Here is a 57,325-nt window from a genome sequence, read left to right as displayed (position 1 = left end):
GTAGGACCCGGCGTGATCGCGCTTTGCCTCGAGCTTGAGTCCGGGGCCTTCGGCAGCGAACACTCCCCAGGCGCCTTCCGGTGTAGCGGGTACGGCTGCTTGGGCATCGTCTGCTTGGGCGAGGATGGCTACGGCATCGAGGTGAGGTTCCAGGACCCGACCGGCTGCCACGTCCACGGCTGCGACGGATGCCAGGAGCTCCCATAGCTTGGCGGTGTTGCCCTCGCCGGGCTTCGGTGCCGTCAGCCCGATTTCCTTGGCGATGGCCAGCAGTGCAGGGACGTCGCCCACAGCGGCTCGCACTTTTTCCAGCATCGGTTCCAGGGCTTGTAGTTGAACCGGCTCGGAACTGATGCGGACGGGCTGGGCTTCGGTGTCGCTCATGGAGCCAAGCCTATTCTAAGGAGCCTTAGGTTATGTGTGCGGAGGGCAAAAGAACGACGGCGGGTGGTTGCCGCCGTCGTTCTTGAATATTTTGTTGGGGGAGGCCTTGGCCGCTAAATGATCGCGTTCATGACGTTCCAGCCGGAACCGGCTTGGACCCGGGGAAGCCAGCCCTGCTTGCCGTTACCGGGGTAGAGCCAGAGGGTGCCGGCGGAGTCGCGGGCCAGGAGGTCCACGTTGCCATCGCCGTTGAAGTCACCGGGAGTGGCGATAGCTGTCATGGCGTTCCAACCCCAGCCAACTTGGTTGCCCCAGCCAAAGGAAGTTCGCGGCTCACCCATGAAACTCCACAGCGTGCCCTTGCTGTCACGGGCCAGCAGGTCCTCAAGGCCGTCTTTATTGAGGTCGCCCGGGCCCGAGATGAAGGTCATGCCATTCAGGCCGCTGCCGATTTCGTAGGGTCTGCCTTCCAGCCAGCCACCCACGCCATTGCCCCGGTAGAGCCACAGGTTCCCAGAGCCGTCCCGGGCTGCGATGTCAGGCTTTCCATCCAGGAGATAGTCTCCGATTCCAGCAATGGCCGTCATGCCATTCCATCCTTGCCCCACTTGGGTGCGAACCAGCCAGCCACCCTTGCCGTTGCCCGGATACAACCACATCACCCCGTTGGCGTCGCGGGCCAGCAGGTCCGCCTTGCCGTCACCATTGAAGTCACCGGGGGTGATGAGGGCCGTCATGGCATTCCACCCCTGGCCCACCTTTGACGGCGACAGCCACCCTCCGCTGCCATTGCCTGGGTAGAGCCATAGATCACCGTTGCTGCTACGTGCCAGGACATCGGTCCTTTTGTCGCCATTGAAATCGTGCCGGATGTCATCGGGCGTGACGGTGATAGTGAACGTTGAACTTACGGCATCGGGACTGAACCCGTTGGTTGCGGAAATGCTGAAGGTGTACGTGCCGGCCTTGGTGGGAACTCCGGCGAGTGAAGCGCCTTCAAGGGTCAAGCCGGGTGGAAGTGAGCCGGAGGCAACCTTGAAGGAGATGCCGTAGGAGCCCTTCGCAGTAAAAGCGAAGCTGTACTGGGCACCAACCCTGCCCGATTCCGGAGGTGCGCCGGACGTGATGACAGGAGGAATATTTCTGCCATCAATGATCACCACGTCGCTGGTGTCCTGGTTGTTGGAGCGATACAGGTCTGGGACGAAGACCGTGTTTGTTTTCGTATTCACGGCCATACGGCCGGGAATGCTGAAACCCGGCACAAAGGAGACGGAATTGGTCGCGCCGTCGAACACCCGGACCCGCCCTTGGTACTGATCGGAGACGTAGACCTTGTTGCTGGTCTCATTCAGGGTGAGGGACAGGGCATAAGACCCCGTGGGAACCGTGGCCATTGAATGGGTGTTCCCGTCGAGCACGGTCAAGCTCGAATCCGCGAAGTTGAGGGCGTAGACCTTGTTGGTTGCTCGGTTGACTGCCAGTTCCTGGGGATGGGTGTCGGTGCCGGTCGGTACTACCGTGGTCTTTTGCGTGGCACCGTCAATGACGACGATGGACTGCTCGTAGCGGCAAGCAACATACGCCTTGTTGGTGACGTCGTTGACCGCTATTGCGTAGGCCGAAGTGCACGCGGTGACCTTCGTCATCGCGTTTGTCGATCCGTTCAGCACGGTCACGTTTCCGCCGTCGCCGATGGCATAGACGGTGTTGGTTTTTTCGTTCACGGCCAGTTGGAATGCTGGGCCCGCCTGAACTTTTTTGGTGGTCTTTGTGGCACCGTCGATCACAGTGATACCGCTGCTGTGTGGAACGTAGATCTTGTTGGTCGTTTCATTCACTGCGGGTTTGCCGGCCGAGTCCGAGAGTTGGATCTTCGTGCTGGTTCCGGAGGTGCCATCGATGACCGACACCGAGGTTTCGCCGTAATTCTGGACGTAGATCTTGTTGGTCGCCTCGTTCACCACCAGTTCGCGGGGTTCGGTCCCCACTGGAACCGTCTTCTGGGACCTGGTTGCCGGATCAATGATGGTGACTGTGTTGGCCGCGTCATTGCTGGCAAAGGCCTTATTGGTTGTTTCGTTAACGGCCAACGCGAATACCCTTTGGCCAACCTGCACGCGGTCGGAGAGGACGTCCGCCTCGGCGGCAGGAGTGACGCCTATCAGGAGGCCAGTCATGGCGAGAGTCGCCGTCAGCAAGCCCAAGACTCGGCGCGATGCACCTTCAGCAGGAAAAGCAGAAATACCCAGAGCAGCCAAAGGCCCAAACCCCTCGAAAATTCAAACGCGACCATCGCGTCAACCTGCGAAGTTTATACGTCCAGGGGCCGATGCCTGGCATCGGACGAAAGTGCGACGGGAACGAGCAATGCCCTGGGTTGCCCCAACGATCCCCACCCCCGCGAAAGTTCCCCTTTGTCCTCACGTGACGCACCTACTTCACAGCTTTTGTCATGCTTGTCACATCTAGTTGTCATTAACGGTGACAAGTTCCGTAGCTTGGATGGGTCAGCACTCCCGAGCCAAAGGAACCCCATGCCGCAACCCAACGAACACGCCACCGTCCCCACGGACTCGCACAGCCCGCCGGGAAAGAACCCGGGCAAAGGTGCGACCAAACCCTCTTTCCTCAGGAACCTGAGCGCGGACCTTCCCGCGTCCCTCGTAGTCTTCCTCGTCGCACTTCCTCTTTCGCTGGGCATCGCCGCCGCGTCCGGAGCTCCTGTCATGGCGGGCCTCATCGCCGCAGCCGTCGGCGGCATTGTCGCTGGGAGCCTAGGCGGCTCCCCACTGCAGGTGAGCGGCCCCGCGGCCGGACTGACCGTCGTCGTTGCCGGTCTGGTTGACGAATTCGGCTGGGCGGTAACGTGCGCCATCACGGTCGGTGCCGGCGTCCTGCAGTTACTCATGGGTGTCAGCCGTATTGGCCGAGCCGCGCTGGCAGTGTCGCCAGTGGTGGTCAAGGCGATGCTCGCGGGCATTGGTATCACCATCATTTTGCAGCAAGCCCACGTGCTGCTTGGCGGCCAAGCTGCCGGGTCCGCCGTCGAAAACCTGACCGCACTTCCAGCGGCCATCACCAACGTGGAACTGCACTCGGCGCTGCTGGGTTTGGCCGTCGTCGCGATACTTCTGACGTGGAAGTTCCTCCCCGCAGCGGTGCGGAAGATTCCAGGGCCCCTTGCCGCCGTCGTGGCTGTCACGGCACTATCTGTAGCGGTAGCCCCAAGCGTTGAGCGCATCAGCTTCAGCGGCTCCATTTTCGACGCCATTGCGCTCCCCAGCCTGCCCGACGGCAACTGGCGCGCCGCAGGCATGGCCGTCATCACGGTGGCCCTGATCGCAAGCATCGAATCGCTCCTGTCAGCGGTCGCCGTCGACAAAATGCACGGCGGTTCGCGCACCAACCTCAACCGCGAGCTGGTGGGCCAAGGCTCCGCGAACGTTGTCTCGGGCATGCTCGGCGGACTCCCGGTGACCGGCGTGATCGTCCGCAGCGCCACCAACGTGGAAGCCGGCGCGAAAAGCCGCACCTCCGCCATCCTGCACGGCGTCTGGGTCCTGGTGTTCTCCGCCCTGTTCGCCGGCCTGATCCAGCTGATTCCGTTGTCCGTGCTGGCCGGGTTGCTCCTGGTGATCGGCGCGAAGCTCATTAAGATCGCCGACATCCGCACCAGCCTCCGCACCGGCGACCTGCTGGTCTACGCCGTGACGCTGGTATGCGTCGTGGCCCTCAACTTGCTGGAGGGCGTCATCATCGGACTGGCCCTCGCCGCCCTCTGCGTGCTGTGGCGCGTGCTCAGGGCGCAGATTCACGCTCATGCGCCCGCTGGTTCGGGCCTGTCGTGGCGCGTCACCATCGCTGGCTCGTGCAGCTTCTTCGCCCTGCCCCGGCTCAACCGCGTCCTCCATTCCGTGCCCGAAGGTCAGGACGTCGTAGTGGAACTCAACGCCGACTACCTGGACCACGCCTTCCGCGAAGCGTTGGTGGCCTGGCAGAAGCAGCACCGCAATACCGGCGCCTCCGTGGTTCTGGAGGAACATGGGACCACTGCTTTCACGGACGCCGAGGACAACACTCCCCAGCGGCAGGACTTGCGCGAATTCCCGCTGCCGCCCCGCACGTCGTGGCAGCCTGCTGACGTGGTCACCGAAGCAAAGGACGACGACGGCGGTCAGCTGCCGCTGCGGTCGATCCTCCTGGGCATCGACAAGTACCATCGTCGCCACGCGGACAAGGTCCGCCCCCTGGTGCAGGACCTCACCGAAAGTCAGAACCCTGACACGTTGTTTGTCGCCTGCGTAGATTCGCGCGTCAATCCGAACCTGATCACCAGCAGTGGACCCGGAGACCTCCTGACGCTTCGGAACATCGGCAACGTGGTGTGCAGTGACAATCACGATGCTTCGATCGACTCCGCGCTGTCCTTCGCAGTCAAGGCGTTGTCCGTGGACTCGATCGTCATTTGCGGGCACTCCAACTGCGGTGCGATGAAGGCAGTCATCGCTGATGCCGAGGGTGCTGCTCCTGCCTTGGGATCCGGTTTTGATACCTGGCTGGAACACGCCCGGCCCAGCTACTCTGCCCTGTTGGCCGGCCACCCGGTGGCCATGGCTGCAGAGGCGCACGGGTACAGCCGCTTGGATCAACTGAGCATGGTGAATGTGGCCCTGCAACTCCGGAAGCTCGAGGACCACCCCGTCACGGGGCCGGCTATTGCCTCCGGCCTGGTTCAGGCCACCGGCTTGTACTACGACATCTGCACGGCACGCGTTGTGCTGGTGAGCCCGGAAGGCATCGAGCAGCTGGATCCGAGCATGGCGGTGCGCTCCTAGTTCCGGCGTAGTTCCGGCCGGGCCGCCACCACCTACTTCGAGCTGCCCGACACGCCACTTTTGCGGCGGGTCGGGGTTGGTTCACCGTGAAAGTGGGTGGTGGCGGCACGTTGCGCGGGACTTCGCCACGTACAGCGTCACGCAGATGCTCGCGACGAAGCTCAAGGCCAGGGCTGCGACGCCAGCCCATGCGGCCACGTAGTAGCTGGCAGGAGGATCGACTGTGTCCACGACGGGTTCCATGTAGGACCAGAGCGTCACACCTGTGGCCCATCCCAAGAGAACAAGCAGGGCCGTGACCGCCCACGCCGCGATGACCATCAGATTCAGCTTCATGTATGCCCCCACATCACATTGCTCGATTTCTACTGGACAGCGTCCGGCAGGGCCTTAACGAATTCCTCAATCCTGCTGAAGACGCCCGATTGGAGCTCTTGCGAAGCTCGCCAGTCATTCGGGATCTGGAGGGAATGGTCCGCGCCGGGGATCTCAACAAATGTCCCCACCGATTCAGACTTTTGGCCGCCGTCCCAGAGTTTGTCCTCGGAACCGCCGATGAAGAGGTCGGCCTTGTCCGTATGAGCGATCGTCTCCCTGACTTTGGCGTCCGTCAGCAACGGTGTGAGCCACACACCCGCTGTCTTTGTGTCTTCAGCCCAGGGAATTGCCAAGGTCCCGAACGACTTCGCAACCACCAGCCGCCGGCTTGTTAACGGCACGGCAGCAAAGGCCTCCTCCGCCGCCCGCGCTACAAATGCGTGCGGGTCCGGCCCAGGCTCGTCTTCGGGCGTCCATCTGACAGCTTGGACGTGCCAACCGAACGCAGTGAGCATCTCACCAACCCAGAAGAGAACCGGGCCTTGCACCGGGTACCCCGAGCCCGGGAGAAGGACGGCAACCTTGGCTTCGCCGGCGTCGCTGGTTTTTGCCTTGGCCCAGGTGAATGACTCCATGGCCCCCATGCTAACGGGCCGGAGGTACGGGCCTCGCCCGTGGCCCGCATCTTGCGGAATACTGGACCCAGAACCACGATGTCCGACAGGCCAAGGCTGCCGTGTGAGGAGGTGGCGAGCACCGTGAATGCCGAGAACAACGCCTTCAGGCGGAAGCTTGAGCGTGGCGCGGAACTACGTGCGGTACGCGGATGGGGTGGAAGCGCCCAAGAGGACGCTGAGATCGAGGCCGCTGACGCTGAAGAGCGGGAGAAGCGCCGGAAGGTGGACGATGCTGCCCGGGTTGAATACCTGATCCGGGATGCCATGAACCAGGGCAAGTTCGACAACCTCAAGTACGCCGGTAAACCCATCCCGGGCTTAGGGGAGCACTACGATCCCGACTGGTGGGTCAAAGGGCTCATCCAGCGCGAACGCCTGAGCGGGATCGGCCCACCTGCGATCCTGCTGCGGATCGAGGATGCTGAGCTCGACGGCAAACTGGACCAGCAGTACACCGATAAACAGGTTCGGGACATTCTTGAGGACTTTAACAAGCGGGTCATCGAGGCCCGGCGGCAGCTGCAGGGTGGCCCTCCAGTGATCACCAAACTCCGCGATATAGACGCCGAATTGGAGCGCTGGCGGCAACGGAGGGCAGCGGCAGCTCCACTCGAGCCGGAACCCGCACCGGACACCAAACGAACGTGGTGGCAGCGGATCTGGAACGGCTCAGGCTAGCCCGGCTGCTACCAACCCGGCGCACACAACAGCAGCCGACGGCGGAACCCAGGTCTAGGCGAAGCTGTCTTCCTTGGCCTCCGTAGCCGGCTTCCGCTTGATCAACGCCGACAGGTGCGCCTGCTGCTGGCGGAAGTGGCCGTGGGCGGTGAGGCCGAACTCGTAGGCTGACTCGGCGTGCTGGGTGAGGTCCACGCCGGTGACTTCGTGCTCGTGGGGGACCCGGAAGCCGATGGTCTTGTGGATGGCGCGGCCGATGATCAGCGTGCCGAGTCCGGAAAGGGCGATGGTGACCAGCACGGCCATGGTCTGCGCGATGAGCTGCTGAGGGCCGCCACCGTAGAGAAGGCCGCCAGCCACACCGTCCTGGGGGAATGCGATGAAGCCGAGCGATAGCGTGCCGATCACACCTGCGCCGAAGTGCACGCCCACTACGTCGAGGGAATCGTCGAAACCGAACTTGTACTTCAAGTCAACGAACACCGCGCAGGCAGCACCGGCCACCAAACCCAGGCCCAGAGCGGCCAGCGGGGTGATGTTGGCGCAGGATGGGGTGATCGCAACCAGGCCAGCCACCACACCGGACGCAGCACCCAGGGAGGTGGGGTGTCCGTGGCGAACCTTCTCCACCACGAGCCAGCTCAGCATGGCCGCTGCCGGAGTAACCAGGGTGTTGACCCAGATGAGGCCGGCCTGCTCCGCCGTTGCTGCGGCGCCGCCATTGAAACCGAACCAGCCGAACCACAGGATGGCCGCGCCGATCATGATGAAGGGGACGTTGTGTGGGCGGTGGTTGGGGTCCTTGGCGAATCCGTGGCGCTTTCCCACGATCAATGCGAGGACGAAAGCGGCAGTTCCGGAGCTCACCTCAACCACTGCGCCACCGGCGAAGTCGATGACTTGGCCGAAGATTTCCGTGAGGGCACCGCCGGCGCTCATCAGGCCACCGCCCCAGATCATGTACGCCAGCGGGCAGTAGACCACGGTGACCCAGATGGGGACGAACACTGCCCAGGCACCGAACTTGGCGCGGTCGGCGATGGCGCCGCTGATCAGGGCGACGGTGATGATGGCGAACGTTGCCGCGAAGCCTGCCTTGATGAGATCCGGTGAACCCATGAGGTCCTGGAGCCCGAAGTGCGCGAAGGGGTTGCCGAACAAGCCCAGGAATCCGTCGCCGGTGGTCATCGAGTAGCCCCACAGGACCCAGACAACCCCCACGATGCCGGCTGAGATGAAGCTCATCATGATCATGTTGAGCGCAGCCTTGGCACGCGTCATGCCGCCGTAGAACAGGCCGAGGCCCGGGGTCATGAATAGCACCATTGCCGATGACAACATCAGCCAGACGTGTTGCGCAGAGATCTCCACCTGCGTTCCCTTCTGATCAAGCCTGTCCGAAACGGGGCCGTTGTTGCACGGCCCACACCAACCCCCCGATCAATATTCGGTGAGCTATGTTTCCGACTCAGAAGAGCTAAGTTGCAGCTAAGTTACAGAAATCCCTCGTTCGTGAAGATCACGTCACTGGCGTGTTTCGGGCATGTTAACGGCGCTTCTCGCGAGGGCCGGCCGGGTAGCCGCCCCGCCTGCTGGCGATGATGATCACCAGCGCTATCGCCGTAGGAACCGCCGCGGCCAGGGGCACCAGTTGAGCTCCCACCGTGGTGAGGGCGAACGCGCCATAGACAGCCCCGACCGCGATGCCCAGTTGGATGGTCACCACGGTGAGGCCGTTGGCGGCATCCTTGTGCTCACCTCCGGCACGGAGGATCGCCGCTTGGTTGTAGATTCCCACGGCGCCGAAGGCAATGCCCCAGAGGGTCATCAGGGCAAACGCGCCCACCCAGCTGCCGCCCAGCGCCGGCAGCAGGGCGAAAGCAAGGGTCAGGAGTCCGACGGCGGCAATCACCGAGGTGCGCGGGCGGGAGTCAGCGGTCATGCCGGCAATCCAGATGCCCACCAGGCTGGCGATTCCCACTACAGAGAGGGAGAGGCTGGTGGCTGATTCGGGCAATCCGGAAGCCAACAGGAACGGCGCCACGTAGGTGAACAGGGTGAAGTGGGCCAGGAGCAACAGCGGCCAGGCGATGGCCACGGCGATCACCCCCGGCAGTTTCATGGCCGCACGGAGGGACGGGGTCTTCTGGCTGGCGTGGTCGTGCGCGCCGGGCAGCAGCCAGAAAGCCAACACTGCCAAGAGCGCGCCGACGCCCGCGAGCACCATGAAGGAGGCGCGCCACGTCATCAGGGAGCCCATCAACGTGCCGATGGGTGCTCCCACGGCCAGCGCGATGCTGTTGCCGCTGAACACCACGGCCATGGCCTTGCCCACGGAGTGGGCCGGAACGATGCGTGCCACGTACGGTGCCATGCTGGACCACAGCATTCCGTGCGCGATCCCGCCAAGGAGCCTCGCCCCGATCGCCCAGCCCAGAGTGGGGCTCAAGGCCAGGAGGACGTTACTCAGGGCAAAGGCCAGCACAGTGGCGATCAAGAGCGTCTTGCGGGGAACCCTGCCGGCCAGGAAACGGGACAGCGGGAGGGCCGTGAAGACGATGATCGCTGCGTACACAGCAGTCAACGAACCGACAGCCGACTCATCGACTCCGAGGTCGCGGCTGATTTGCGGAAGCAGGCCGGACGGAAGAAGCTCGGTGGTAACTGCCGTGAAACCAGCGGCCGCCAGCACCAGGAGTCCGCCCCACGGGATCTTCTTCGGTTGCTGCCGTTCAGCAGGTGTCGCCTCCGGCGATGGTGTTCCGACGACCACAGGGTCCTGCTTCAAAGATTGCTCCTCAGGGATGAGTCATGCTGGGGGTGCTGTTTCATAGGGGGTAAGACAACGCTATGCAGGCACGGCGACGTGAGGGAGTCTCTGTCAGACACCCCCTTGCAGCAACACACTTTGTCACCCAGCCATTCCTCACGCAGACTGGGCCTGTGAAGCCCTTCCTCTTGCTGGCCACCCGCGCCGAAGACGCCGCAGCCGATGACGAGTACCAGGCCTACCTCCGGTACTGCGGCCTGAAGCCGGAAGAATTGGTTCGGATTCGGCTTGAATCCGGGCCTTTGCCGCCCCTTGACCTGTCCGACTACTCCGGTGTGATTGTCGGTGGCAGTCCCTTCACGTCCAGCGATCCTGTGGAGGAGAAGAGCGCCGCCCAGATCCGGGTTGAGACGGAACTCTCATCGCTGCTGGACCGGATCGTGGCGGAGGACTTCCCGTTCTTTGGTGCCTGCTACGGGGTGGGGACCCTGGGTGTGCATCAGGGCGCCGTCATTGATCGCCGCTTCGGGGAGCCGGTAGGAGCTACGGAGATCACACTGACCGTCGAGGGGGAGCGCGACCCCATGCTTCAAGGTGTCCCGCGCACTTTCGAAGCCTTCGTGGGACACAAGGAAGCGTGCAGCCAACTTCCCGAGCACGCAGTGCTGCTGGCCAGTTCCGAAGCCTGCCCGGTGCACATGTTCCGGATCAAGAACAACCTCTACGCAACGCAATTCCACCCCGAGCTGGACGCCGACGGCCTCATCACCCGGATCACCATCTACAAGGACTCAGGCTACTTTCCCCCGCACACCGCGGACGAACTCATCGAATCGGCACGCCAATCATCGGTGACGGAGCCGATGCGCGTGCTCAGGAACTTCACGGAGCGCTACGCCCGCTAACGTCGGCCGTTGTGAGGCCCGCTTTGCGCGCCAAGCGCGGGAAATGCCACGCAGAGCAGGCCCCGCAACGCCAGCGCACGACGGCGGCAGGTCGCCGTCGTACGTATTGTCACTTGGTGCGACGATCCCCAGGGCCTGCCTACCGCCCCGTGAGCCTCGGAACCGCGGGTACCGTGGCAGCAGGTGCCGGTGGCGGCGGGGGAGCGGGTGCCGCGAAAGGCCCGCTCGGATACAGTGCCGTGGCTTCCATCATGTAGTTGGCCCACTGCGGGCCGGCGATCATGTAGCCATCCAGTGACTTGTAGAACTTGCCGTTGATGGTGACGTTCTGTCCCGCCCGCTGCTGTCCCGCCGTCGTGTCTCCGAAGAACGAGGCGGTGGCGAGGGCGGTGGTGTAGCCGGCCACCCACGTAGCGCCGTTGTTGTTGGAGGTACCGGTCTTGGCCGCAACAGGGACCCGGGTGTGGACCTTGGGTTCGATCCACACACCGGAGCCAACCTTCATGACGTCCTGCAGGACGGCGTTCACACCGCGTGCCACGGCCGGCTTTACCGCTTCCCGGCACTCCGGTGTTTGGGTCTGGTACTCCCTGCCCTGGGAATCGCTGATTCCCGTGATGGCGATGGGCTTGCAGTAGGTGCCGTCGTTGGCGAAGGTGGCGTAGGCGCTCGCGAGCACCAGCGGAGCCACGCCGATGGAGCCAAGGAGGTTGCCGATCTGGTGCATGTTGACCGGTGCGTTGTCCAAACCGCTGTGCAGTCCCACGGTGTCCACCATCCGCTGGATTCCACAGAAGTCCAGTTGAGCGGCAGTGGCAAAGGTGGCCGTATTGATGGAGTTGTAGAGGCCGTAATTGATGGGCATGGGGCGGTAGTAGCCGACGTCGTTGTTTTGCAGGTCATCGTCGGCACCAAGGTTCTGCGCCTTCTGTGCCGAGCTGTAACCACCCAGCACCCTGCCGCAGCTGGAACGCCACGGGAAACCCACGGGGTAGACCCTGCGGGAGGCGTCAACCACGGCGGTGGGGTTCTTGCCTTCGTTGAGCCACTCGGCGTAGATGAAGGGTTTCATGGTGGAACCGGGCTGGAAGCCGCCTGCGCCATTGAGGTCGTAACCGTTCTCATCCTTGGCATCCACGTTGAAGTTCAGCTGGGTATCGTATTTTCCGTCCTGCGGCACGAACACCGTGTTTTGGGCCATGGCCAGGATCTTGCCGGTGCCGGGCTGCACCGTGGTCAACGCAGCGCCCCATTTATCCGGGTTGGCACCGGCGGAAGAGTCCACTTGCTGCTGGGCGACGGCCTGGAGCCTGCTGTCCAGCGTGGTGGTGATGGTGAGGCCGCCTCGATAGAGGAGCCGTTCACGTTCCTGCACCGTTGAACCGTAGGCCTCGTTATTGAGGATGAGATGCGAAACGTAGTCACAGAAGTAGGTAGCAATCGACGCCCCTGCGCAGCCTTGCAGGGAAGGGGTGATGTTGAGTTCGATGGGCGTTGCCGCTGCGACCCCGTGGTCCACCGCGGTGATCTTGCCCTGCTCCAGCATCCGGTCCAACACCAGGTTGCGGCGAATGAGCGCAGCCTCCGGGGCGGCTGTTGGATCATAGATGCTGGGGCCATTAACCAGGCCTGCCAGGAGCGCAGCCTGCGGCAACGTCAGTTCCTTCGCTGACGTACTGAAGAAGTACCGTGACGCGGCCTCAATGCCATAAGCGTTCCGGTTGAAGAACACGATGTTCAAATACCCCTCGAGGATTTGTTCCTTGGTGAAGCGCTTCTCCAACTCCAAGGCCAGCTTGATTTCGCGGAGCTTATCGCCCATGGTCTTCTCGCCGCTGAGGACTACATCCTCTGGGCGGCCCTCGGACAGGCGCGACTCGTTGAGCACGTTGGTTACGTACTGCTGGGTCAGCGTGGAGGCGCCTTGCCGGGTCCCTTTGGTCAGGTTGGAACTCAGCGCCCGCATGATGCCCTGCGCATCAACGCCGGGATGCTCGTAGAAACGGCTGTCTTCCATGGCCACGATCGCTTCCCGGATGAATGGCGACATTTCCTCCAAGGGAACCTTCACCCGGTTCTCGGCGAAGAAGGTTGCAATGTGTTGCCCGTCTGCAGTGACCACCGTGCTGGACAGGGAAGGGGAATCGACGTCGAGTTGGCTGGGCAGGCTTTGGTAAAACCCGATGGACCCGCCCACCGTGGTGCTGGTGAAAGCGACCACGGGCACCACGAAGCCGGAGATCAGCACACCGCAGAGAATGCTCACGAAGAAGAACACGAAGACCCTCAAGAGGACCTTGCCCAGACCTAGCTTTGGACCCTTGTTCCGCGCCATTTTCGTTGCCATTCCGTTGGGATGCAGGCTGAAAAGTAGCTACAGAATACGTCCGGGAGTGCCGTCGATCCATGGGTTGGGAGCCCGATTATGGTCCCAAATAGGACTCAATCCAGCGGCAGCGTGACCCTCACACTGGTGCCCCGCCCAACTTCTGAGTCGATGTCCACTGTCCCGCCGGCGTCGTGCACTGCGATGGACATCATCAGCAGTCCGAAGCCGTGCCGGCGTCCACTGGGGGCGGCATGGATTTCGAATCCGTTGCCATCATCCGTGATGGTGAGCTGGATGCCGTGGTAGACGGCGTTGAGCCGGACGGTGAGTTCGCTGGCCTCGGCATAATTGAGGGTGTTGCTGAAGGCTTCCTGCGCCACGTGATAGAGCAGTGCGGCGGCCGATGACGAGATCTCGATGCCGTGGTGCGGAGTGTGCCAGTGCACGGTCACGCCTGCCCGTCGCAACGGGGCTGCCAGCCTGTCGATGCATCCGGCGACGCCCAGCGCGTAGAAATCCACGGGGTGCTGATCCTGGATGATGCCCTTCACTGACACCACCTCGCTTAATGCTGCTGACTGGTCCATCTGGTCCCCCACATCGTTGTGTTCCATACCGGAAATTCGTTGCCGAAACCCCGAGGTATTGGTGTTCCGACTGCTTCCAGCGTGGCGCCGCAACATCAAGGAACCTTTTCGATTTGCTCAAGTTCGCATCAAGTTTGCGGGTGAGGCTTGCGGCATGGACGCGCCTCGTGCAGTGACGCCCGACGGCGGCCCTTGCGGACCGCCGTCGGGTTGTGACTGGCGTGTGGTCAGCTGTCCTTCGCCAGCAAGGTGAGCAACAGCCGGCAGGCGCTGGGCACCGGTTGGATGATGGCGACGGAGGTGGACTCGGCAAGTCGCCGGGCGGTGGCACTGAGCGGGCCACCGGCGATGATCACCGCGTCCGCACCATCCTTCTCCGATGCCGCAGACACAGCATGGGCCAGTTCCCGGTACTGCCTTTCGGGATCGGCCGCCAGGACCAGGGGCTCGGACTCCGTCAAGCGAACACCGGCAAAGGACTCTTGGAACCCGTGGGCTGCCACCAGTTTGCCCAGTGCCTCCACCAGCAACGGTGTGCTCGTTGCCATGGCGAAACGGCGAAGGTGCCCGTCGGGGTGGTGGGCGGCGGCATCGAGGGAACCCTGCCCGATCCCGACCACGGGAATCTCCAGCTCCCGGTCCAGTTGCTCACGCCCGGGATCGCCGATTGCCGCCACAATCACGGCGGCGACCCTGCCGCCGTCGGGTCCTGAAAGGTAGCCGTGGGCTGCTTCCCTGACGTGTTCCGCGGACTCGGCCAGACTCTCCGGGTCCACGATCATGGAGGGGCCGGCGGCTGCGGTGATTCCAGTGACCCGGAGGCCGTGTGACGCGAGAGTCTCCGCGGCGAGGTCCACCATCATGGCGGTGGTGTTGCTGTTGGTGTTCGGATTGATCAGCAGGACTGTTTTGTCCCTCGGTGCGTGACTGTCAGTGCCCATAGATGGCAGCCTCCTCGTCCTCGTTCGCTTCGGCGTCTTCTTCCAAGGGCTTGCCGAAGGTTTCCGGCGGGAACTGGACCACGACGGCCAGGACAATGAACAACACTGCCAGTGTGGTGAACATCCCCGGCAGTCCGGCCGAATCGAAGACAGCCCCTGAAATGAGCGGGAACAAGCCGCCGGAAAGGGAACCCGCGGCCAGGATGATGGACGTTCCGAACCCGCGGGTGCGGGTGGGGTAGAGCTCCGGAGCGAACAGCCAAATAGTGGTGTTCAGGATGATCACGGAGAAGTTGAAGAGCACCCCGAAGATCACAATGAGCACGATGTCGCTGGCCAGGAAAGCCATGGACAGGCCGGACAGGCAGCCCAGGATCGCAGCCGATGTCAGGACCTTTTTCCGAGGCAGCCGGCTGGCGAGGTATGCGGCAGTGCAGGCGCCCAGCAAGGAACCTGATTGCATGATCAGCGTGAACCACAGGCTGGTGTTCACGGCGTAACCCCGGGACACCAGGATGGTTGGCATGAGCGTCAGCATGGAGATCTGGGCGGCGTAGGACATGCAGACGGCGATGCACAGCAGGACCGTGCGCTTGAGGAGCTTGCCGTGGAGTGCGTCCTTCCAATGGCCGGACGTCTTCACCACCACGGGGTCGGGGACTGCGGTGATATAGGTTTCGGGATCGGTGACGGGGCCGGAGAGCTTGTTGCGTGCCAGCCGGGTGATGACCAGGTTCGCTTCGTCGATCTTTCCTTGCGAGGCCAGGAAGCGGGGCGTTTCCGGAACGTAGCGACGGAAGAACATCACCAGCAGTGCGGGGATGAACAGAAGGCCGAACACCCAGCGCCACTTGTCCGGGCCGTCGAAGAGGGTGAAGACGAGGATGCCGAAGGCCGGTGCCAGCATGTTGCCCAAGCCGGCAGCGGTGACGTTGATCAGGCCAACCGCCGTGCCACGGTGTTTGGCAGCGAAGAACTCCGCCATCATGATCACGGCTACCGCGATTTCGCCGCCCAATCCGAAGCCGACGATGAAGCGTCCCACCGCCAGGATGGGATAGTTGGGGGCCACCGCGCAGAGCAACGAGCCTCCGGCGAAGATGATGAGGTTGATGACCAGCATGTGGCGCCGGCCGTATTTGTCGACGATCAGGCCCGTCGCCAGCCGTCCGAGTGCGGTTGCCGTAAACGTCATTGTGTTCAGCAAGCCGATTTCGGTGGCGCCCAATCCCCAGGACTGGCGAAGGATGGGGCCGGTGATGCCTACGGCATTTTGTTCAAGGGCGTCGAAGAAGACACCCAGCAGGATCATGAAGACGATCTGGCGGTGCGCGCCGGTCACCCCGATTCGCTGATACGCGCCTTCGATTTGTTGTGCCAGGGATCCGGTCCGCGGTGTTGCAGCCTCCTGGGCATGGTCTTTTTCCACAGTGCGCTCCTTACTGAGCTCTGAAGGGGTTCCGTCATACGGAATGCGAATATCGCATGAGGGAATGTGATGGAGATTACACTTTGGGATACCAGAAGGCCATAGCTGCCGTGTAAACAGAATGTGACCGGATCCTCAGCGGTGGCTTTGATGTGGTGGACTATTGACCCCCATTGGATGACCCGCACAGCAAATTCATCCAAAAAGGGTTGATTTAAGGCCCTTCAGTGGTCGAAAGAGAGCAGTAAGGCTCACTCTGGACGCTACTCAGGCTCACCAAGGGGCGGTCCTGATCCGAGGGCCGATCGCAGCGTAGTATGCCATCGCGAACCAGCGGCCCGAACCAGTGGCCCGAACCAGTGCGTCCCGTTTCTGCTGGATCATTCGCTTGTTTCCCTCTGAAGATCCCCGGATTACGGGGGACAGCGTCGGGGCGATGACGAATGATCCAGCAGAATTGCACCTGCCTCGAAGCTCAGCGGCGGCCGGGACCTTGCGCCTGGGTGTACTGGCCCGCGGTCACGGTGCCCTGTTCCTCTGCGCCGTCGATGGAGCCCGTGGTCACTCCGGCTTTCGCCTCGGAGCTGCCGCCCGTGTACACCGTGTACGTGGCACCGTCGGTGATCGCGGAAGAGGAGAACACCAGGGATGCGATGGTCTTGGTGGTCACGAACGTCGCCACCACGGCTCCCGACGAGTCCACAATGTGCACGGGAGTACCTGCGGCAACGGAAGAATCGAAGGTCAACTGAACGCCGGACTGCGTGGACGACGTTCCCGGGGTAACGGCCATTCCGGCGCTTCCCGCAGCAGCCACGGTGCCGCCGGTGACCGTCAGTTCACCGTTCACATCCAGTGCTCCGTTGCCATCGTTGGTGGGCCCGTTGACCACCACCGTTCCACCGGAGATAGTGGCATTTCCGTTGGAGTCCAAGCCATCGCCCTGCGCATCGATGGTGAGAGTTCCGTCCGACACCTCAACGGTGTAGTCGCCAACGGTCTCGCCGCCGCCCATACCTGCTCCGCCCATGCCGCCGCCCATGCCAGCGCCGGTGTCAGTACTGGTCGACGAACCTCCGGATGCGTTCACGCCGTCGTCGTTGGAAGTGACCGCCACGTCACCGCCGGAGATCACGATGTGCTGCGCTTCCAGCCCCTCTTCGGACTCGGCCACGGTGACCGTTCCGCCGGTGACGGTCAGCGTGTTGAACGCTTTGACGCCGTCGTCGCCGGCGTTGACAGTGAGGGCGCCGCCGCTGACCATGAGCCAGCCTCGGCCCTCGTCCGTTTCATTGTCGGCCTTCACACCGTCACCGCCAGCGGTCACCTGGTAGGCGCCGTCCAGGAGCACCGTGTAGTCCTTGCCGCGGATGCCGTCGTCCACTGCATCCACCGTGACCTTGCCCGATGCCAGCACCAGGCCGTCCTTGGAAACGATGCCGTCGTTGAACTTCCCGTTGACGGCAAGGGAGCCCGTGCCAGCGATGGTCAGGTCGGCCATGGAATAGAGGGCTGAGTTGGGTGCGTCCTCACCTTGGTCCGAGTACGCGGTGGCGTCGGTCAGCGTGTTGGTGCTGCCATCCTCCAGGTACACGATCGCTTCGTCGGCGCCCTGCACCACGAACGGCGAGCCAGTGGAGTTGCCCAGTTCCACCCCATCCAGGACGATGCGCACGGTGTCCGAATCTCCGGCGGCTACCACGATTTGGCCGTCGCTGAGCGAACCGCTGAGACGGTAGGTGCCGGCCGCGCTGATGGTGACGGTGTTTCCGTCAACCGCCACACCTGTGGAGGACGACGACGTCACTCTACTGCCGCCGTCGGACAGGCTGATTGCCACTTCAGCAGCGGTGTCCCAGCTGAGGTCGTCGCTGTCGTAGTGGGTGTCGTCCTCGATGGTGGCGGTCGTGACGGCTTGCTGCGTAGTTGTGGTGGACGTGCCCGTGGCGCCCGTTGACGTAGAGCTGGTGGCAGCGGTGGAGCAGCCGGCCAAGGAGATAGCCAGGGCGACGGCGGAAACGGACAGGGCTGTGCGGAAGGAGCGCATGGTGATTCCTTAGCTTTGGGGGAGTTGGTTGACGGGGCGCAGGGGCATGCGGCGCCGAAGTGTTTGGTTCCAGCGGTTGGCCGGCAGTTCGGGATGGAGTGCGGCCATGCCGGTGGCGAACTTGGAGATGCGGCACGGCCGGACGCCGTTGGCCCAGAGGTGCCGGTCCAGTGGGCCGGGAGCGGAGCCGGATTTGGTCTCCACCACCACCGCGTCATCAAGGACCCAGGGCTGGCCGTCCGGGCGTTGCCAGGTGACTTCCGAATCGATGGTGGCCCGGCTTCCCGATTCGGGAAGGTACAGGGTGGTGCGGTCGTAGCGCGTGGACAGGACGGGCTCCAGCGGACCGAACGGCACTTCGCCGATCGCTGCGCAGAGGGTCTCATTGACGTAGGCCAGCCCTTCCTCCGTCAGCCGGTCGCGGTCGCACAGTTCATACGGAACGCGTTCCTTGACGGTGGCTTCGCGGGCGCCTTCGGTCTTGACCTCCAGGAAGCTCACTGCGCTGTCCACGTAGGTTCGTGTGCGGATCTTGAAGCGTCGGCGGCGGCCATGGGCTGCCAGCATGTAGCTGTCCAAGTCGGGGGTATCGAAGTACACGGAGTCGTACGCGAAGGTGCGCGTGCCGTCCATGTCCAGGACGCGTGCCTCCGTGCTGAAAGTGGAGAGGACCCGCCGGGCCGTTGCCGAGGGAACCAGGTACTTGCGGTCAACCCGGGTCAGCAACGCGGCTTCGGTGGTGAGTTCTTCAAGCCCGACGGCGGGGAGCTGGCTCAGTTGCGGCATGATCGGTGGGGCGTCGGCGCGGTTCATGCGACACCGGCCGAGGTGGGCACGGACTGCTGCGGTGCCGGCTGGGACGGCAGTTCCTGTGGTGCCGGGGAGAGCGCGCCGGCCGGCTGGTTGAAGCCAAGCTGTGAGTGCCGTGGCTGTGACGGGTCCCGGTGGAAGGGCCGGACCGCATACCGGACATCCACGATCGTCTTGTCGTTGACCATATCCAGTTCCTGGATGGTGGCCGAGTGGACGGTACCGTTGAGGACTTCCTCAAGGCGGGCGTAGAGCTCGGGTTCGTTGTTGATGGCACGGTCCAGCACCACGGTCTGGTGACGGTAGGCCGGGAGGACCCTGGGATTGTCGCCCACGAACATCACCAACAGCACCAGGGCCATGAGGGACAAGGTCAGCCAGAGCGGTTCCACGCCGATGCCTGCGATGAGGCCGAGCGCCAGCGCCGAGAAGTAGTAGGCCACCTCGTGCTGGGCGAGTTCCGTGGACCGGAGCCGGATAATGGAGAGAACGCCGAACAGGCCCAGTCCCAATCCCACGCCCGCAGCCGAACCAGACAACGCCGTGGCCACCGCCAGGACTCCCACGTTCATGCCGAGGTAGGAAACCACCAGGTCGCGACGCCGGTGCCGGCGGAGGTAGAGGGCAAGGGTCAGGACGGTGATGGCGGCCAGGTCTGCCGCTATGAGGATGATGGTGTTCATCAGTTGCTCCGGAATCTCTCGGGGGATTGGTCTCCACTTTTCCCGGTCGGGCTGTGCTGAAACTGTGCCGGGACCAAGGCTGGGATATGTGTTTCAGGGGCCTGCGGTGCCGCGGCACGGGCCTTGCGGACGAACAGGAATCGCTGCTGCACGGCATAGCTGATACCCAGCAACGTCACCTCGGTGACCACCTTGGCTACCACGTCCGGAACAGCGGCGGACGTCAGTGCCCACATCGCGCCGTAGTTGGCCGACAAGAGCACCATCACCAGCGCCACATAGCCCGTGGCAGCGGAGCGCAATGACGTGTCCTTGCCATGTTCAAAGACCAGCCGGCGGTTGACCATGAAGTTCACTGAGGCGCTGACCACGCGGGCGCCCACCACCGCCAAGAGCAGCGAATCCGTGAAGGCGCTGAGGAGCAGGAACAGGACCGTGTCCACCATGAAGGCTGTTAATGACGAGCCCAGGAACTTCAGCAGCGGTGCATAGATCCGGACGGAATCGGCCACGGGACGGAAGTGTGATCCCGAGTTGTGGTCCAGGTAGACCGTGGCGATCTCCACGGTAGCGATGCCGTAGCCGGCTTGCTTCGCTTCGAGCAGCAGGTTCAACTCGTACTCGTAGCGTTGGCCCCGGACAGTCAGCAACCACGGAAGCATCTCCGCCGGGTAGCCTCGCAAACCCGTCTGGGTGTCCGTGACCCGTTGCCCGGTCGCCAGCCTGAACAGCGCACGCGTCACCGTATTGCCGAATTTGCTCCGGGCCGGGACGTTTCCCGTGAAGTTCCTGCACCCCAGCACCATGGCCGCGGTGACTCCACGGACCCGGTCGGCGACGGCCAGGATGTCCGCCACGCCGTGCTGCCCGTCGCTGTCGGCGCACACTACGTCATGGGCCGGGAACCGCTCGGTGATGAAGGCAAAGCCGCTCTTGAGGGCGTGGCCCTTGCCGCCGTTCACGGCGTAACTGAGCACATGGCACCCAAAGCGGGTGGCGGCGTCGAACGTGTCCTGGTACTCCGGGCCGGAACCGTCGTCCACCACCACGATGGTGACCCACGGGTCGGCTTCCCGGAGGGTGCGGACAAGGGTTATGAGCTGGTGGTCCGGCTCGTAAGCCGGTATCAGGATGATCATGACTGGGCGATGTAGAGGATGTCCGAGGTGCCGCGCTCTTTGTTGTCGCCGAGCGGATTGTTCACCAGGGACCCGTCGAAGTACATGGTGGAAGAACCGCCGCCATCGATGTTGTAGGCGGTGGTGGCGCCGAGGTCCTTCATGATCTGGGCCAGGTCCGTCATGGTGACGCCGGCGCTGTAGCCGGGGCTGCGGCCATCCACCACCACGAACACCAGATGGTTCCGGTCGATGACGCCCACGGCCGTGCGGGGCTGTTCGCCCTGGATGGAGTGGTTGCCGAAGTTCGTATCAACCTCAACGTCCTCGATGCCCGACGCGATCTCGCCGCTGTCCAGCAATGAAGGCCCGAACGAGAGCGTATTCCACACACCGTCGGCGACCAGCTGGTCAGCAGTGGTGGTGGTTTCGTCGTAGACCTTGACGCTGCCGTCCTTGTAAAAGGCCAGGCCCTGCCGGGCGCCCTCGTCCCGGTACACCACACCGTTGCGGATCACGATGCCCGTGTCACGGAATCCGTAGTAGTCGCCGTTGATGGCGAAGATCGCGTTGTGGTCCTCGGCGATGGCGGAGGTGGTCTCCGTGATGTTCTCGCCGTACGTGTCCTCCGCGAACGCCGACTTCAGCGTGGTGGCGTCATCAAGCACGACGTCGGCAACGTAGTAGGTGACGGTGTCGTCGCCGCTGCCGGTTGTCACTGTGGAGACTGTGATGCCGGTATCGCCCGAGGTGTACGAGGTATCGGTGAGGACGGCACTGGCCGACGTGTCAGCGGAAGTCTCATCCGACGTCGTGGTTGTTTCGGCCTGGCTGGCCTCGTATTCCGAGACGTTGGTGATTTCTGCGTGCGGTATGACGAAGCGGTCCAAGGCCCAAGCGGCGGCACCACCGGCAGAGAGAGTGACCGCCAGAACGGCGGAGATCACGGCGCGCCGGGTCCGGCCGCCCTTACGGTGTTCAGTCTGTGGAGGAGTCATGCCTCATTTCTACGGAGCGAGGCTACGCCGGAGGTTTGCTCCACTTATGCGGGGGCTGTGAAGGTAGGGGCGACGGAAGGTTCAGTAGTGGCGGCGGTCGGTCTCCCGGGCTGCCTCTTCGATGCGATACCGGTGGGCTGCCCATTCTTCGGAGTTGCGGGCCGGAATGTTGGGATCGCCTGGTCGCTGCCCAGCCGTTCCGTCAATGAGTTCGCGGATGATGTCTGCGTGGCCTGCGTGCCGGGCTGTCTCGACGCACATGTGCACCAGGATCTGGTGGAGCGTCACGTTCTTCTTCTCCTCGGACCACCACGGCACTACGCCCGGTGCATCTAACGGGAGGGACTCGATGGTCTCATCGCTGTGCTTGGCGGAGAAGTGGTGCAGCTCCAGGATTTGCTCACGCGTCTCGGTTACCGGCACCCACATATCCGAATCCGGCTCCGCGTCCTCGGCCAGCCATGGCAGGTCGCGCCCGCTTGGCCGCCCAAAAGTCACGCCGAAGTAGTCCAGTTCCACGCTGGCAACGTGCTTCACAAGGCCCAGCAGGTTGGTTCCCGTGGGGGTCAAGGGCCGGCGCGAATCATACTCGCCAAGGCCGTCCAGTTTTCCGAGCAGGTCCGCCCTGCGGAGCCGCAAATAACCGAGCAACATAGCTTTGTCATCCATGGTGAGCACTCTACCGAAGCGGTCCTGCAACGACTTCGCCGCGAACCCGGGGCAGTCCGCGACAGTCGGGACGAAGCTCTTTTCATCAGTACCATTCTGGTACCATCGATGCATGGCCATGAACCTGCGCGTACCTGAAGACCTCGATCGACGGCTGGAGAAGTTGGCCGCAGAGGAACACACATCCAAGTCCGCGCTCCTGCTACAGGGGGCAGAGCTGGTTCTGCAGCGCCATGCGCGCCGACGCGAAATCAGCGAGGGCCTTGAGTTCGTCATGAGTCATGATGCTGAGCTCCTGACGCGCCTTGAAGACGCGTGACAGCATACCTGGACATCGAGGATGCCCTTCAAGTCGTTGATCGGTACGGCTTCCATATCCGCGATGTCGGCCTGCTCGCCTCGGCTTTGGCCAGGCCGGCTACAACCGTCTTGGGCGCAGATGCCTATCCCGATCTTGCACTGAAGGCGGCTGCGCTGTTGGAGTCCGTCGCCCGGTTCCAACCACTCATTGATGGCAACAAGCGAACCGCATGGACACTCATGGTGCTGCTGCTTTGGGTCAACGGATATCAGCATGACTTCACCACAGATAAGGGCTTCAAGCTTGTCGTCGGTGTCGCCAGCGGCACCATCGAACTGCGGGATTCTGCCGCCGAAATCTCCCAACACCTGGTGCCACGTTAGTCGTACCGGGAATCAGCCGCCCGTACAGTCTCCCAAGCGACGCTCCCTAGGCAAAGCAGTGCAGAAAGCCCAACTGTTCGCCGCAGCCGGGGCCCGGGAGGTCGCGACGGCGGTCTCGCACGTTTCCGGCGACGTGGACGTGATCAGGTACTGCTTTATTCCTCTCTTCGGCATCGCGTTGACTTCAACCCAAGCCAGTGGCGGACCCGGCGAAGGACGTCGGACCCCGTCCCGCCACGAGTGTTAGGAGCAACTCCTTGTCACTTCAATTCCCCCGCAGGACCCTGCTCCAGGGTGCCGGCGCACTATCCCTGGCGGCAGTGGTCAGTTCGATGTTCGCTCAGAACGCCTGGGCCGAGGCAGAACCGGGCGCAGCGGAGTTCGCAGCGCTGCGAAACCGTTGGGTGGACCAGATCACGGGCCGCAACGTCATTCAGGCCGGCGACCCCGATTTCGCCAAAGCCATCACCGCACTGAACAACAAAGCCGTAGACTCTCTGGCCAAGCTCAACACGTCGTCGGGCCGAACCTCGGTGTTCACGGACCTGTCCTTGGCCAAGGACGCAGAAATGGTCACCACCTACACCCGCCTGTCCCAACTGGCCACGGCCTGGGCCACCCCCACAGCGGCCGTGTTCGGGGACGCCGCGGTCCTTGCCGCCATCAAGGCCGGCCTGGCCGATGCCAATTCCCTTTGCTACAACGACAGGAAGGAAGAGGTAGGAAACTGGTGGTCCTGGGAGATCGGCGTACCCCGGGCGCTCGCTGACGCCATGGTGCTCCTGCACGCGGAATTGTCCGCAGCGGAGCGCACTGCCTACTGCGCGGCCATCGACCATTTTGTGCCCGACCCGTGGCTGCAGTTCCCGCCCAAGCGCGGCAAGATCACCTCCGTTGGCGCCAACCGCGTGGACCTGTGCCAGGGCATCATCGTCCGTTCCCTGGCCGGTGAAGACCCGGCCAAACTCAACCATGCAGTGGCCGGGCTCAGCCAGGTGTGGCAGTACGTGACCAGTGGGGACGGAATCTTCCGCGATGGCTCGTTCATCCAACACAGCACTACCCCGTACACGGGCTCCTACGGAGTTGTCCTGCTCACCGGACTGTCCAAATTGTTCTCCCTGCTTGGGGGCACGGCGTTCGAAGTCTCAGACCCAACCCGCAGCATCTTCTTCGACGCCGTGGAGGGCTCGTTTGCGCCCGTCATGATCAACGGCGCCATGGCCGATGCCGTCCGCGGCAGGAGCATCAGCCGCGAGGCCAACACCGGCTATGACCTGGGGGCGTCGGCGATCGAGGCCATCCTGCTCCTGGCGCGGGCCATGGATCCGGCGACGGCGGCCCGATGGCGGGGTTTGTGCGCGGGCTGGATTGCGCGCAATACCTATCGACCGATCCTCAACAGTGCGAGCGTGCCCAGGACGGCACTGGTCAAGGAGCTCCAAGCTACTGGTGTTGCCCCCGTGGCAGAAGCGACCGGCCACAAGCTTTTCCCTGCGATGGACCGCACCATGCACCGCGGACCCGGCTGGGCATTGTCGCTCTCCATGTCCAGCAACCGCATTGCCTGGTACGAATGCGGCAACGGCGAGAACAACCGCGGGTATCACACCGGCTCCGGCATGACCTACTTCTACACGTCCGACCTCGGCCAGTACGACGACGCGTTCTGGGCCACGGTCAACTACAACCGCTTGCCCGGCATCACGGTGGACACCACTCCCTTGCCGGACAAGGTGGAGGGGGAGTGGGGCGCTGCCGTTCCCGCGAATGAGTGGAGCGGGGCCACCGCGCTGGGTGAGGTGGCCGCCGTCGGACAGCATCTGGTGGGGCCGGGCCGCACGGGCCTGACCGCCCGGAAGTCCTGGTTTGTCAGCGGCGACGTCACCGTTTGCCTCGGCGCGGACATCAGCACTGCTTCGGGCGCCAAGGTGGAAACCATCGTCGACCACCGCAACCTCCACCAAGGCAGCAATACACTCACGACGGCGGCGGGCACCATCGCTGGAACGGCAGGCACCGTTGAGGTGCTGGGCGATGGGCGCTGGGTTCACCTGGAGGGATTCGGCGGGTACGCGATGCTCGATGATTCCCCGCTCCACGTGTTGCGGGAAACCCGGTCAGGCAGCTGGTCCGGGGTCAACATCAATGGCAGCGCCACAGTGCAGCAGCGCAATTTCGCTACCCTCTACGTGGACCACGGGGCCGGGCCTGTCAACGGCAGTTATGCGTACATGGTGGCGCCGGGAGCATCGGTGGACCTGACCCGGAAGCTGTTGCAGGGAAACAAGTACAGCGTGATCCGCAACGATGCTACGGCACAGTCCGTGGAGTTCAAGACCGCGAAGACCACGGCCGCAACGTTCTGGAAGCCCGGAATGGCGGGGGATCTTGGCGCATCGGGTCCTGCCTGCGTGGTGTTCTCCAGGCATGGGAATGAGCTGAGCCTGGCCGTCAGTGAGCCGACGCAGAAGGCTGCCGGCCTCACGCTGACCTTGCCGGAGGGAACGTGGTCCAGCGTCCTGGAAGGTGCCGGCACCCTGGGGACGGACGCCGACGGGCGGAGCACCCTGACGATCGATACCGCCGGGCTTAGCGGCCAGACAAAGCTCATCAAGCTCCGCCGCTAGAGCCTCGTTGTGGGGCCCGCTCTGCGCGCCATTTAGCCCCCGAAGGCCGCAGAGCGGGCCTCACAACGCTTCGCCCCGCAGGAGTCACGGACAACAATGCGTGGCCGCAACCGGATTTGATACAACGGACATGCGTCGCCTTCGGTCAGCCGACGCAGCAGGACATCGGCGGCCATGACGCCCAGCCTGTGCTTGGCGGGCGAAACCGCCGTGAGCGGTATCCGGGCGAGGTCAGCCATTTCGTCGTCATAGGAGACGAGGGCGAGGTCCTCGGGAACCCGAACCCCGTGCCTGGACGCGGCGCCTTCCAGCAGAGCGGCTTCCCGGTCTCCGAAGACCAACGCCGCCGTGGCACCACTGCCAGCCAGCAGCCCGAACATGTGCTCGGCCTGGTCGGCTTCCCACTCCGGCTTGGTTGCGCTGAACGCCATGCGCCCGTCGGTCTCCAACCCCAACGCCGTGATGGCAGCCGTATACCCTGCGATGACCGCAGCCTGCGTGGGATTGCTGCTGCGAGCGGCCTCATTTGCCCGGGTGAGCAGCCCGATCTTTCGGTGACCCAAGCGGTGGAGGTGCATGACGGCGTCGTACGCTCCGCCTTGGTGATCCGAGCAGACGTGTTCTGTGAGGTCGCCCGGCCCCAAGTCGTCCAGGCTCCGCTCCAGGAGGACAACCGGCACGGGAAGTGCCATGAGTTCGGCGACGCGCTGCTGGGGGTTTTCCAGACCCGTCAGCGTTGGCACCAGGATGAGGCCGTCCACTCCGGCATCCAGGAGGAATTGGATGCTGGCATTCTCGCGGGTGAAGTCGTAGTGGTACGTGGACAGCTGCAGGCTCGCGCCCCGGGCCGAGAGGTGTTCCTCGATCCCCTGGAGGACGCGCGGGTAGTACAGCTGCGTGTCCGGGAGCAGGACGCCGATGACGAACCTTGAGCGTTTCTGCGTGCGCTGGGGTGCAGCGACGAAGCTGCCGGCGCCCTGCCGCCTGACCACCAGCCCTTTGCCTACAAGGTCCTCGAAGGCCCTCCGCACCGTGGTCAGGGAAAGGCCGGTCTCTGCCGCGAGTTGCTGCTCGGTGGGGAGCTTGGTCCCCACGGCCCACGTCCCGGCGATGATGTCCCTGCGGAGGTCGTCGCTCAAGTCCTGGAACTTCAAGTTGGCCTTGGCGGTGTCGCGAAGAGCCGCTCCGCCGGAGTCCGGCTCCTGTTTCCTCTTTGGCATGATCCATCTCCACCTGTGGACAGACGATTTCTCTTATCATGCACCACGATTTAGAGAGTATTCAGGGAGTAATTGTCAGATCCTGGGAGTATTTTCACGCCAACCGGGAATGCTCATTGATTCCTTGCCTCGAGGCTCAGTAGCTATGGGAGGGTGTCCAACAAGAAGCCGAACATCCTTTTCATCCTCAGCGACGACCAAGGCGCCTGGGCGCTGGGTTGCGCCGGAAACACCGAAATTCACACGCCAAATCTGGACGGCCTCGCTGCCCGCGGCACGCGGCTGGAGAACTTCTTCTGCGTCTCACCCGTTTGCTCCCCGGCGCGCGCCAGCCTGATGACCGGGAACATCCCGTCGCGCCACGGCGTACACGATTACCTGGCGGGCGTCGAAACCGGACCCCGGGCCATCGACTACCTGCAGGGGCAGCGGCTGTTTACGGATCACCTCGCCGATGCCGGTTATCGCCTGGGCCTGTCCGGCAAATGGCACCTTGGCGCCAACGACGCTCCCCGGAAGGGCTTCAGCCACTGGTTCGCCCTGGAAGGAGGCGGCAGCCCGTATGACAGCTCGGTGATGTACAGGTTCGACGGCGGCACCAGCCACCGGGAACCGGTCACCGAATACTTGACGGACGCAATCACCGGCGACGCCTTGGACTTCATCACCGAAGCCTCGCAAGGGCCTGAACCCTTCTTCCTGGCCCTTAATTACACAGCTCCCCACAAGCCGTGGAAGGGGCAACATCCGCCGGAATTTGAGGAACTCTACAGCGACTGTGAGTTTTCCAGCTGTCCACAGGAAGCCATGCACCCGTGGACTCCCACCGTGGACGGTGTGCCGATCGGCGGCGAGGCGGACGTCCACGCTGCGCTGGTGGGATACTTTGCCGCCGTCAGTGCCATGGACGCCGGGATCGGGACGGTCCTCAGCCGACTGGAACAACTCGGCATCCAGGACAACACCTTGGTGGTCTTCAGCAGCGACAACGGCTTCAATTGCGGCCACCACGGCATTTGGGGGAAGGGCAACGGGACGTTCCCGCAAAACGTCTACGACTCCTCCGTCAAAGTGCCGGCGATCTTCGCGCTCCCGGGCAGGATCCGGCAGGGCTCGGTACTGACGGAACTGTTGTCCGCCTACGACGTGGCGGCCACCATCCTGGAGCTGGCGGGGGTAAACCACAGCCCCTTCGAAGACGGGCCAGGACGGTCTTTCGCGGAGCTTTTAGGCGGGCTGCCACCGGCGGCCGGGGACCGCGCCGTCGTGGTCTTTGACGAATACGGTCCGGTTCGGATGATCCGCAGCACCGACTGGAAGTACGTGCACCGGTATCCGCACGGTCCACATGAACTCTACGATCTTGTGGCCGACCCGGACGAGCGAGTCAACCTCGTGGACCAGCCGGCCCACTCGGCGCGGGTGTCCGCCATGCGTTCCCGGCTCCAAGAATGGTTCCAGCGCCACGGTGTCCCTGGCCTCGACGGGAGCTGGCTTCCCGTGGCGGGGGCAGGCCAGACTGCGTCCGTGCTTGATGATCCCCTGGGGGCATTCACCCCACCCAACTGGGATGGCACGGACGCAGCCGGTGGGTCTTCCTAGCCGACTTCGGTCAGGGTGCGTCCGGTGCTGATGCTTTCGCCGGCTTCCGCGAGCTGCACGGGCCTGCCGGTCTTGTCGGCCTCGTAGGACGCCAGGACTACCTCCACGATGTGGCGGGCGTGCTCAACACTGACTTTGGGCGCGCCGCCGTCGAGCACAGTGATGAAATCCTGCAATTGCAGGAAGAAACCCTCCTGGATGTCCTCGGGCCGCGGTTCCCATACCGTGCGTGTCACGCCGTCGCGCCGGACCAAGGTTCCATGGTGCGGGCTGCAGGACAGGGTGCCGAACTCACCCACGATGAGGATCTCGTCCAGGCGTTGGGCAGCGTCGGACACCACGGAGATGCTGACATGGACCCCGTTCTTGAGGGTCAGCGCAATGGCACCGTCAGTTTCCACGGGAACGCCGAAGCGTTTGAGGGTTGAGGCGCTCACGGATTCAACGGGTGCGCCACCGAACCAGATGGAGCGGTCAAGGCAATGGCCTCCGATGTTCATCAGTGCACCCCCGCCTGCCATGGCCTCGCTGAAGAACCAGTCCGGCCGGGTTCCCGGACGGTAGTCGGTGGTCCTGTAGTCGCGGATCATCAGGACCCGGCCGAGCTCGCCGCTGGCCAGCACGTCCTCGGCTGCCAGCTTCTCCGGGAGGAAATGCTGGATTTGCCCGATGACCACGGACACCCCGGCCTCCCGGCACGCTTGAATCATGCGATCGCAGTCGGCCACTGTGGTGGCCATGGGCTTTTCCACCAGCACGTGCAATCCGTGGTCGGCTGCGGCCAGCACCATCTCCAGGTGCAGGGCGTGCGGGGTATTGATGATGACGGCGTTCAAGCCGGCATCACGGTACATGGCCAGGTAGTCCCCGTAGACGGAAGCCCCCCATGGCGATGCGACCCTCTCTGCGGCTTCAGGCCGCAGGTCGCAGACGGCGGCCAACTCCACGTTGCTGATCCGCGCTGCGGATGCTGCATGGAAGTGTGCCACGGCGCCCGCGCCAATGATTCCAAGTCGTATCAATGTCCCTCTTTAGCTCGGAGCCGGAGCGCGGGCTCGTTCGATCGGAACGCCGCGCAGGTCTCCTCGATTGTTGGGCAGCCGGAAAAGAGGAATAAATGCCTAATTGGGTCCCACCGCACACGGGCTGCCTGGCAGGTGGAGAAACTTACAAAATACTCATTGAATCCTGCTTTCGGGGGCTGTGAGAGTCGTCTCACTGAACCGCATCCGGCTGGTTCCCCCTCACTCGAAAGGTGATTCCCATGGGCAAAACAGCCCGTCATCTTCGCCCGCTGGCCGCCCTGTTGGGTGCAGCGCTTGCCTTGTCCACCACTGCCTGCGGCGGAGCCACCGATGCCTCCTCGGCCGCCGAAGCCGTGGATATTTCCGGGTCCATTTCCGGCCAGACCATCAACTATTGGTCAATGTGGAAGGACGGTGAACCGCAGCAAAAGGTCATCGCCACTGCCATCGCAGACTTCGAAAAAGAAACCGGCGCCAAAGTCAGCGTTCAATGGCAGGGACGCAGCAACACCGAAAAGCTCGTCCCCGCCCTGAACACGAACAACGTCCCGGACCTGGTGGACGGAACGCTCGCCAAGCTCGCTCCGGTGATCGGCGAAACCGGGCAGGCCAGCCCCCTGACGTCCGTCTACTCGTACGAGCTGGATGGGAAGACCGTCAGCTCAGTGATCCCGGAGAAGTTCACCAGCAACGGCGTCTTCAAGGGCGAAGACGGACAGCCCTGGATGGTGCCCTACAGCATCAGCTCGGACGGCATCTGGTTCGATGCCGCCAAACACCCGGAGCTCAAAGCCACGCCGCCCGCCACCTGGGATGAATTCATTGAGGTCCTGGACAAGCTGAAGGCCGGTGGAACAGCACCCATTGCCGCGGACGGTGACATCGCCGGCTACAACTCCACCTGGTTCGTTACCTCGCTGCTCCGGCTCAAAGGCGCAGGCAGCTTCAAGGCCCTCGCCGAGGACAAGTCCGGCGCAGGATGGGACGACCCCGCCGTTCTTGAAGCAGCCCAAAAGGTGGAAACCCTGGTGAAGGGCGGATACCTCAACAGTGGCTACAACGCCAGCAAGTTCCCCGCCCAACAGCAGCTCTGGGCGAACGGCGACGCTGCCCTGATCCTCAACGGCTCGTGGACGCCCACCGAAACCGGCTCGTACGCCGCACCCGGCTTCGAATATTCCTCCTTCCAGTTCCCGGCTATCGGCGACAAGCCGGCCAGCGCCCGCGTGGACTTCATCGGCTTCGCTGTTCCAGCAAAATCCAAGAACCAGGTTCCTGCCCAGCGACTTGCGGCGTACCTGCTGGGCGCCAAGTACCAGGACGCCCTCGGAACGGACGCCAAGGTGCTGCCGGTGAGGCAGGACGCACCGGTGGATCCCGCCGTCGCAAGCGTCAAAGCCGCCATCGACGCCGCTCCAGCCACGCACCTGCAGAACGACGGCGTGACGTTCCCCGGATACACCGAGAAGGTCTTCTTCCCCAGGAGCGATGAACTGTTCCTTGGAAAGACCACAGCCTCGGAATTCGTGGCCAAGATGAAGGAAGCCCAGATCCAGTACTGGAAGGACAACGGCTGATGTCCGTCGGCCTGAAGGAACCCCGCGCCGGCAAAGCGGCACTGCAGAATCCCGACTCCCGGAAACCGGTGACCAGGAAGGCCTCAGCTCAGGGCCGCCAACCCGGAAGCTCCATCGATGTGCAGCGCAAGAAGCTGCTGGTTCCCTTCGTGGGTCCGGCGTTCGTCCTGTACACGGTCCTGTTCATCGTTCCCGCCCTTGGTGCAGTGTGGATCAGCCTCCACAAATGGGCCGGATCCGGACCCATGAAATTCGTGGGTCTGGATAACTACGGCCGGATCTTCCGGGACCCGCTGTTCCTGTCGTCGTTCGGCAACACCCTGCTGCTGCTGTTCGTGGTGGGAGCCGCGATCTTCATTCTCGCTTTCGCCATGACGCTCGTCCTCCGGGACATGGCAGGGAAGAAGGTGGTCCGTAACGTCATCTTCTTCCCGCACCTCATCAACGCGCTCGTGTTCGGTGTCCTGGCCGGCTTCATCTTCAACCCTGGCGGGATGGTCAACAGCCTCCTTGCGCCCCTTGGGGTGACGGACCCGCCCAAGTGGCTGGCACAGGACAACATCTTCCCGCTCATCATGGTCACCCTGGTCTGCACCACTACCGGTTACTTCACCACCATCCTGATGGCCGGCGTCGACCGTATTCCGCCCTACTACTACGAGGACTGCGCCCTGGCAGGAGCAACCGCATTCCAGAGGTTGCGGTATGTCATTCTCCCGCTGACCTGGGATGTCTTCGGCACCTGTGCCGTGCTGTGGACCATCTCGTCGGTGAAGATCTTCGAGATCGTGTGGGTTTTTGGCGGTAGCTCCGGGGCAGGGGTGCCGCCCACCCAAAGCTGGACGGCCGCCGTCTACACCTACGTCAACGCCTTCTCCGGACAGTCAACGCCTGCCTATGGAGCCGCAACGGCCTCCGCCGTGTTGTCGCTGGCGCTGATCTCCGTCCTGGTTGTCCTGCTGCGCCGCGCCATGCGTCGCGACGCCGTCGAGTTCTAAAGGAAATGACATGAGCGAATACAAATTGCTGGCTCCCGTGACCGCCCGCAGGCGGGGACGCCGCGGCGTCAGTCCCGCCCTGCGCGGGGAACGCAGCGTAGTCCGGGGCATCGGTGTGGGGTTGCTGTGGCTGGTGGTTGCGATCAGTATCGCGGCGCTGGTGTGGATGGTGGCGCAGGCCTTCCGGGATACGCGGGCCATTCTTGATGACCCGTGGGGCGTGCCGGCATCCTTGGACTTCGGCAACTTCGTTCGGGCTTGGACCGTGGGAGACTTCGCGGTGGCCACGTGGAACAGCCTTCTGACCACAGTGGTGTCGTCGGTCCTGACCGTCGCCATCGCCGCACCGTGCGCCTACTACCTGAGCCGGGTGGACAACAAGCTCACCCGTAGCCTGAGCCTCTACTTCATCCTGGGCCTCGGCATTCCGGCGCAGGTCATCCTGATTCCGCTGTTCGTGATGCTGAACAAGGTGTACCTCACGGACAGCATCATCGGATTGAACCTTGTCTACATTGGGGTTTCCATGCCGTTCACGGTCTTCCTGCTGACCGCCTTTTTCCGTTCCCTCCCCCTGGAAATGGAGGAAGCCGCAGCCCTGGACGGGACCACGGCCTTCGGAACGTTCTGGCGCATCACCCTGCCTTTGGCCAAGGGAGGCATCCTCACCGCCTTCATCCTCCAGGTCATCTCGCACTGGAACGAGACCCTTCTGGCCTTGACCCTGCTGCAATCCACTGAGAAGTACACGCTCCCGGTAGCGCTGATTTCGTTCGTCCAACAGCAGACCTACTCCGGCGCTGACTGGGGTGGACTGTTCGCCGGCTTGGTGATGGTGGTGTTGCCCATGCTGGTCATCTACGTGTGGCTGGGCCGGCGGCTTACCGAGGGACTCACGCTGGGTATGGGCAAATAGACCTCCGACGCCGGGGCTACCGCGGACTCTGGTCGATAACGCAGAAGCACGGGTTGCCGGGCATGTCTTGTCCTCGGAGGCGCGCCAATGCCACAGTGAACCATGGCCACCGAAGAGGACGTCAGGAGCATCTGCCTGGAGATGCCGGGTGTCAGCGAACGCTTGAGCTGGGGTCAACCCGCCTGGTTCGCCAAGACGCTCATGGCACGTATCTGGGAAGACGGGGTTGTCACGGTCAAGACCGATGAACGTGAAGCGCTCGCAGCCATGGAACCGGACACCTATTTCTGGACACCTCATCACGACCAGTCCCCGAAGCTGCTCCTGATCCGGCTTGAGGGCATCGATGTGGACGAGCTCGACGAACTGCTGCAGGAGTCGTACAGGATCGCCGGCGGCCGGGCAGGTTAGACTCGGCCGCATGGGGGAACACAACGCACTTGGGGAACACCACTCACCGCAGCCTGCCCGAAAACTGGCGGTCGTCGTCGTGCCTTTGCTGGGCCTGGTTGCCGTGATCGTTGGGCTGATCGTGGCGTGGAACAACCAGAGCACGGACTTTGGCTTCTTTGCCTATGCGCCGCTGAGCGACACGGTCTTCGTGGGGGATAACGGCTCATTCGTGAGCAAAGGAACGCAACTGGGGCTGGCCGTGACGGGGGCCGGCCTGCTGGTCCTCGCGTTCTGCGCCGGGCTGGCCATCGGCCGCCGCCAAGTTCGCCGCTGACTTCGCCGCAGGAACGCGAAAACGCCGCAGAAACGCGAAATCGCCGGAGAGCTCCAGCGAACTGGCAGCTTTCCGGCGATTTCGGCGCAAGCAGACGGCTAGGTGAGCTTTACCTGGCGGTTCATGTCCTTGTACAGCAGGTAGCGGAACTCGCCCGGTCCACCGGCGTAGCAAGCCTGCGGGCAGAACGCGCGCAGCCACATGAAGTCGCCGGCTTCCACCTCAACCCAGTCGTTGTTGAGCAAGTACATGGCTTTGCCTTCAAGCACGTACAGGCCGTGCTCCATGACGTGGGTTTCCGGGAAGGGAATCACGCCGCCGGGCTGGAACGTGACGATGTTGACCTGCATGTCATGGGCGAGGTCGCTGGAGTCCGTGAAGCGGGTGGTCTTCCAGACGTCGTCCGTGTCCGGCATGGAGGTGGGCTCCACGTCCTTCTCGTTGGTGACGAAGGACTTGGCCTCGAAGCCTTCAAGGCGCTCGTAGGCCTTGCGGATCCAGTGGAAGGAGACGATGTCGTCCGAGACGTTCTCCAAGCCCCACTCAGCGCCGGCAGCCAGGTAGGCGTAGCCGCCCTCCTCGAGGTGGTGCAGTTCGCCGTCGAGCGTCAGGTTGACCTGGCCCTTGGTCACGAAGATAACGCCTTCAACGCCGGCCTCGAACTCGGCCTTGGGGGCCCCGCCGCCCGGTGCGATCTCGACGATCAGCTGGGAGAACGTGGTGGCAAAGCCGGAGATCGGCCGGGCGATGATCCACGAACGCGTGTTGGAGAAGCCCGGCAGGTTGCTGGTGACGATGTCCGTCATCACGCCCTTGGGGATCACCGTGTAAGCCTCGGTAACGATGGCCCGTTCGGTGGTCAGTTGGGTCTGCGGCGGCAGGCCGCCCTGCGGGTAGTAGTACTTGCCCATGCGAGATGCTCCTATCAGTGCGAAGTTGGTTGCGCGAGCCGCGGGTGCGCCAGTGCGGTCAGCTGTGAAAGTTCGACGCCGGCAAGCGCCTTGACCTCGTCGGTCCCCACTGCGCCGCATTGGACGCCGCGGAGGACGAAGCCGGCAAGCGCGCGGGCAGTGGCGGGCTCGTCCATGACGCCGCCTTCGGTGCGTTCCACGTAGTTGCGGAGGCGCAGTGCCGCGGCGGGAAGGCCTTCGCGGTAGAACGCATACGACGCCGAGAAGCGGCTGGGCAGCTGGGCGGCGTGGAGATCCCAGCCTTGGTAGTAGCCGTTCTCCAGGGAACGGCGGACCAGCCGGCCGTGCAGCTTCCAGGCGTCCTCGACGGCGTCACCGACGGGGATGATGTTGGTGGAACCGTCGGAGAGGCGGATTCCCGTGCCTGCAACAGCGAGCTGCATGACTTCCTTGGCGAAGTCGGCCACGGGGTGCTCCATGGACTGGTACTCGGCGGAGATTCCCAACGAGGCGCTGTAGTCGTAGGTCCCGTAGTGCAGGGCGCTGATACGGCCCGGAACAACGTGGGGGAGCTGGGCTACCGGAGAGGTCCCGTCGGCACCGATGATGAGCTGCGGCGTTTCCACCTGCACCTCGAAGCGGAGCCGGCCTGCGGGCAGTCCGTGCACTTCTTCCAACCGCGACACTGCGAAGTCCATGGCCTGCACCTGTGCCACCGTGGTGACCTTGGGCAGCGTGAGGATCAGCCCGGCAGGGAGTTCCCCGGCCGCAGCCAGAGTGGAGACGAACAGGTCCAGGGTCTTCAGGCCGCGGGCCCGCGTGGGTGCTTCGAAGCACTTGAAACGGATGCCGATGAACGGCGGGGCCGTTCCGGCCGCAACTGCAGCGGCAACGGCGTTGGCGGCAGCAACGGCGTCGGCGTCTTCTGCCTCATCGCCGCGGTCGCCGTAGCCGTCCTCGAAGTCCAGACGGAGGTCCTCGATCGGCTCGGAAGCGAGCTTCGCGGCGACGCGCTCGGCAACAGCGGCAGCCAGGTGCGGTTCCTGGCCCAACAGCTGACCGAGCTTTTCGAGGCCACCGTGGGCTTCCGCCGTCGCGAGTGCCTGGGCGCCCCACTCAGCTGCGAGAGCCGGCGTGAAGCGGTCGGCCGGAATGTAGACGGTGTGGATGGGCTGGCGTGAGCCGTCGTCGCCGGGGTAGCTGCGGTCCAGCAACTGGTCCGTTGCCTCCAGCTGCGACTCAATGTGTGCCAGGTCTGATGCAGAGAATGAACCCATCTCAGCCCACCAGCTCATACGCGGGCGTGGTGAGGAAGTCCGTGTAATCGTCGGAGAGACAGATGTCCTCGATCAGCTTGGACGCCGGCTCGTAGTACTTGGTGAAGTTCTCGTCGCCGAACTCGATGCGCAGGCGCTCGGTTTCTTCGCCCAGGATGCGGGTGACCAGTTCGCGGGTCACGGTGTTGCCCGTGTCCGCGAGGACCGACTTGTTGCGGATCTGCTGCCACACCTGCGAGCGGGAGATTTCCGCGGTCGCGGCATCTTCCATGAGGTTGTGGATGGCTACCGCGCCACTGCCCGAGATCCACACGCCCGTGTAGGCGACGGCGACGTACAGGTTCAGGCGCAGGCCGGCTTCGGTGACGTGGCCTTCGGCGGACGCGACGTCGATCAGCTGCTCAGCGGTGACGTTTACCTCGGGGCGCTGCTTGTCCAACTGATTCTTCTTACCGCCGTTGGCAGGGTCGCCCAGCACGGCGTCGAACACCTCGCGGCAGGTGGGGACGAGGTCCGGGTGGGCCACCCAGGAGCCGTCGAAGCCATCGTTCGCTTCGCGGGTCTTGTCGGCGCGGACCTTGTCGAAGGCAGCGGCAGTGACGTCGGGCTGCTTGCGGTTGGGGATGACGGCGGCCATGCCACCCATGGCGAAGGCGCCGCGCTTGTGGCAGGTCTTGACCAGGAGTTCGGTGTAGGCGCGCATGAACGGTGCCGTCATGGCAACGGTGGCGCGGTCCGGAAGGACGAACTCTTCGCCGGCATCACGGAAGTACTTGATGATGCTGAAGAGGTAGTCCCAACGGCCGGCGTTCAGACCGCTGGCGTGATCGCGCAGTTCGTAGAGGATCTCGTCCATCTCGAACGCGGCCGGGATGGTCTCGATCAGCACGGTGGCGCGGACGCTGCCCTGCGGGATGCCGAGGAAGTCCTGGGCGAACACGAAGACGTCGTTCCAGAGGCGTGCCTCCAGGTGGCTCTCCATCTTGGGCAGGTAGTAGTACGGGCCGTGGCCGTTGAGGAGCAACTGCTTGGCGATGTGGAAGAAGTGCAGGCCGAAGTCCACCAGCGCACCCACGGCGGGTTCGCCGTCGATCAGCAGGTGCCGTTCCTCCATGTGCCAGCCTCGCGGGCGGGCAACAACCACAGCCAACGGAGCGTCGGTCCGCAGACGGTATTCCTTGCCTTCGGGGGAGGTGTAGCTCAGGGTTCCCTGGGCGGCGTCGCGGAGGTTGAGGATGGCGTCGATGACGTTGGGCCACGTGGGCGTGCTGGCGTCTTCGAGGTCCGCCAGCCACACTTTGGCGCCGGAGTTGAGGGCGTTGATGGCCATCTTGGCCGGGGTAGCGGGACCGGTCATTTCAACGCGGCGGTCCTGCAAAGCTGCGGGAGCCTCGGCGACCTTCCAGTCGCCGTCGCGAATTTCCTGGGTCTCCGGGAGGAAGTCCAGGCGGCTGGTGTCGGCAACCTTCTGGCGCTTGACGCCGCGTGCCTCCAGCAGCTCGTTGCGGGTGCCGGCGAAGCGCTTGTGCAGTTCCTCGATGAAGGCCAGTGCCTTGGGGGTGAGGATTTCCTCGGCGCGATCGATCGGCCGGGGATCAGTGACTGTGATAGCCATTTGGCGGTGTCCTTTTCTAGAGTGCGCTGGCGGCGTTGGCGTGCGCAGCTGCTGCTACGGCACTGGCCACATCGGCGGCAACATGGGGATCGAAGACGCTGGGGATAATGTAACTCGCGTTGAGCTCATCGTCAGCTACCCGGTTGGCGATAGCCTCGGCTGCGGCCACCAGCATGTTCGGCGTGATGTCCGATGCTCCGGCGTCCAGCAGGCCCCGGAAGAAGCCCGGGAAGGCCAGCACGTTGTTGATCTGGTTCGGGAAGTCGCTGCGACCCGTGGCCACCACTGCTGCGTGCTTGGACGCGACTACCGGGTCGATTTCCGGCGTGGGGTTGGCCATGGCGAATACGATCGCGTCTTCGGCCATCGAAGCAACCTGCTCCTCGCCGATCACGTGCGGGGCGCTGACGCCGATGAAGACGTCCGCTCCCTTGAGGGCGTCGTGCAGGGTGCCGGAGAAGCCTTCTTCGTTGGTATTCGCTGCGATCCAGCTGCGGTGTTCGTCGTTGTATTCCTCGCCGGAGTGGATGGCGCCGGAGCGGCCGGCGGCGATGATGTGCTGGGCACCTTGGGCCTTGAGGAGCTGGATGATGGCGGAGCCGGCAGCGCCGACGCCCGAAACAACGATCTTCACTTCGGACAGTTTCTTGTCCACCACGCGGAGGGCGTTGACCAGGGCAGCGAGCGTGACGATTGCGGTGCCGTGCTGGTCGTCGTGGAACACCGGGATGTCCAGTTCTTCGCGGAGGCGGTTCTCGATTTCGAAGCAGCGCGGTGCAGCGATGTCTTCGAGGTTGATGCCGCCGTAGACCGGGGCCATGGCCTTGGCGATCATGATGATTTCTTCGGTGTCCTGGGTGTCCAGGCAGACCGGCCAGGCGTCGACGTTGGCGAACTGCTTGAACAGCGCAGCCTTGCCTTCCATGACCGGCAGGGCTGCGGCGGGACCGATGTTGCCCAGGCCCAGGACTGCTGAGCCGTCGGTGAGGACGGCGATGGTGTTGCGCTTGACCGTCAGGTTGCGGGCAGCGGCCGGGTCCTCTGCGATCGCCATGCAAACACGGGCGACGCCGGGAGTGTAGGCACGTGACAGGTCGTCGCGGTTGCGCAGGGCTACTTTGGGGACGACCTCGAGCTTGCCGCCGAGGTGCATGAGGAAGGTGCGGTCCGAGACGTGCTGGACGGTGACGCCGTCGAGGGCGTTCAGGGCGTCCTTGACGCGGGCTGCGTGGTCGTCGTCGGTGGTGTTGCAGGTGACGTCAACAACGATCGTCTCGTGGTGGGATTCCGTGACGTCCAGCGCGGTGATTGCTGCACCGGCTGCGCCGACGGCTGCTGCCAGTTCGCTGGTAGCGGTGAAGCTCGACGGTGCGGCGACGCGCAGGGTGATCGAGTTTCCGGGGCTCGGATTCGCCATTGAAATTCCTCCTGTTAGGCCCGTTCCCGGGCCGCCGTTCCAAACTAAATGTTTTCGTATTATGGATATTATTATCTACAAAGTGGAAACACAACCCCCTGCTTGGTCATGTTCGGTGTCGTCGCGCAGGTGCGCGCTGTGCTGTATGTTGGGTGTTCTAAGCAATTCTTTTCACGATGCGGATAAGAGTTGTCGGAATCTGAGTCATTGGAGACAAGGGAATGGCTGAAAAAGCCTCCGGAGGCGTGCAGTCCGTTGAGCGCGTCTTTGAACTGCTGGAACTGATCACGGATGCGGGTGGCGACGTCACCCTGAGCGAGCTCTCGTCATCCACTGACCTGCCCTTGCCCACCATCCATCGCCTGTTGAGGACCTTGGTGTCCCTGGGCTACATCCGTCAGCTGCCCAATCGCCGCTACGCCCTGGGCCCGCGCCTGATCCGGCTCGGCGAAGGCGCAAGCAAGCAGCTCGGTGCCGTGGCGCGTCCGCAGTTGAAGACCCTCGTGGAACGCCTCGGGGAGACGTCCAACATGGCCGTCCTCGACTCCGACATGGTCATCTACGTCGCACAAGTCCCGTCCATGCACTCCATGCGCATGTTCACCGAAGTCGGCCGCCGCGCCCACACGCACGATACCGGCGTGGGCAAAGCCATCCTGGCCCAGCTGGACGACGAGGTTGTCCGCGGCATCGTGGCCCGCACCGGCATGCCCACTCCCACGGCCAAGAGCATCGGCGACATCGACTCCCTGCTCGCTGACCTCAAGCTCATTCGCGAACGTGGCTACTCCATTGACGAGGAAGAGCAGGAACTCGGTGTCCGCTGCTTCGCCATGGCCGTGCCGAATGCGCCTACCCCAACGGCGATTTCAGTCTCTGGCCCCATCACCCGCGTGGACCAGAGCTTCGCCGACCGTGCCGTGCCCATGTTGCGCGAGGCAGCGATGGCGATCTCCGCGGAGCTGAACCAGAACTAACGCCGAGCTGGCATTTGATGGCAATGTTTCCCAGAAACATTGCCATCTTTTGTCATTTCGGCGCGGGTTAGAGCCTCGCCGGACTGCTCCGTGGCGGTGAAGGTGTCCGTCGTGGCGCCCACTGGAAGGGACGGCCAGGCAAACGTCGGCAGTCCGGCGTCGGACCCTTCGCGAAAGTAAGGGAACGGAAGCGGGATTCCTGTTCAGTCATGGCCTGATTCAACGGTGCGCTTCCCCAAGGTGTACCGCGGCGAAGGTGAGTTTCCTTCAGCGGCGACGGCCGCCGTCGTACATTCACGCAAGACGACGAAAGGCGGCAGTGTCCCCCAAGGAAACACTGCCGCCTGTCATCTGCGGAAGGGTGCTAGTGCTCAGACGCGCTGGACGTTTTGAGCGGGACTTCCTTGCCATCGGCGTCGATCAGCTTGCCGTTCTCGAAGCGGTCGCCTTCGCTCAAGCACTTGATGTCCTCTTCGCTGACGATCCGGTCAGTGCCTGCGACGAATACCGACTGGTTGTCGGAGTTGCCGGCCTTGAAGTGGTTGAAGAGGATGTTCAGCAGGATGGCCATGACGGCCGCCGAGCTGATGCCGGAGTGGAAGATCGTGGCGAACCAGGACGGGAACTGGTCGTAGAACTTCGGGGCGGCGATGGGGATCATACCGAAGCCGATCGATGCCGCCACGATGATCAGGTTCATGTTGTTCTTGTACTCGACCTTGGCCAGGGTGCGGATACCGCTGGCTGCCACCGTACCGAAAAGCACGACGCCGGCACCGCCCAGGACGGGAGTCGGAACCGCTGCGACAACACGGCCCAGGATCGGCAGGAGTCCGAGGATCACCAGGATGAGGCCGCCGGCGCTGACTACGAAGCGGCTCTTGATGCCCGTGATGGCCACAAGGCCAACGTTCTGGGCGAAGGCGCTCTGGGTGAAGGAGTTGAACAGCGGGGAAATGGCGCTGGAAAGCATGTCTGCGCGGAGGCCGTCGCCGATGCGGCGGGAGTCAACCTTGGTGTCTACGATTTCGCCCACTGCGATGATGTCGGCGGATGTCTCGGTCAGGGTCACCAGGATGACGATGAGCATGGAGATGATCGCGGCGATTTCAAAGGTCGGTGCGCCGAACGCGAAGGGAGTGGGGAAAGCGACGATGTCGCCTTGGCCAACCTTGGAGAAGTCAGCCATGCCGGCCACCAGCGCGATGATGGTGCCGATGACCATGGCCAGCAGGATCGAGAGCCGGGAGATGGCAGCGTTGCCAACCTTGCTCAGGAGGAGCACGACGCCCATGGTTGCTGCTGCAAGGCCGATGTTGGCCATGCTGCCGTAGTTGTCAGCCTTGGCGTTGCCACCCATGGCCCAGTTTGCAGCCACTGGCATCAGCGTCAGGCCGATGGTGGTGATCACGGTGCCGGTGACCACCGGCGGGAAGAACTTGATGATCTTGGAGAACAGGGGAGTGATCGCCAGGCCAATCAGCGAGGCCACAATGACTGAGCCGAACACCGCCTGGATGCCGCCGCCACCTTGGACGATCGCCACCATGGTGGAAACACCGGCGAAGGAAACGCCCTGGACCAACGGCAACTGCGAGCCAAAGAATGGAATGCCCACGGTCTGCAGGATGGTGGCCAGGCCGCCAACGAACAAACAGGCGGCGATGAGGAGACCGATGTCCTGCGAGGACATGCCGGCTGCTGCGCCGATAATCAGCGGGGGTGCAATGATTCCGCCGTACATGGTGAGGACGTGCTGGAAGCCGTAGGCGAAGGTGCTGCCAATTGACAGGCGCTTGTCCTCGGGGCGTTCCGGCTTGTTCGTCTGCGAAGAGGTGGTATTCGCAGGGCGGGATTTCTTCTTGATGTTCATGGCAGACTTTCTGGGTTCATGGCAGACGCCTTCGTCTGGCTAACTGTGTCTGGCTAACAAATCTTGGGGTTGTTTTGGGGTTGGGTTTGTGTGCAGGTCCGGCCTGTACGGGGCGCCGTTGGGGAGACCTGCACACAAACCCGGAGGATAGTGCGGTCTAGCAGAAGCCGGCGATGCCGCTCCAGGCAACGGGTGCAGCCGTGGTGTCATCACGCTGGACGGTTGCTTCGATGAGGCCGTACGGGCGATCCGCGGCGAAGAAGACCTCGTTGGGGTTGTCCAGGCCGAACGGGCTCAGGTCAACCAGGAAGTGGTGCTTGTTGGGCATGGAGAACTTGATCTCGTCCACTTCGCTGTGTGCTTCCAGGACCTTCTTACCCATGTCGAACAGCGTCTGCTGCAGTGCGTGGGAGTAGTTCTCGGTGAAGCCTTCCAGCAGGAGCGCCTTGATGTCCTCGTAGCTCTTGTTGAAGTCGGTGCCGGCAACATCAAGGTTGGTGTTGTAGCGCCAGCGGGCGGAGACGTCGGTGGCAAGGATGCGATCCGTGGTCTCCGGCAGGGTGGTGTACTTGTCGCGCGGGTAGCCGACGAAGCCGGATTCCGTGGTCTTCAGGACGGTCAGGTCCTTGAGGCCGGAGATTACGTGGGTGGTTGCGCCATCGCGGACGACGACGGCGGTGCGCACCTCTTGTCCGTTGCGGACGAAGCTGTGGTTGTGTCCCTCGCCGTGGGCCTGGATGCGGTCCCACGAGTAGGCTTCGGCTTCCCAGCGGCCGCCGGTGACCCAGTCGAATTCGCCGGTGAAGTGATCTGCAAGGCGGAGGAGGAAGGACTCGGGGGAGCCTACTCCTTCACGGGCAAACGCGTAGACGGTGTTCTTCTGGGTGTCAGTGGCAACGACGTGGCCGTTGTCGCCCTGGAGGTGAGCGGCCTGGAAGTCGCCACGCAGCTGCGAGGTGACGTTCAGGTCTTCGATGTGGTGGCGGTCAGTATCCCGGGTGACCTTGACGACGCGGACTTCTGCTTTGCCGTACTGGTTTTCGCCGAGGACGATGTTGTTGCTCATGGTCATATCCCAACTTCTGTGAGGTGGAACTTACGTTCCATCAATGAAATTAAGCGCGTGTTTCCACCGCGTTTCTGGTGGAGTCGACCCAACAAAAAAGAGCCGACATCCATTGATGCCAGCTCATTACGACCCTGCCTGCTGCTCCCAGGTTACGTGACCTACGCCACGAACTGATTCGAGAGTAGCGCACAAATTCGTCTTGTGTATACGGGTTTCCCGGGATCGTTATGAACCTTCCAAATGTGACCGGGGCAACTCGATTGGTCCCAGGGGAGGTCTTGACGCCTGCTTTCAGGGCTGCCTACACTTTCCACATAACAATAAAAATTTTCCGGAGTACGGAAACTGCTTGCACGAGAAAGAGGAGGAACAGATGGACTCGAAGGATACGAACAACGTCGTGGAATTCCCGGCGCCGGGCCAGGAACTGTACCTGCCGTTCGGTGCAACAGATCCGGACTTCTACATTCCGGCCGACTGTGACCGCAAAGCCGGCGGGTTCTCCCGTTGGCTGCGCGCGCTCCCGGTGTTCGGCCGGCAGCGCCCCTAGGATCTTCCTGCATCAACGGGGCGCGGACTCTGCGCAACAGAGCCAACGAGGCGGGTGACACCTGGGGAGGTGTCGCCCGCCTTTCCGCATGCCCTGCCGCCCCGCCCCCACCCCGTTTCGATGCCTTGCTGCACACCGTGCCGTGCGTACGGCGTAGTGCGCAGCAAGCCCCCGAAATGGGGACTATCCTGGGCTCCGCAGAACGCGCAGGACGCTCATCTTGAACTGCTGCTCCCGGAACAAGTGCTGCCATTTGACCCGAATGAACGTCCATCCTTGAGCCATCAGTGCCTTCTCTCGCTGCCTTTCCCGGTAGATGACCTCCGCAGTGGGCGCGTAGTCGAAGTACTTGACCTTTCCGTCGAACTCCAAGGCCACCTTCTTCTTGCGCCAAGCAAAGTCCAGGCGATGATGGCCCTCCGACGAAGATGCCTCCACCTGGAGCTCGGGGAGTTCGATCCCCAAGCGTTGGAGTAGCTCGCGGGTAAGCGTCTCTCCCGGTGACTCGGATCGGGCATCGGCATTCTCCAGGGCCCGGCGCAGGGTGCGAACTCCGTTGCGCCCGGCTAATGACGCGCACATCTGCTGGATCTCTCCCACGGCCGCACCCATGCGAAGGGCGTGGTCCATCAGCACCAGGGATTGTTTGTAGTTCAGCATGAGGCAGCAGTCCACTACGGTCTGTTCCAGAGAGGTGCATGGCATGTCGTCCAGGAAAACAACACCTCCCGACCTCAGCGCACGGGCGTGCGGCACCACATCCTTGCCGTGGGATGTGCGTGATGCAGTTGACCCGGTGGTGACGTGCACCCTGTCATCTACATCCCACAGGAACAACCCGTGGAGGCGCGCGGCCGAGGTGTGGCTGTAGACCAAGCCGCCGGCCGACGTCGGGAGCGTTCCGTGCGCGTGCGCGGCGATCAATTGCCGGCTGCGAACCCAGGGCTTTTGCTCTGTCCACGTGCTGCCGCGGATGTAGCAGCCGCGACGTAGTCGCACTAATTCGCCGGCGCGCAGCAGCGATGCAATCTTTCTGTCATTCAAGCCCAGGTCGTGGAGCTCGCTGGTTCGCCATAAATCCATGCCCATTGGGAGTTCGCCCAGGCCTCTCTTCGTCATGGGATAAGCCTCAAACGTGCCGTGCCGCGGGAACAGGCGCGAGCCCCGTTATGTGGAGAAATCCATTTCGATGGCTTGCTGCAGGCAATGCCGAACGAACGGCCCGATGCGCAGCAAGGCGTCGAAACGGCCGGCATGGCGCAAAAGTGTGTCACGTATGCTGGGTTGACGGCCGCCTCTGGGTACTTGAAAGGTCGTCGCGGCCCTGACCGGACACGGGCCGCATCCTCTCGTTCCACGGGACCGTCCACAGGCGGGCACCGGACAGGAACGGGAATCCGACGCGCATCGCCGCGCCGTGCCGGGCTTGATCCTGGCTGAAACCCTGCGAATGCAGGTGACGGAAGAGCCGGTCTGGGGGCCGGTACCGGAGCAGCTGAACCCTGGCTGCAACCCCGAAGGAACACACGCTATGAAACTCAAGGTCTCAACTCTTGGGGCGGTGATCGCGTTGGCTCTAGCTGGATGCACGACGCCGACACCGCAGCCTACGCCGTCGGTAACTGTCACGGCGCCGACGCCGACGCCGACGGTAACCACTGCGACACCCACTCCGACGCCGACCACGGCAAGTCCGACGCCGACGCCTACGCGTACTGCGACACCCACGCCGACGCCGACGCCTACGCGTACTGCGACACCCACTCCGACGCCGACCACGGCAAGTCCGACACCCACCCCGACGCCGACCACGGCAAGTCCGACCCCAACCCCAACACCCACCCCGACACCCACCCCGACTCAAACCATCGGCAGCCTCGCCAACCTGGCAAGGGTCCCTTGGGACGGCGGCCCTGCGTACTGGGCGAAGTTCCCCGGCGCGGCGAAGCTCAACAACCCCAACCTGTTCCCGATCAGCGTCTACTACGGCAAACCTGAACACGCCCCGCAGCTGAAGGACATCGGCGTGAACGTTTACCAGAACGCGGAACACGACGGCTCCACGATGGCCTCCATCACGAACACGGGAATGCTGGTCATCGCCGGCACCGAGTGGTCCCGTACCGAAGTGGGCAGCAACACGGGTGTGGTCGGCTGGGACACCTACGACGAGTGCGACATGCTCGGACTGGGCTGCAGCGGCTCCACTTACGCGCAGAACCTACAGCAGATGCAGAACAAGGTGGCACAGATCCGCGGATTCAACGATGGCAGGTTCGCCTTCGCCAACTATTCCAAGGGCATCCTGGGCACCTACTGGGCGCCGGGACTTATGGACGACTTCATGGCAGCCGTTGACGCAGCGTCAGTCGACAATTACATGTACGCCCGGGCTGATTTGCAGGATGAGTTGAACCGCACTCCGGCATGGCCTCAGGGCGCGAGGACAGCTACCTCGGCTGCTTATGGCTGGCAAATAGACCAGATGCGGAAATTCCAGGCCACCCCTGGCAATAAGCCGAACTGGATTTTCGTTGAGTCCGCCAAGCCATTCCTGAATGCCTCCAACGACCGGACCATCATGCCGGAACAGATGGAGGGCGCTATGTGGTCAGGCATCATCCATGAGGCGCGTGGGATCAGCATCTTCCAGCACAACAACAACGGTCAAGCTGGTTTCGGGACGTATTCCTTGGTCCAGGCGCCGGCTGACCGGAAGGCGAAGATCAAGGCTGCCCTCGCTGGTATCCAGGCCCTGGCACCTGTCCTGAACACCCAAAGCTACGTGTGGAACGCGGGGGCTGCGGGAACAGACACGATGCTCAAGGCCAAGGATGGCAGTGCCTACCTCTTTGCGGGGATCGGGCTGAACGGGACCACCGGCTCCAAGACCTTCACGCTCCCGGCCGGGATCACTGGCTCGCAAGTGGAGGTTGTGGGTGAGAACCGGACCATCGCCGTGCAGGGCGGTAAGTTTACGGATTCGTTCGCCAACGAGTACACGCACCACGTCTACAAGGTCACGATCTAGCCAGGCCAGTCCATTTCGATGGTTCGCTGCCAAACGTGCCGTGCGAACGGCCCAGTGCGCAGCGAACCATCGAAATGGCCAAGCCAGTAGAACAGGCCTACCCAGCCACCAGCTTCCGTGCCGCCGCGGAGTGCTCGGCGATCAGTCCGGCCACGTCCAGCCCGGGAATCGTACCTTCCACTACCCGCCAGGCCCCACCAACCATCACGCGGTCAGCCCGATCCGCCCCGCAGAGCAACAACGCAGCAACGGGATCGTGGCTGCCGGAGAACCGCAGCTCGTCAGGCTTGAACAAAGCCAGGTCGGCCTGTAATCCCGGAGCCAGCTGCCCGATGTCGGAGCGACCCAGAACAGCTGCGGATCCCCGTGTCGCCCAGCCCAGGGCGCGCTCCACGGGCACGGAGGCGCCGTAGCGCAGACGCTGCAAGTACAGTGCCTGCCGTGCTTCGAGGATCATGTTGGAAGCATCGTTCGACGCCGATCCGTCCACTCCCAGCCCCACGGGAACACCCGCTGCCTCGAGTTCCAGGACGCGCGCGGTCCCGGAGGCGAGGCGCATGTTGGACGTGGGGCAATGCGCGACGGCGGTTCCTGCGGCTCCCAGCCTGGCGATCTCCTCGTCGTTGAAATGGATGCCGTGGCCCAGCCAGGTCCGGTTACCCAGCCAGCCCACGGATTCAAGGTAATCCACGGTCCGCAGGCCGAACATGGATTGGCAGAAGTCTTCTTCGTCGATGGTTTCGGCAAGGTGGGTGTGGAGCCGGACGTCGAATCGTTCGGCCATGGCGGCGCTTTCGGCCATGATTTCCTTGGTCACGGAGAAGGGCGAGCACGGGGCAAGGGCGATCTGTACAACGGCCCCGTCACCGGTCTCGTGATACTTGCGGATGAGCCGTTCGCTGTCCGAAAGGATCGCCTCAGGCGACTGGACCGTGGTCCTGGGCGGCAGCCCGCCGTCGTCCTCTCCGAGTGTCATGGAGCCGCGGGTCAACGTGGCCCGCATCCCCATGGCGCGGACCGCAGCGACCTCGATATCGATGGCATCTTCCATACCGTCGGGGAAGAGGTAGTGGTGGTCGGCGGCGGTGGTACAGCCCGACAGCAGCAACTCAGCGAGGGCAACCTGCACCGCGAGCTCAAGGCTCCGCGGGGTCAGTCGTGCCCACACAGGGTAGAGGTTCTGCAGCCACGGGAACAGCGGTGCGTTGGCCACGGGACCCCAGGCGCGGGTGAGCGTTTGGTAGAAGTGGTGGTGCGTGTTGATGAGGCCGGGGAGGACCACATGCCCGGATGCGTCAAACACGGCGGCAGGAGCCGAGGGCTGTCCGCCCGAAGGCACCAGCTCCACGATTTTCCCGTCGGAAACTACCAGGCCGCCGCCGGCATCGAGGTCGTTTGCAGTGAAGATGCCCAGCGGATTCTTGATCCAGAGCCGGGTGGGGGATTGCGACATGAGGGGTTCCTTGTCTGGTCGGCATGTATGCGTTCCAGCTCAGTTAGGCCCTGTCTGCTGATCCAGGTTGCCGGGCCGCCTCGGGCGCCCGGTGCAAAAAGCGTAAAATGCTCGACGGCGGCAGTCAACGCCCGCAGCGACGTGGCGGTCACATTTGGCGGACACTCGGCATGAATAACTAATTTCGTATGACGAAATTAAATTTTCAAAAAACTATGGCGCGGCTCACAAACCCGGTGCTACGCTCTAACTGCCAAAGGCGGGCACCCGGACCTCGGGAAGCTATCTACCAGGCGCAACTTAACCTTCATCGCACATGCTGAAGCCTGGTAACCAAGCTAACTGGAGCTCCTTTCTGTAGCGCCCCCAAACAGGTCACCTGGCTTCCTCAGCACTAAGGAAGTCGCAACATGAGTACAACCGTCACGGCCGAGCAATTCCTGGCCACATCCATTGAGCTGGCAACAGCCAATGTCCTCAACAGTGGAGGCCCCTTCGGCGCCGTCATTGTCACTGCGGATGGACGAGCCTTCGAAGGCGTCAACCGCGTCACCGCCACCAACGATCCCACCGCTCACGCAGAAGTCACGGCCATCCGTAACGCGTGCCGCGAACTGGGAACCTTTGATCTGAGCGGAGCCACCCTCTACACCAGCTGCGAGCCATGCCCCATGTGCCTGGCCTCCGCACTTTGGGCACGCGTTGACCGCGTGTTCTTTGCCGCAGACCGTCACGACGCCGCATCTGTCGGCTTCGACGACGCCGTCTTCTACGAGTACTTCGAGAACGACAACCGGGACGCGCTGATGCCGGTAGCCAAGTTGGAACTGGGCGACCCCCAGGCTCCGGCGGCCCTCCAGCCGTTCAACACATGGAACACGCTTGATTCCAGGATTGATTACTAGGGCCCGGTGGCTGACATGGAAATCCTGGATACCGCAGATATGCCCAAAGCAGCTGAAAAGCAGGCTGCGCTCTTCCCCAACGGAAACGACGGCGCAGAGCCCACAGCGGCAAAGCACACGGCAACCGGCCTGGCAGGCGGCAACAAGAAGCCCCCGGTGTCGAACTCCTTCCTGGACAAGTTCTTCCAGATCTCAAAGCGTGGCTCCACGCTGGCCCGCGAATTCCGCGGCGGCCTGGTCACGTTCTTCACCATGGCGTACATCGTCATCCTGAACCCGCTCATCCTGGGTGGTTTCTCGGCAGACAACGCCCCTGTTGATGTCGCGGGCGGTTGGCTCTCCGCCGCGCAGGTGGGTGCCGTCACCGGCCTCACCGCCGGCGTTATGACCATCATCTTCGGCTTGGTAGCCAACCTGCCCTTTGGCCTGGCAGCGGGCCTGGGCATCAACTCCTTCCTCGCCGTCGCGGTCATCCAGGAAGTCACCTGGCCAGAAGCCATGGGCCTGGTGGTCATCAACGGCATCCTGATCGTCCTCTTCGGTGCCACAGGCGCCCGGACGGCGATCTTCAAGGCAGTCCCCAAGGAACTCAAGGCCGCCATCACCGTTGGCATTGGTCTCTTCATCGCCTTCATCGGCTTCGTGGACTCCGGATTCGTTCGCGCCACCACGGGCGGCCCACCGGTCCAGCTTGGCGACAACGGTTCCATCACCTCCATCCCCACCCTCGTCTTCATCATCGGACTGCTGACCATGGGAATCCTCGTGGCACGCAAGATCCAGGGCGGCCTGCTCATCGGCATTGTCGCCACCACCGTCCTCGCCGCTGTCGCCGAGGCTGTGTTCCACATTGGCCCAGGCACTGCCGACAACCCCGGCGGCTGGCACCTCAACGTGCCCATCCTGTCGAGCCAGCTGGTGTCGGTCCCGGACCTGAGCCTGGTGGGCCAGTTCGATCTTTTCGGTTCTTTCGCAAGGATCGGCGGCCTCGCTGCCACCATGTTGGTCTTCACCCTGGTATTCACCAACTTCTTCGATGCCATGGGCACCATGACCGGCCTGGCCAAGAGCGCAGGCGTGGCGCACAAGGATGGCACGTTCCCCAAGCTGAAGTCCGCCTTCATTGTTGAAGGCATGGGCGCAGTGGTGGGCGGCGCGACGTCCGGCTCGTCCAACACCGTGTACATCGACTCGGCAGCGGGCATCGGCGAAGGGGCACGCACCGGCCTGGCCTCCGTGGTCACCGGCCTGCTGTTCCTGGGCTCGATGTTCTTCACGCCGCTCACCTCGGTGGTGCCGCTGGAAGTGGCTGCTGCAGCACTGGTGGTGGTGGGCGCGATGATGATGGCGCAGATCCGCGAGATCAAGTTCACCAAGTTCTCCATCGCGCTGCCCGCGTTCCTGACCATCGTGACCATGCCCCTGACCTACTCCATCGCCAACGGCATCGGCGTCGGTTTCATCTCCTTCGCCGTCATCAGCGCGGCGTCGGGCAAGGCCAAGAAGGTGCACCCGCTCATGTGGGTGGTCACGGCAGGCTTCATCATCTACTTCGCCCGTGGCCCCATCAACGCCCTGATGGGCGTCTGACCCGGAGCCCCACCCCGCGCCGGCGGGCATCATTCCGGCACTCCGATCGACGGTCCGTCGGAACCCACCGCACGAATAGGCGTCCGCCGTCGTCGTCCCTATAGAACAGGCACGACGGCGGGCGGCGGCCGGGTTCCGACGCTCCGTCAGGGAACGGGGGCAGGGAGATGAAGCCCTTGCCCCCGTTCCTATGAACTCTTACTGATTGAACTTTTACTGATAAGCCGCGACTACCCCGCAACATCCTCTGGAAATGAGAATATGGGGCAAGATCGCGCACTGCTCCGGCCGGGCCACCCGGCCGGGACACCTGGAATAAGGATGTGTTGCCATGCTGGATCTGATGCCTTCACTGGGCAGCTGGCGGCCTGCGGTCTCCGGCCAACTGTGTGCCGTGGCCACGATCGTAGGGACGGGCGGCTCTGTGCCGCGGCCTACCGGGACCTCCATGATGGTCTCCGAACATGGCGAAATCCTGGGCAGCTTGTCCGGCGGATGCGTGGAAGGTGCCGTCGTTGAGGCGGCCTTGGAAGCAATGCGCGACGGCGGCCCGCGCCTTGAATCTTTCCGTTACAGTTCCGAGGATGCGTTCGCCGTCGGACTTACCTGTGGAGGAGAGCTGGAAGTCCACATCCAGCCGCTCACGGCAGGCGCACCCGAACTCTCTTTGTTTGCTCAAACACAACGCCCCGCAGCGCTGATCCGGCGCCTCGATGCCGGCGGCGGAGTCGTGGTGGTCAATGATCCTGTGAGGTTCCGAGCCATGGAATCGGAGGAACTCGCCAAATTGGTGGGAGACCACCCTGCCACGCTGTTCGCCGCTGCGGCCCAGGTTGAACCGCTCCTCCAAGGTGGCCGTGCCGGCTTGGTCCGTCTGGCCGCACCCGAGGGCTGCATCGATGGGTGGGTCACCACTGAGAGGTTGGCTTTGCCCCCGCGGGAGGAAACCCAGCCCGAACCCATCACCCTGTTCGTTGAAAGCCGTTTGCCGGCGGCACGAATGCTGGTCTTCGGTGCCAACGACTTTGGGGCGGCACTGCTCCCCGCAGGGCAACTCCTCGGCTATGACGTCACCATGTGCGACGCCCGGCCTGCCTTCGCCGCACAAAGCCGCTTCGCCGGAGCCGATCAAGTGGTCACCGACTGGCCCCATCGGTACCTCGAATCGGAGGCAGCGGCAGGACGTATCGACGCCCGGACGGTGGTGTGCATCCTGACCCACGACCCCAAGTTCGATATCCCCTTGCTTGAGAGCGCCCTCCGGTTGAACCTGGCGTACGTTGGCGCGATGGGTTCCCGTCGCAGCCACCGCCAGCGGGTGGAGGCACTGCTTGATGCCGGTACGCCCCCGGAACGATTGGAACGGCTGCATTCACCCATCGGACTGAACCTCGGCGCTGTGACTCCCGCAGAAGTTGCCGTCTCCATCACGGCCGAAATCATCGCCGGGCGCGGGACCAGCCACCACAAAGACGGCTTCCCTTCCCTCAAAGACAGCACCGGTCCGATCCACCCGGCACCTCAACACCTCACCCAGGAGGACCCATGGACATGAACACCATCGAGGCCGTGGTCCCCACCACGGACCCTGCGCAATGGCGCGACGGCGATGCCTGGCTCGCCGGAGGCACCGTCCTCTTCTCCTACGGAAGCACCGTGCTCAAGAGGCTCCTTGACCTCGGACAAGCCAACTGGCCAGCCGTCACCGTCACTGACCAAGGCATCGAACTTGCCGCCACCTGCACCGTGGCCGAGCTTTACGCCTTGCCGCTTTCCGCTGAAACGGCGGACCGCGAGTGGCCTGGCCTGGCCCTGGTCCGTCCGTGCTGTGACTCGTTCGTGGCATCGTTCAAGATCTGGAACATGTCCACGGTAGGCGGCAACATCTGCACCGGATTGCCGGCCGGACCCATGACGTCGTTGTGCGCTGGATTGGACGGCATCGCCACCATCCTGAGCCCGGATGGCACCAGCCGAACTGTTCCCGTGGCCGATGTCGTCATTGGAGACATGCAGACTGTCCTGGCTCCGGGGGAGTTGCTCCGCAGCATCCACCTACCGGACCCTGCGTTGTCCGCCCGGGTAGCGTTCCGGCGTCTGTCGCTTAGCAACCTCGGTCGCTCCGGCGTGCTGTTGATCGGGCGGTTGGACCCCGACGGCGGCCTGGTCATCACGGTGACCGCGTCCACCAAACGGCCGGTACAGCTGAGGTTCCCCGCTGGGCAGGTTCCCGACGCCGGGACCCTGGCTGACGCCGTCGGGAATTCCATTCCCTGGCCGCTCTATCACGATGACATCCACGGGCTCCCGGCTTGGCGCCGGGACATGACGTTCAAGCTCGCCGAGGAAATCCGCGCCGAGCTGTTGGGCGAATCGATGACGGTTTCCGGCGATTTCTGGCCGCCGCACGCCACGTCGCCGCAACCGTCCGCACAACCCAGCACCCAGCAGAAGGAGGCCCGGAATGGCAATTGAAATCAATGGAGCCGCCTCGCAGGCCACACCCCGGCCCGGCCAATGCCTCCGCACGTTCCTCCGCGAAGAAGGCAACTTCGGCGTCAAGAAGGGCTGCGACGGCGGCGACTGCGGAGCCTGCACCGTCCACGTCGACGGCACGCCGGTCCACAGCTGTATCTACCCGGCCGTCCGCGCCGAGGGTAAAGCGGTGACCACCATCGAAGGCCTCGGTTCCGCTGATGGGCTGCACCCTGTGCAGGAGCAGTTCCTGGAGGGTCAAGGCTTCCAGTGCGGCTTCTGCACCGCTGGAATGATGATGACCGCGGCCACGTTCGACGACGAGCAACGCGCCAACCTGCCCCGCAACCTCAAGGGCAACCTGTGCCGCTGTACCGGCTACCGCTCCATCGCGGACGCCGTCTGTGGCCACGGCGGCGATCACCAGCACGACGCCGGGGCCGACGTTTCGGGGGCCCAGCCGCCTGCCGCTGCAGGAAACCCCACCGTGGAAGCAACTCCCGGCCAGCTGGGCGACAACGTCCCGGCGCCCGCAGGCCAAGCCATCGTGACCGGAACCGCCCGATACACCTTGGATGTCCCCTCCGAGCAACTCCCCGGCCTGCTGCACATGAAGCTCCTGCGTTCGCCGCACGCACATGCCCGGATTGTGTCCATCGACAAGGCTCCGGCCCTGGCCGTTCCCGGTGTAGTGGCAGTGTTCACGCACGAAGACGCACCCCGGTTGTTGTTCTCCACGGCCCAACACGAGAACTTCGCCGACGACCCCGATGACACCCGGGTCCTGGACAACGTAGTGCGATTCATCGGGCAGCGGGTTGCCGCAGTGGTGGCCGAATCCGTGGGTGCGGCCGAGGCCGGTGCCCGTGCACTGGCCGTCCAGTATGAAGTCCTGGAACCCGTCTTTACTCCCCAGGAAGCCATCCTTCCCGGCGCCCCGGCGATTCATGGGGAAAAGGACGGCGAAGCTTCCCGGATCTCACGGCCGCTCCAGAACGTGGTGGCCGAGGTCCACGCCGAACTGGGCAGTGTGGCCGACGGCTTCGCGGCCGCCGACTTCATCCACGAGCACACCTACCAAACGCAGCGTGTCCAGCATGTCGCGATGGAAACCCATGCTTCCATCGCGTGGTTGGATGAGGACGGCCGTCTGGTGATCCGATCTTCCACGCAGGTTCCGTTCCTGGTGAAGCGCACGCTGAGCCGGGTGTTTAACCTGCCGCCGGAGACCATCCGCGTGGTGGCCGGCCGGGTTGGCGGTGGATTCGGCGGAAAACAGGAAGTCCTTACCGAGGACCTGGTGGCGCTGGCAGCCTTGGCCCTCCGCAGGCCTGTGCAGCTTGAGTTCACCCGGACGGAGCAGTTCACGGCAACCACCACCCGCCACCCCTTCACCATTCACCTGAAGGCGGGTGCCAACCGCGACGGGTACCTGACCGCCCTTCAGTTGAATGTCCTCACCAACACCGGTGCCTACGGAAACCACGCTCCCGGCGTGATGTTCCACGGCTGCGGCGAATCCTTGGCTGTCTACAAGTGCGTCAACAAGAAAGTGGATGCGCACGCCGTTTACACCAACACCGTTCCAGCCGGCGCTTTCCGTGGTTATGGGCTGAGCCAGATGATCTTCGCGATCGAGTCAGCCATTGACGAGCTCGCCGTAGGCATCGGCATGGATCCTTTGGAATTCCGCCTGAAGAACATGGTCCGGCCCGGTGACCACATGCTCTCCACCACGCCCGAGCCTGAGGAAGACGTGCACTATGGAAGCTACGGGCTGGACCAGTGCGTGGCCTTGGTTCGGGACGCCTTGGATCGTGGCAAGGAGCGTTACCGTGCCGCCGGACTGGACGACCTCGGACCGGACTGGGTCATCGGAGAGGGCTCCGCGTTGTCCATGATCGACACCGTTCCGCCGCGCGGCCACTTCGCCCACACCCGGGTGAGCCTGGAAGCGGACGGGAGGTTCGCCGTCGACGTCGGTACTGCGGAATTCGGGAACGGCACCACAACCGTGCATGCGCAGCTGGCTGCCACCGCGCTGGCGACAGCCGCGTCCAAGGTGACCGTGCGCCAGTCCGACACCGACCTCGTGGAGCACGACACCGGCGCGTTCGGTTCTGCCGGAACCGTGGTGGCCGGCAAGGCGACGCTCGGAGCTGCGCTGGAACTCGCCACCCGGATCCAGACCGTGGCTGCGTCCCTGACGGGTGCGGCCCTGACGGATTGCCGTTTGGTGGACGGAGCGGTTCAGTGCGGCGACCGTACTGTGGCACTGAAGGACATTGTCGACGCCGCCCGGCTGCAAGGCGTTCGGCTCGCCACCGACGGAAACTGGGGAGGAACGCCGCGATCGGTGGCGTTCAACGTCCACGGCTTCCGGGTTGCAGTGAACACGGGAACGGGTGAGCTGCGGATCCTGCAGAGTGTGCAGGCCGCAGACGCCGGTGTGGTGGTCAATCCACGGCAGTGTCGCGGGCAGATCGAGGGCGGCATTGCGCAGGCGCTCGGCGCGGTGCTGTACGAGGAAGTGAAGGTGGACGACGCCGGGCGCGTCACCACGGACATCCTGCGGCAGTACCATATTCCGTCTTTCGCGGACGTGCCCAGGAGCGAGGTGTACTTCGCCACTACCAACGACTCCACCGGTCCGCTCGGCGCCAAGTCCATGAGCGAAAGCCCGTTCAACCCTGTGGCACCCGCGCTGGCCAACGCCATCCGCAACGCCACGGGCATCCGCTTCGGTGAGCTGCCCATCGCGCGGGACAAGATCTACCTTGCCCTCCGCGACAGGACCACTGCGCCCGTCTAACCCAAGCGACCCAACCAGGGGACAGCAGACGCCGGTATGAGCCTTCATTACGACGTTTGCTGTCCCCTACTTGGGTGAAACGGTGAGCTCCATGAACACGCTGTTCGGGTCCAGGGTGTAGTCGGCGAATGGTGGGCATTCGGTGAAGCCGTGCCGGGAATACAGGCGGCGCGCGGGGGCGAAATACTCCTCGGTGCCTGTTTCCAGGCTCACGCGTTCGTAGCCCAGGCGGCCGGCCTCGGCCACGATGTGCTCCAGCATCAGGGTGGCGACTCCGCGCCCACGGGCACTGGCTGTTGTGCGCATGGATTTGATCTCGGCATGCCCACCGGAGAGCTTCTTCAACGCGCCGCACCCCAACAGCACGCCGTCCTCGCGGGCTGTCCAGAACGTGATCGACTCGTGTGACAACGCTGAGTGATCCAAGGCGTGGACACTCTCGGCCGGCGACGTTGCGAACATGTCGGCCAGGTGCTCGCTGAGGAGTTGGTGGACATCAGGGCGCGCGGGATCATCAGGTTCGATGCGGATCATGGACCCTAATTTACCCTTCTAAAAGATGCAACTGATCTTTCGTGTCCAAGTCCTCGCCCGAGCAGAGGTCGCTGCAATCCACCAGATCCACCAGCCCTGGATGGGCCTTGAGGAAAGACCTCGCGCCCGTGTCGCCATTCGCTGCTTCCGCGGCTTGCTGGCGGAGTCCGACGTCGAAAATCACCGGGTGCCTGCGCTTCAGGCGGCCTGCCTCATCAGGGTAGGCGGCCGCAGTGACCCGACCAGGACGGTGGCTGCCCAGCAGCCGGCTCACCGCCGTCGGGGTTAATCCGGGCTGGTCCACCAGCGCCACCATGATGCTGTTGCCTGGTGTTGCGGCGTCGATGCCTGCGCGGAAGGAACCGGCCATGCCCTTGCCCCAGTTTTCGTTCTCCACCACTACGTGTGAACCCAGGTCCACGACGCTCCTAACACGGTCGGCCTCGGCCCCGATCACCACCACTACCTCGCGGCAGCCGCCATCGAAAAGGGTGTCGGCGAGGACTTCCACCAGTGTGCGGCCGCGGAAGGGGAGCAGCGCCTTGGGGCCGCGGCCCAGCCGGGTGCCGGCGCCCGCGGCGAGCAGCACGCCCGTAACAGGGGCCATGCCGGAGTCAGTCATATCCTCACGATACGCGCGGGGTTGCATGCGGTCTCTAGCTCCTAGCGTGCTTTCGAAGAGATCTACCGATATCGGTTGCAAATTACTGATCGGTAGGGCTTTTGATGGGAGGAAATGGCCGTTAGGGTCGGTGGAGAGTTATGAAGTCAGCTCGGGTACGCAACGACGCGTGAGGACAGGGGAAAATGGCGGGCAGTTTCGAGATTCTCAAAGCAGGTACTAACTCATTCCGATTCCGGCTCACAGCCGAGGACGGCACGGTTGTGGCAGTGTCGCCGCAGTTTCCAAGTTTGAAGGCCGTGGTGGCCGGTATCAACGCAGTCCGCGAGAACGCGGCAACAGGCTTTGTGGTCGACAGGAGGAACCTGGGCACCTGAGCCAGGTTCGCAAAACCCAGCACAACGACAGTTGGCGGCAGTGTTCTTTACGAACACTGCCGCCAACTGTCGTTAGTGCGGATTGTCAGGCGTCGCCGCCTGCTCCGCCGGTGGTGCCGGCGTTTACGTCGAGCAGTTTGTAGCGGTCAATGGCGTACGACGGCGCGCCCTCCTCAACCTCGCCCCTCGCCGCCAGCAACTGGAGGGTTTTGGCGACGATGGAGTGGGTGTCGTTTTTGAAGTAGCGGCGGGCGGCTTGGCGGGTGTCGGAGAAGCC

52 protein-coding genes (1 of these 52 cut by a window edge) are annotated in these 57,325 nt (G+C 63.5%); 23 read left to right on the top strand and 29 right to left on the bottom strand.

Annotation, left to right across the window (positions count from 1 at the left end; all coding sequences use genetic code 11):
• A protein-coding gene (locus FQP90_RS20795; protein WP_144652963.1) for an acyl-CoA dehydrogenase family protein crosses the window boundary here: on the bottom strand, positions 1–384 show its beginning. 693 nt of this gene lie to the left of the window's left edge; only the first 384 of its 1,077 coding nucleotides appear in the window; its start codon is at positions 382–384; its stop codon lies beyond the left edge, outside the window.
• A gap of 113 nt (positions 385–497) precedes the next feature.
• Entirely contained in the window at positions 498–2,564 is a 2,067-nt protein-coding gene (locus FQP90_RS20790; RefSeq protein ID WP_144652962.1) for an FG-GAP-like repeat-containing protein, read from the bottom strand.
• A 357-nt stretch (positions 2,565–2,921) separates the two neighbouring features.
• On the opposite strand from FQP90_RS20790, the gene FQP90_RS20785 reads away from it, so the two are divergent.
• The gene (locus tag FQP90_RS20785; protein WP_144652961.1) at positions 2,922–5,222 is read left to right on the top strand and encodes a SulP family inorganic anion transporter; all 2,301 of its coding nucleotides are present in this window, start codon (positions 2,922–2,924) and stop codon (positions 5,220–5,222) included.
• 81 nt (positions 5,223–5,303) lie between these two features.
• Here FQP90_RS20785 and FQP90_RS20780 read toward each other — a convergent pair whose 3' ends face one another.
• Positions 5,304–5,558, bottom strand: coding sequence for a hypothetical protein (locus tag FQP90_RS20780; RefSeq protein WP_144652960.1), 255 nt, complete (start codon positions 5,556–5,558; stop codon positions 5,304–5,306).
• Between the two features lie 29 nt (positions 5,559–5,587).
• Positions 5,588–6,175 (bottom strand): hypothetical protein, encoded by a 588-nt coding sequence (locus tag FQP90_RS20775; RefSeq protein WP_144652959.1) that lies wholly within the window; start codon positions 6,173–6,175, stop codon positions 5,588–5,590.
• 123 nt (positions 6,176–6,298) lie between these two features.
• Here FQP90_RS20775 and FQP90_RS20770 point away from each other — a divergent pair, with 123 nt between their 5' ends.
• Entirely contained in the window at positions 6,299–6,895 is a 597-nt protein-coding gene (locus tag FQP90_RS20770; RefSeq protein ID WP_144652958.1) for a J-domain-containing protein, read from the top strand.
• A gap of 54 nt (positions 6,896–6,949) precedes the next feature.
• Here FQP90_RS20770 and FQP90_RS20765 read toward each other — a convergent pair whose 3' ends face one another.
• On the bottom strand, positions 6,950–8,266 hold the full coding sequence (locus tag FQP90_RS20765) for an ammonium transporter (protein WP_144652957.1): 1,317 nt from the start codon (positions 8,264–8,266) through the stop codon (positions 6,950–6,952).
• Between the two features lie 175 nt (positions 8,267–8,441).
• The gene (locus tag FQP90_RS20760; RefSeq protein ID WP_439898662.1) at positions 8,442–9,683 is read right to left on the bottom strand and encodes an MFS transporter; all 1,242 of its coding nucleotides are present in this window, start codon (positions 9,681–9,683) and stop codon (positions 8,442–8,444) included.
• Between the two features lie 155 nt (positions 9,684–9,838).
• On the opposite strand from FQP90_RS20760, the gene FQP90_RS20755 reads away from it, so the two are divergent.
• Positions 9,839–10,570: a glutamine amidotransferase gene (locus FQP90_RS20755; protein WP_144652956.1), complete on the top strand. Its 732-nt coding sequence runs from the start codon at positions 9,839–9,841 to the stop codon at positions 10,568–10,570.
• A gap of 139 nt (positions 10,571–10,709) precedes the next feature.
• Here the strand turns inward: FQP90_RS20755 and FQP90_RS20750 are convergent, their stop codons facing one another.
• The 10 genes from FQP90_RS20750 to FQP90_RS20705 form a co-directional block, all read right to left on the bottom strand.
• Positions 10,710–12,905: a transglycosylase domain-containing protein gene (locus FQP90_RS20750; protein ID WP_144652955.1), complete on the bottom strand. Its 2,196-nt coding sequence runs from the start codon at positions 12,903–12,905 to the stop codon at positions 10,710–10,712.
• 107 nt (positions 12,906–13,012) lie between these two features.
• Positions 13,013–13,513 carry a sensor histidine kinase gene (locus tag FQP90_RS20745; RefSeq protein WP_144652954.1) on the bottom strand — a complete coding sequence of 167 codons (501 nt, stop codon included), beginning with the start codon at positions 13,511–13,513 and terminating at the stop codon, positions 13,013–13,015.
• Positions 13,514–13,713: 200 nt separating this feature from the next.
• Positions 13,714–14,427, bottom strand: coding sequence for an aspartate/glutamate racemase family protein (locus tag FQP90_RS20740; RefSeq protein WP_144652953.1), 714 nt, complete (start codon positions 14,425–14,427; stop codon positions 13,714–13,716).
• On the bottom strand, positions 14,417–15,856 hold the full coding sequence (locus FQP90_RS20735) for an MFS transporter (RefSeq protein ID WP_144652952.1): 1,440 nt from the start codon (positions 15,854–15,856) through the stop codon (positions 14,417–14,419). Before FQP90_RS20735 ends, FQP90_RS20740 begins: the two co-directional genes overlap by 11 nt.
• Before the next feature lie 475 nt (positions 15,857–16,331).
• Entirely contained in the window at positions 16,332–17,903 is a 1,572-nt protein-coding gene (locus FQP90_RS20730) for a carbohydrate-binding domain-containing protein (RefSeq protein ID WP_144652951.1), read from the bottom strand.
• Positions 17,904–17,912: 9 nt separating this feature from the next.
• Positions 17,913–18,716 (bottom strand): polyphosphate polymerase domain-containing protein, encoded by an 804-nt coding sequence (locus tag FQP90_RS20725; protein WP_244296900.1) that lies wholly within the window; start codon positions 18,714–18,716, stop codon positions 17,913–17,915.
• A complete protein-coding gene (locus tag FQP90_RS20720) occupies positions 18,713–19,396 on the bottom strand; it encodes a DUF4956 domain-containing protein (RefSeq protein ID WP_144652950.1) in 684 nt (227 codons plus the stop codon). The genes FQP90_RS20725 and FQP90_RS20720 overlap by 4 nt, the downstream gene beginning before the upstream one ends.
• Complete coding sequence (locus FQP90_RS20715) at positions 19,396–20,535, bottom strand: bifunctional glycosyltransferase family 2/GtrA family protein (RefSeq protein WP_144652949.1); 1,140 nt, start codon at positions 20,533–20,535, stop codon at positions 19,396–19,398. The genes FQP90_RS20720 and FQP90_RS20715 overlap by 1 nt, the downstream gene beginning before the upstream one ends.
• Complete coding sequence (locus FQP90_RS20710) at positions 20,532–21,512, bottom strand: phosphodiester glycosidase family protein (protein ID WP_144652948.1); 981 nt, start codon at positions 21,510–21,512, stop codon at positions 20,532–20,534. The genes FQP90_RS20715 and FQP90_RS20710 overlap by 4 nt, the downstream gene beginning before the upstream one ends.
• An 81-nt stretch (positions 21,513–21,593) precedes the next feature.
• A complete protein-coding gene (locus tag FQP90_RS20705) occupies positions 21,594–22,181 on the bottom strand; it encodes a DinB family protein (RefSeq protein WP_167510531.1) in 588 nt (195 codons plus the stop codon).
• A gap of 112 nt (positions 22,182–22,293) precedes the next feature.
• On the opposite strand from FQP90_RS20705, the gene FQP90_RS20700 reads away from it, so the two are divergent.
• The 4 genes from FQP90_RS20700 to FQP90_RS20685 are packed head-to-tail and all read left to right on the top strand — an operon-like array spanning position 22,294 to position 25,495.
• Positions 22,294–22,500 carry a ribbon-helix-helix protein, CopG family gene (locus FQP90_RS20700; RefSeq protein ID WP_244296898.1) on the top strand — a complete coding sequence of 69 codons (207 nt, stop codon included), beginning with the start codon at positions 22,294–22,296 and terminating at the stop codon, positions 22,498–22,500.
• Entirely contained in the window at positions 22,497–22,865 is a 369-nt protein-coding gene (locus tag FQP90_RS20695) for a type II toxin-antitoxin system death-on-curing family toxin (RefSeq protein WP_144652946.1), read from the top strand. Before FQP90_RS20700 ends, FQP90_RS20695 begins: the two co-directional genes overlap by 4 nt.
• Positions 22,866–22,923: 58 nt before the next feature.
• Complete coding sequence (locus FQP90_RS20690) at positions 22,924–23,112, top strand: hypothetical protein (RefSeq protein ID WP_144652945.1); 189 nt, start codon at positions 22,924–22,926, stop codon at positions 23,110–23,112.
• A 10-nt stretch (positions 23,113–23,122) separates the two neighbouring features.
• Positions 23,123–25,495 (top strand): polysaccharide lyase 8 family protein, encoded by a 2,373-nt coding sequence (locus tag FQP90_RS20685; RefSeq protein ID WP_144652944.1) that lies wholly within the window; start codon positions 23,123–23,125, stop codon positions 25,493–25,495.
• Between the two features lie 32 nt (positions 25,496–25,527).
• Here the strand turns inward: FQP90_RS20685 and FQP90_RS20680 are convergent, their stop codons facing one another.
• On the bottom strand, positions 25,528–26,715 hold the full coding sequence (locus FQP90_RS20680; RefSeq protein ID WP_144652943.1) for a GntR family transcriptional regulator: 1,188 nt from the start codon (positions 26,713–26,715) through the stop codon (positions 25,528–25,530).
• Positions 26,716–26,868: 153 nt separating this feature from the next.
• Between FQP90_RS20680 and FQP90_RS20675 the strand changes: the two genes are divergently transcribed.
• On the top strand, positions 26,869–28,317 hold the full coding sequence (locus FQP90_RS20675) for a sulfatase-like hydrolase/transferase (RefSeq protein ID WP_144652942.1): 1,449 nt from the start codon (positions 26,869–26,871) through the stop codon (positions 28,315–28,317).
• Here FQP90_RS20675 and FQP90_RS20670 read toward each other — a convergent pair.
• A complete protein-coding gene (locus tag FQP90_RS20670) occupies positions 28,314–29,339 on the bottom strand; it encodes a Gfo/Idh/MocA family protein (RefSeq protein ID WP_144652941.1) in 1,026 nt (341 codons plus the stop codon). The two genes, FQP90_RS20675 and FQP90_RS20670, sit on opposite strands and share 4 nt — an antisense overlap.
• A gap of 242 nt (positions 29,340–29,581) precedes the next feature.
• Here FQP90_RS20670 and FQP90_RS20665 point away from each other — a divergent pair, with 242 nt between their 5' ends.
• The 5 genes from FQP90_RS20665 (at position 29,582) to FQP90_RS20645 (ending at position 33,560) form a co-directional block, all read left to right on the top strand.
• A complete protein-coding gene (locus FQP90_RS20665; protein ID WP_144652940.1) occupies positions 29,582–30,919 on the top strand; it encodes a sugar ABC transporter substrate-binding protein in 1,338 nt (445 codons plus the stop codon).
• A complete protein-coding gene (locus tag FQP90_RS20660) occupies positions 30,919–31,917 on the top strand; it encodes a carbohydrate ABC transporter permease (RefSeq protein WP_144652939.1) in 999 nt (332 codons plus the stop codon). The genes FQP90_RS20665 and FQP90_RS20660 overlap by 1 nt, the downstream gene beginning before the upstream one ends.
• 10 nt (positions 31,918–31,927) lie before the next feature.
• Entirely contained in the window at positions 31,928–32,833 is a 906-nt protein-coding gene (locus tag FQP90_RS20655; RefSeq protein ID WP_144652938.1) for a carbohydrate ABC transporter permease, read from the top strand.
• Between the two features lie 102 nt (positions 32,834–32,935).
• Positions 32,936–33,244, top strand: coding sequence for an MmcQ/YjbR family DNA-binding protein (locus FQP90_RS20650; RefSeq protein WP_018778846.1), 309 nt, complete (start codon positions 32,936–32,938; stop codon positions 33,242–33,244).
• Positions 33,245–33,254: 10 nt separating this feature from the next.
• The gene (locus FQP90_RS20645; protein WP_144652937.1) at positions 33,255–33,560 is read left to right on the top strand and encodes a hypothetical protein; all 306 of its coding nucleotides are present in this window, start codon (positions 33,255–33,257) and stop codon (positions 33,558–33,560) included.
• 98 nt (positions 33,561–33,658) lie between these two features.
• Here the strand turns inward: FQP90_RS20645 and FQP90_RS20640 are convergent, their stop codons facing one another.
• Genes FQP90_RS20640 through FQP90_RS20625 form a run of 4 tightly spaced genes read right to left on the bottom strand, consistent with a single transcriptional unit; the run spans position 33,659 to position 38,780 of the window.
• Positions 33,659–34,471, bottom strand: coding sequence for a bifunctional allantoicase/(S)-ureidoglycine aminohydrolase (locus FQP90_RS20640; RefSeq protein WP_011776030.1), 813 nt, complete (start codon positions 34,469–34,471; stop codon positions 33,659–33,661).
• 14 nt (positions 34,472–34,485) lie between these two features.
• On the bottom strand, positions 34,486–35,748 hold the full coding sequence (locus tag FQP90_RS20635) for a DUF6986 family protein (protein ID WP_144652936.1): 1,263 nt from the start codon (positions 35,746–35,748) through the stop codon (positions 34,486–34,488).
• Between the two features lies 1 nt (position 35,749).
• Positions 35,750–37,363, bottom strand: coding sequence for a malate synthase A (gene aceB / locus FQP90_RS20630; protein ID WP_144652935.1), 1,614 nt, complete (start codon positions 37,361–37,363; stop codon positions 35,750–35,752).
• A 16-nt stretch (positions 37,364–37,379) separates the two neighbouring features.
• Positions 37,380–38,780 (bottom strand): NAD-dependent malic enzyme, encoded by a 1,401-nt coding sequence (locus tag FQP90_RS20625; protein ID WP_144652934.1) that lies wholly within the window; start codon positions 38,778–38,780, stop codon positions 37,380–37,382.
• A gap of 221 nt (positions 38,781–39,001) precedes the next feature.
• Between FQP90_RS20625 and FQP90_RS20620 the strand changes: the two genes are divergently transcribed.
• Positions 39,002–39,757: an IclR family transcriptional regulator gene (locus FQP90_RS20620; RefSeq protein ID WP_011776026.1), complete on the top strand. Its 756-nt coding sequence runs from the start codon at positions 39,002–39,004 to the stop codon at positions 39,755–39,757.
• Between the two features lie 364 nt (positions 39,758–40,121).
• Here the strand turns inward: FQP90_RS20620 and FQP90_RS20615 are convergent, their stop codons facing one another.
• The gene (locus tag FQP90_RS20615) at positions 40,122–41,630 is read right to left on the bottom strand and encodes a nucleobase:cation symporter-2 family protein (protein WP_144652933.1); all 1,509 of its coding nucleotides are present in this window, start codon (positions 41,628–41,630) and stop codon (positions 40,122–40,124) included.
• 157 nt (positions 41,631–41,787) lie between these two features.
• Complete coding sequence (gene pucL / locus FQP90_RS20610; protein ID WP_208760049.1) at positions 41,788–42,702, bottom strand: factor-independent urate hydroxylase; 915 nt, start codon at positions 42,700–42,702, stop codon at positions 41,788–41,790.
• A 370-nt stretch (positions 42,703–43,072) separates the two neighbouring features.
• Between pucL and FQP90_RS23395 the strand changes: the two genes are divergently transcribed.
• Positions 43,073–43,249: a hypothetical protein gene (locus FQP90_RS23395; RefSeq protein ID WP_014922716.1), complete on the top strand. Its 177-nt coding sequence runs from the start codon at positions 43,073–43,075 to the stop codon at positions 43,247–43,249.
• A 183-nt stretch (positions 43,250–43,432) separates the two neighbouring features.
• Here FQP90_RS23395 and FQP90_RS20605 read toward each other — a convergent pair whose 3' ends face one another.
• Positions 43,433–44,368 (bottom strand): type IV toxin-antitoxin system AbiEi family antitoxin domain-containing protein, encoded by a 936-nt coding sequence (locus FQP90_RS20605; RefSeq protein WP_144652931.1) that lies wholly within the window; start codon positions 44,366–44,368, stop codon positions 43,433–43,435.
• 465 nt (positions 44,369–44,833) lie between these two features.
• Here FQP90_RS20605 and FQP90_RS20600 point away from each other — a divergent pair, with 465 nt between their 5' ends.
• Together FQP90_RS20600 and FQP90_RS20595 are read left to right on the top strand one after the other, a co-directional pair.
• Complete coding sequence (locus FQP90_RS20600; protein ID WP_167510530.1) at positions 44,834–45,247, top strand: hypothetical protein; 414 nt, start codon at positions 44,834–44,836, stop codon at positions 45,245–45,247.
• 28 nt (positions 45,248–45,275) lie between these two features.
• Positions 45,276–46,280 carry a hypothetical protein gene (locus tag FQP90_RS20595; protein WP_244296896.1) on the top strand — a complete coding sequence of 335 codons (1,005 nt, stop codon included), beginning with the start codon at positions 45,276–45,278 and terminating at the stop codon, positions 46,278–46,280.
• A 97-nt stretch (positions 46,281–46,377) separates the two neighbouring features.
• On the opposite strand, the gene FQP90_RS20590 is transcribed toward FQP90_RS20595, so the two are convergent.
• A complete protein-coding gene (locus FQP90_RS20590) occupies positions 46,378–47,733 on the bottom strand; it encodes an 8-oxoguanine deaminase (protein ID WP_144652930.1) in 1,356 nt (451 codons plus the stop codon).
• 410 nt (positions 47,734–48,143) lie between these two features.
• On the opposite strand from FQP90_RS20590, the gene FQP90_RS20585 reads away from it, so the two are divergent.
• The 5 genes from FQP90_RS20585 (at position 48,144) to FQP90_RS20565 (ending at position 55,515) form a co-directional block, all read left to right on the top strand.
• Positions 48,144–48,638: a nucleoside deaminase gene (locus FQP90_RS20585; protein ID WP_017200639.1), complete on the top strand. Its 495-nt coding sequence runs from the start codon at positions 48,144–48,146 to the stop codon at positions 48,636–48,638.
• Positions 48,639–48,644: 6 nt separating this feature from the next.
• Positions 48,645–50,228, top strand: coding sequence for an NCS2 family permease (locus FQP90_RS20580; protein WP_144652929.1), 1,584 nt, complete (start codon positions 48,645–48,647; stop codon positions 50,226–50,228).
• Positions 50,229–50,559: 331 nt separating this feature from the next.
• Positions 50,560–51,783, top strand: coding sequence for an XdhC family protein (locus tag FQP90_RS20575; RefSeq protein ID WP_144652928.1), 1,224 nt, complete (start codon positions 50,560–50,562; stop codon positions 51,781–51,783).
• The gene (locus tag FQP90_RS20570; RefSeq protein ID WP_144652927.1) at positions 51,774–52,703 is read left to right on the top strand and encodes an FAD binding domain-containing protein; all 930 of its coding nucleotides are present in this window, start codon (positions 51,774–51,776) and stop codon (positions 52,701–52,703) included. The genes FQP90_RS20575 and FQP90_RS20570 overlap by 10 nt, the downstream gene beginning before the upstream one ends.
• Positions 52,693–55,515, top strand: coding sequence for a molybdopterin-dependent oxidoreductase (locus FQP90_RS20565; RefSeq protein ID WP_144652926.1), 2,823 nt, complete (start codon positions 52,693–52,695; stop codon positions 55,513–55,515). The genes FQP90_RS20570 and FQP90_RS20565 overlap by 11 nt, the downstream gene beginning before the upstream one ends.
• 66 nt (positions 55,516–55,581) lie before the next feature.
• On the opposite strand, the gene FQP90_RS20560 is transcribed toward FQP90_RS20565, so the two are convergent.
• Positions 55,582–56,049, bottom strand: a complete 468-nt coding sequence (locus FQP90_RS20560) for a GNAT family N-acetyltransferase (protein WP_144652925.1) — start codon at positions 56,047–56,049, stop codon at positions 55,582–55,584.
• Between the two features lie 10 nt (positions 56,050–56,059).
• On the bottom strand, positions 56,060–56,698 hold the full coding sequence (nboR, locus tag FQP90_RS20555) for a nicotine blue oxidoreductase (protein WP_144652924.1): 639 nt from the start codon (positions 56,696–56,698) through the stop codon (positions 56,060–56,062).
• Positions 56,699–56,856: 158 nt separating this feature from the next.
• Between nboR and FQP90_RS20550 the strand changes: the two genes are divergently transcribed.
• On the top strand, positions 56,857–57,048 hold the full coding sequence (locus FQP90_RS20550; RefSeq protein ID WP_024818015.1) for a YegP family protein: 192 nt from the start codon (positions 56,857–56,859) through the stop codon (positions 57,046–57,048).
• Between the two features lie 85 nt (positions 57,049–57,133).
• Here the strand turns inward: FQP90_RS20550 and FQP90_RS20545 are convergent.
• On the bottom strand, positions 57,134–57,325 hold a 192-nt coding region (locus tag FQP90_RS20545; protein ID WP_144652923.1), incomplete at its 5' end, for a hypothetical protein.

It is taken from the genome of Paenarthrobacter nitroguajacolicus (genome assembly GCF_007786235.1).
In the GTDB taxonomy this organism is placed as follows: domain Bacteria; phylum Actinomycetota; class Actinomycetes; order Actinomycetales; family Micrococcaceae; genus Arthrobacter; species Arthrobacter nitroguajacolicus_A.
This window is presented reverse-complemented; position numbering and strand designations above follow the sequence as displayed.

Coding starts and splice junctions, on each gene's coding strand:
- FQP90_RS23395 (WP_014922716.1), top strand. CDS start 43,073: ATGGACTCGAAGGATACGAACAACGTCGTGGAATTCCCGGCGCCGGGC.
- FQP90_RS20600 (WP_167510530.1), top strand. CDS start 44,834: ATGCACGACGCCGACACCGCAGCCTACGCCGTCGGTAACTGTCACGGC.
- FQP90_RS20560 (WP_144652925.1), bottom strand. CDS start 56,049: ATGATCCGCATCGAACCTGATGATCCCGCGCGCCCTGATGTCCACCAA.
- FQP90_RS20715 (WP_144652949.1), bottom strand. CDS start 20,535: ATGATCATCCTGATACCGGCTTACGAGCCGGACCACCAGCTCATAACC.
- pucL (WP_208760049.1), bottom strand. CDS start 42,702: ATGACCATGAGCAACAACATCGTCCTCGGCGAAAACCAGTACGGCAAA.
- FQP90_RS20710 (WP_144652948.1), bottom strand. CDS start 21,512: ATGACTCCTCCACAGACTGAACACCGTAAGGGCGGCCGGACCCGGCGC.
- FQP90_RS20680 (WP_144652943.1), bottom strand. CDS start 26,715: ATGCCAAAGAGGAAACAGGAGCCGGACTCCGGCGGAGCGGCTCTTCGC.
- FQP90_RS20605 (WP_144652931.1), bottom strand. CDS start 44,368: ATGACGAAGAGAGGCCTGGGCGAACTCCCAATGGGCATGGATTTATGG.
- FQP90_RS20720 (WP_144652950.1), bottom strand. CDS start 19,396: ATGAACACCATCATCCTCATAGCGGCAGACCTGGCCGCCATCACCGTC.
- FQP90_RS20660 (WP_144652939.1), top strand. CDS start 30,919: ATGTCCGTCGGCCTGAAGGAACCCCGCGCCGGCAAAGCGGCACTGCAG.
- FQP90_RS20645 (WP_144652937.1), top strand. CDS start 33,255: ATGGGGGAACACAACGCACTTGGGGAACACCACTCACCGCAGCCTGCC.
- FQP90_RS20635 (WP_144652936.1), bottom strand. CDS start 35,748: ATGGGTTCATTCTCTGCATCAGACCTGGCACACATTGAGTCGCAGCTG.
- FQP90_RS20785 (WP_144652961.1), top strand. CDS start 2,922: ATGCCGCAACCCAACGAACACGCCACCGTCCCCACGGACTCGCACAGC.
- FQP90_RS20725 (WP_244296900.1), bottom strand. CDS start 18,716: ATGAACCGCGCCGACGCCCCACCGATCATGCCGCAACTGAGCCAGCTC.
- aceB (WP_144652935.1), bottom strand. CDS start 37,363: ATGGCTATCACAGTCACTGATCCCCGGCCGATCGATCGCGCCGAGGAA.
- FQP90_RS20745 (WP_144652954.1), bottom strand. CDS start 13,513: ATGGAACACAACGATGTGGGGGACCAGATGGACCAGTCAGCAGCATTA.
- FQP90_RS20730 (WP_144652951.1), bottom strand. CDS start 17,903: ATGCGCTCCTTCCGCACAGCCCTGTCCGTTTCCGCCGTCGCCCTGGCT.
- FQP90_RS20740 (WP_144652953.1), bottom strand. CDS start 14,427: ATGGGCACTGACAGTCACGCACCGAGGGACAAAACAGTCCTGCTGATC.
- FQP90_RS20615 (WP_144652933.1), bottom strand. CDS start 41,630: ATGAACATCAAGAAGAAATCCCGCCCTGCGAATACCACCTCTTCGCAG.
- FQP90_RS20650 (WP_018778846.1), top strand. CDS start 32,936: ATGGCCACCGAAGAGGACGTCAGGAGCATCTGCCTGGAGATGCCGGGT.
- FQP90_RS20665 (WP_144652940.1), top strand. CDS start 29,582: ATGGGCAAAACAGCCCGTCATCTTCGCCCGCTGGCCGCCCTGTTGGGT.
- FQP90_RS20620 (WP_011776026.1), top strand. CDS start 39,002: ATGGCTGAAAAAGCCTCCGGAGGCGTGCAGTCCGTTGAGCGCGTCTTT.
- FQP90_RS20565 (WP_144652926.1), top strand. CDS start 52,693: ATGGCAATTGAAATCAATGGAGCCGCCTCGCAGGCCACACCCCGGCCC.
- FQP90_RS20640 (WP_011776030.1), bottom strand. CDS start 34,471: ATGGGCAAGTACTACTACCCGCAGGGCGGCCTGCCGCCGCAGACCCAA.
- FQP90_RS20585 (WP_017200639.1), top strand. CDS start 48,144: ATGAGTACAACCGTCACGGCCGAGCAATTCCTGGCCACATCCATTGAG.
- FQP90_RS20790 (WP_144652962.1), bottom strand. CDS start 2,564: ATGACTGGCCTCCTGATAGGCGTCACTCCTGCCGCCGAGGCGGACGTC.
- FQP90_RS20655 (WP_144652938.1), top strand. CDS start 31,928: ATGAGCGAATACAAATTGCTGGCTCCCGTGACCGCCCGCAGGCGGGGA.
- FQP90_RS20625 (WP_144652934.1), bottom strand. CDS start 38,780: ATGGCGAATCCGAGCCCCGGAAACTCGATCACCCTGCGCGTCGCCGCA.
- FQP90_RS20775 (WP_144652959.1), bottom strand. CDS start 6,175: ATGGAGTCATTCACCTGGGCCAAGGCAAAAACCAGCGACGCCGGCGAA.
- FQP90_RS20570 (WP_144652927.1), top strand. CDS start 51,774: ATGGACATGAACACCATCGAGGCCGTGGTCCCCACCACGGACCCTGCG.
- FQP90_RS20780 (WP_144652960.1), bottom strand. CDS start 5,558: ATGAAGCTGAATCTGATGGTCATCGCGGCGTGGGCGGTCACGGCCCTG.
- FQP90_RS20590 (WP_144652930.1), bottom strand. CDS start 47,733: ATGTCGCAATCCCCCACCCGGCTCTGGATCAAGAATCCGCTGGGCATC.
- FQP90_RS20575 (WP_144652928.1), top strand. CDS start 50,560: ATGCTGGATCTGATGCCTTCACTGGGCAGCTGGCGGCCTGCGGTCTCC.
- FQP90_RS20700 (WP_244296898.1), top strand. CDS start 22,294: ATGGCCATGAACCTGCGCGTACCTGAAGACCTCGATCGACGGCTGGAG.
- FQP90_RS20705 (WP_167510531.1), bottom strand. CDS start 22,181: ATGGATGACAAAGCTATGTTGCTCGGTTATTTGCGGCTCCGCAGGGCG.
- FQP90_RS20550 (WP_024818015.1), top strand. CDS start 56,857: ATGGCGGGCAGTTTCGAGATTCTCAAAGCAGGTACTAACTCATTCCGA.
- FQP90_RS20750 (WP_144652955.1), bottom strand. CDS start 12,905: ATGGCGCGGAACAAGGGTCCAAAGCTAGGTCTGGGCAAGGTCCTCTTG.
- nboR (WP_144652924.1), bottom strand. CDS start 56,698: ATGCAACCCCGCGCGTATCGTGAGGATATGACTGACTCCGGCATGGCC.